Source organism: Plantactinospora sp. WMMB334, from assembly GCF_049179095.1.
Lineage (GTDB): Bacteria > Actinomycetota > Actinomycetes > Mycobacteriales > Micromonosporaceae > Plantactinospora.
In genome coordinates, this window is the sequence record NZ_JBMHME010000002.1 from 2,298,399 (window position 1) to 2,355,019 (window position 56,621).

General features: G+C 72.9%; 50 protein-coding genes (2 of these 50 cut by a window edge). 27 read left to right on the forward strand and 23 right to left on the reverse strand.

Annotated features, from left to right (window positions below; translation table 11 throughout):
• The 13 genes from casA to ACN27G_RS09790 form a co-directional block, all read left to right on the forward strand.
• On the forward strand, positions 1 to 986 hold the 3' portion of the coding sequence (gene casA, locus ACN27G_RS09730; protein WP_421492450.1) for a type I-E CRISPR-associated protein Cse1/CasA. The gene continues 682 nt to the left of window position 1, outside the view; only the last 986 of its 1,668 coding nucleotides appear in the window; its start codon lies beyond the left edge, outside the window; its stop codon occupies positions 984 to 986.
• Positions 983 to 1,702, forward strand: coding sequence for a type I-E CRISPR-associated protein Cse2/CasB (gene casB, locus ACN27G_RS09735; RefSeq protein ID WP_421492451.1), 720 nt, complete (start codon positions 983 to 985; stop codon positions 1,700 to 1,702). Before casA ends, casB begins: the two co-directional genes overlap by 4 nt.
• The gene (gene cas7e / locus ACN27G_RS09740) at positions 1,699 to 2,823 is read left to right on the forward strand and encodes a type I-E CRISPR-associated protein Cas7/Cse4/CasC (RefSeq protein WP_421492452.1); all 1,125 of its coding nucleotides are present in this window, start codon (positions 1,699 to 1,701) and stop codon (positions 2,821 to 2,823) included. Before casB ends, cas7e begins: the two co-directional genes overlap by 4 nt.
• On the forward strand, positions 2,820 to 3,521 hold the full coding sequence (gene cas5e, locus ACN27G_RS09745; protein ID WP_421492453.1) for a type I-E CRISPR-associated protein Cas5/CasD: 702 nt from the start codon (positions 2,820 to 2,822) through the stop codon (positions 3,519 to 3,521). The genes cas7e and cas5e overlap by 4 nt, the downstream gene beginning before the upstream one ends.
• A gap of 2 nt (positions 3,522 to 3,523) precedes the next feature.
• On the forward strand, positions 3,524 to 4,198 hold the full coding sequence (gene cas6e, locus ACN27G_RS09750) for a type I-E CRISPR-associated protein Cas6/Cse3/CasE (protein ID WP_421492454.1): 675 nt from the start codon (positions 3,524 to 3,526) through the stop codon (positions 4,196 to 4,198).
• Positions 4,195 to 5,163: a type I-E CRISPR-associated endonuclease Cas1e gene (gene cas1e / locus ACN27G_RS09755; protein WP_421492455.1), complete on the forward strand. Its 969-nt coding sequence runs from the start codon at positions 4,195 to 4,197 to the stop codon at positions 5,161 to 5,163. The genes cas6e and cas1e overlap by 4 nt, the downstream gene beginning before the upstream one ends.
• A complete protein-coding gene (cas2e, locus tag ACN27G_RS09760; protein ID WP_421492456.1) occupies positions 5,163 to 5,573 on the forward strand; it encodes a type I-E CRISPR-associated endoribonuclease Cas2e in 411 nt (136 codons plus the stop codon). The genes cas1e and cas2e overlap by 1 nt, the downstream gene beginning before the upstream one ends.
• Before the next feature lie 598 nt (positions 5,574 to 6,171).
• Positions 6,172 to 6,375: a hypothetical protein gene (locus ACN27G_RS09765; RefSeq protein WP_421492457.1), complete on the forward strand. Its 204-nt coding sequence runs from the start codon at positions 6,172 to 6,174 to the stop codon at positions 6,373 to 6,375.
• A 124-nt stretch (positions 6,376 to 6,499) separates the two neighbouring features.
• The gene (locus ACN27G_RS09770) at positions 6,500 to 7,477 is read left to right on the forward strand and encodes a helix-turn-helix domain-containing protein (RefSeq protein WP_421492458.1); all 978 of its coding nucleotides are present in this window, start codon (positions 6,500 to 6,502) and stop codon (positions 7,475 to 7,477) included.
• A 38-nt stretch (positions 7,478 to 7,515) separates the two neighbouring features.
• A complete protein-coding gene (locus ACN27G_RS09775; RefSeq protein WP_421492459.1) occupies positions 7,516 to 7,995 on the forward strand; it encodes a (2Fe-2S)-binding protein in 480 nt (159 codons plus the stop codon).
• Positions 7,992 to 8,987, forward strand: a complete 996-nt coding sequence (locus ACN27G_RS09780; RefSeq protein ID WP_421492460.1) for an FAD binding domain-containing protein — start codon at positions 7,992 to 7,994, stop codon at positions 8,985 to 8,987. The genes ACN27G_RS09775 and ACN27G_RS09780 overlap by 4 nt, the downstream gene beginning before the upstream one ends.
• 101 nt (positions 8,988 to 9,088) lie before the next feature.
• Positions 9,089 to 11,221, forward strand: coding sequence for a xanthine dehydrogenase family protein molybdopterin-binding subunit (locus tag ACN27G_RS09785; protein WP_421492461.1), 2,133 nt, complete (start codon positions 9,089 to 9,091; stop codon positions 11,219 to 11,221).
• Between the two features lie 134 nt (positions 11,222 to 11,355).
• Positions 11,356 to 12,429, forward strand: a complete 1,074-nt coding sequence (locus ACN27G_RS09790; protein ID WP_421492462.1) for an XdhC family protein — start codon at positions 11,356 to 11,358, stop codon at positions 12,427 to 12,429.
• A gap of 112 nt (positions 12,430 to 12,541) precedes the next feature.
• Here the strand turns inward: ACN27G_RS09790 and ACN27G_RS09795 are convergent, their stop codons facing one another.
• Positions 12,542 to 13,150 (reverse strand): hypothetical protein, encoded by a 609-nt coding sequence (locus tag ACN27G_RS09795; RefSeq protein ID WP_421492463.1) that lies wholly within the window; start codon positions 13,148 to 13,150, stop codon positions 12,542 to 12,544.
• 167 nt (positions 13,151 to 13,317) lie between these two features.
• On the opposite strand from ACN27G_RS09795, the gene ACN27G_RS09800 reads away from it, so the two are divergent.
• The 3 genes from ACN27G_RS09800 to ACN27G_RS09810 all read left to right on the forward strand — a co-directional run bounded on the left by ACN27G_RS09800 (position 13,318) and on the right by ACN27G_RS09810 (position 16,198).
• Positions 13,318 to 13,671 carry a PadR family transcriptional regulator gene (locus tag ACN27G_RS09800; protein WP_421492464.1) on the forward strand — a complete coding sequence of 118 codons (354 nt, stop codon included), beginning with the start codon at positions 13,318 to 13,320 and terminating at the stop codon, positions 13,669 to 13,671.
• A complete protein-coding gene (locus tag ACN27G_RS09805; RefSeq protein ID WP_421492465.1) occupies positions 13,672 to 14,457 on the forward strand; it encodes a glycerophosphodiester phosphodiesterase in 786 nt (261 codons plus the stop codon).
• A 769-nt stretch (positions 14,458 to 15,226) separates the two neighbouring features.
• Entirely contained in the window at positions 15,227 to 16,198 is a 972-nt protein-coding gene (locus ACN27G_RS09810; protein ID WP_421492466.1) for an acyl-CoA desaturase, read from the forward strand.
• Here the strand turns inward: ACN27G_RS09810 and ACN27G_RS09815 are convergent.
• From ACN27G_RS09815 to ACN27G_RS09835, 5 genes are all read right to left on the reverse strand, one after another.
• Positions 16,173 to 16,979 carry a hypothetical protein gene (locus ACN27G_RS09815; RefSeq protein ID WP_421492467.1) on the reverse strand — a complete coding sequence of 269 codons (807 nt, stop codon included), beginning with the start codon at positions 16,977 to 16,979 and terminating at the stop codon, positions 16,173 to 16,175. The genes ACN27G_RS09810 and ACN27G_RS09815 overlap by 26 nt on opposite strands.
• Before the next feature lie 2 nt (positions 16,980 to 16,981).
• On the reverse strand, positions 16,982 to 17,275 hold the full coding sequence (locus tag ACN27G_RS09820; protein ID WP_421492468.1) for a hypothetical protein: 294 nt from the start codon (positions 17,273 to 17,275) through the stop codon (positions 16,982 to 16,984).
• Entirely contained in the window at positions 17,272 to 17,913 is a 642-nt protein-coding gene (locus ACN27G_RS09825) for a nitroreductase family protein (RefSeq protein ID WP_421497286.1), read from the reverse strand. Before ACN27G_RS09825 ends, ACN27G_RS09820 begins: the two co-directional genes overlap by 4 nt.
• Before the next feature lie 344 nt (positions 17,914 to 18,257).
• Complete coding sequence (locus tag ACN27G_RS09830; protein WP_421492469.1) at positions 18,258 to 18,776, reverse strand: hypothetical protein; 519 nt, start codon at positions 18,774 to 18,776, stop codon at positions 18,258 to 18,260.
• Positions 18,773 to 19,000 carry a hypothetical protein gene (locus tag ACN27G_RS09835; RefSeq protein ID WP_421492470.1) on the reverse strand — a complete coding sequence of 76 codons (228 nt, stop codon included), beginning with the start codon at positions 18,998 to 19,000 and terminating at the stop codon, positions 18,773 to 18,775. Before ACN27G_RS09835 ends, ACN27G_RS09830 begins: the two co-directional genes overlap by 4 nt.
• Positions 19,001 to 19,197: 197 nt before the next feature.
• Here ACN27G_RS09835 and rox point away from each other — a divergent pair, with 197 nt between their 5' ends.
• Positions 19,198 to 20,670: a rifampin monooxygenase gene (rox, locus tag ACN27G_RS09840; RefSeq protein WP_421492471.1), complete on the forward strand. Its 1,473-nt coding sequence runs from the start codon at positions 19,198 to 19,200 to the stop codon at positions 20,668 to 20,670.
• A 124-nt stretch (positions 20,671 to 20,794) separates the two neighbouring features.
• Here rox and ACN27G_RS09845 read toward each other — a convergent pair whose 3' ends face one another.
• Positions 20,795 to 21,298, reverse strand: coding sequence for a levansucrase (locus ACN27G_RS09845; protein WP_421492472.1), 504 nt, complete (start codon positions 21,296 to 21,298; stop codon positions 20,795 to 20,797).
• A gap of 320 nt (positions 21,299 to 21,618) precedes the next feature.
• Between ACN27G_RS09845 and ACN27G_RS09850 the strand changes: the two genes are divergently transcribed.
• From ACN27G_RS09850 to ACN27G_RS09860, 3 genes are all read left to right on the forward strand, one after another.
• Positions 21,619 to 21,906 (forward strand): hypothetical protein, encoded by a 288-nt coding sequence (locus ACN27G_RS09850; RefSeq protein WP_421492473.1) that lies wholly within the window; start codon positions 21,619 to 21,621, stop codon positions 21,904 to 21,906.
• Positions 21,907 to 21,964: 58 nt separating this feature from the next.
• A complete protein-coding gene (locus ACN27G_RS09855; protein WP_421492474.1) occupies positions 21,965 to 22,852 on the forward strand; it encodes a class I fructose-bisphosphate aldolase in 888 nt (295 codons plus the stop codon).
• A gap of 71 nt (positions 22,853 to 22,923) precedes the next feature.
• The gene (locus tag ACN27G_RS09860; RefSeq protein ID WP_421492475.1) at positions 22,924 to 23,946 is read left to right on the forward strand and encodes a hypothetical protein; all 1,023 of its coding nucleotides are present in this window, start codon (positions 22,924 to 22,926) and stop codon (positions 23,944 to 23,946) included.
• Between the two features lie 29 nt (positions 23,947 to 23,975).
• Here ACN27G_RS09860 and ACN27G_RS09865 read toward each other — a convergent pair whose 3' ends face one another.
• The 10 genes from ACN27G_RS09865 to ACN27G_RS09910 form a co-directional block, all read right to left on the reverse strand.
• Positions 23,976 to 24,617, reverse strand: coding sequence for a V-type ATP synthase subunit D (locus tag ACN27G_RS09865; RefSeq protein ID WP_421492476.1), 642 nt, complete (start codon positions 24,615 to 24,617; stop codon positions 23,976 to 23,978).
• Positions 24,610 to 26,031, reverse strand: coding sequence for a V-type ATP synthase subunit B (locus ACN27G_RS09870; RefSeq protein WP_421492477.1), 1,422 nt, complete (start codon positions 26,029 to 26,031; stop codon positions 24,610 to 24,612). Before ACN27G_RS09870 ends, ACN27G_RS09865 begins: the two co-directional genes overlap by 8 nt.
• Entirely contained in the window at positions 26,028 to 27,737 is a 1,710-nt protein-coding gene (locus tag ACN27G_RS09875) for a V-type ATP synthase subunit A (protein WP_421492478.1), read from the reverse strand. Before ACN27G_RS09875 ends, ACN27G_RS09870 begins: the two co-directional genes overlap by 4 nt.
• Positions 27,734 to 28,258: a hypothetical protein gene (locus ACN27G_RS09880; protein WP_421492479.1), complete on the reverse strand. Its 525-nt coding sequence runs from the start codon at positions 28,256 to 28,258 to the stop codon at positions 27,734 to 27,736. The genes ACN27G_RS09875 and ACN27G_RS09880 overlap by 4 nt, the downstream gene beginning before the upstream one ends.
• The gene (locus ACN27G_RS09885) at positions 28,255 to 28,488 is read right to left on the reverse strand and encodes a hypothetical protein (protein ID WP_421492480.1); all 234 of its coding nucleotides are present in this window, start codon (positions 28,486 to 28,488) and stop codon (positions 28,255 to 28,257) included. Before ACN27G_RS09885 ends, ACN27G_RS09880 begins: the two co-directional genes overlap by 4 nt.
• Positions 28,485 to 28,820: an ATP synthase subunit C gene (locus ACN27G_RS09890; protein WP_421492481.1), complete on the reverse strand. Its 336-nt coding sequence runs from the start codon at positions 28,818 to 28,820 to the stop codon at positions 28,485 to 28,487. The genes ACN27G_RS09885 and ACN27G_RS09890 overlap by 4 nt, the downstream gene beginning before the upstream one ends.
• Positions 28,799 to 30,223, reverse strand: a complete 1,425-nt coding sequence (locus tag ACN27G_RS09895; RefSeq protein WP_421492482.1) for a V-type ATPase 116kDa subunit family protein — start codon at positions 30,221 to 30,223, stop codon at positions 28,799 to 28,801. The genes ACN27G_RS09890 and ACN27G_RS09895 overlap by 22 nt, the downstream gene beginning before the upstream one ends.
• Positions 30,210 to 31,130: a hypothetical protein gene (locus ACN27G_RS09900; protein WP_421492483.1), complete on the reverse strand. Its 921-nt coding sequence runs from the start codon at positions 31,128 to 31,130 to the stop codon at positions 30,210 to 30,212. Before ACN27G_RS09900 ends, ACN27G_RS09895 begins: the two co-directional genes overlap by 14 nt.
• The gene (locus ACN27G_RS09905; protein ID WP_421492484.1) at positions 31,127 to 31,576 is read right to left on the reverse strand and encodes a hypothetical protein; all 450 of its coding nucleotides are present in this window, start codon (positions 31,574 to 31,576) and stop codon (positions 31,127 to 31,129) included. The genes ACN27G_RS09900 and ACN27G_RS09905 overlap by 4 nt, the downstream gene beginning before the upstream one ends.
• 173 nt (positions 31,577 to 31,749) lie before the next feature.
• The gene (locus tag ACN27G_RS09910; RefSeq protein ID WP_421492485.1) at positions 31,750 to 31,959 is read right to left on the reverse strand and encodes a hypothetical protein; all 210 of its coding nucleotides are present in this window, start codon (positions 31,957 to 31,959) and stop codon (positions 31,750 to 31,752) included.
• Between the two features lie 310 nt (positions 31,960 to 32,269).
• Between ACN27G_RS09910 and ACN27G_RS09915 the strand changes: the two genes are divergently transcribed.
• Positions 32,270 to 34,597 carry a rhamnogalacturonan lyase gene (locus ACN27G_RS09915; RefSeq protein ID WP_421492486.1) on the forward strand — a complete coding sequence of 776 codons (2,328 nt, stop codon included), beginning with the start codon at positions 32,270 to 32,272 and terminating at the stop codon, positions 34,595 to 34,597.
• Between the two features lie 908 nt (positions 34,598 to 35,505).
• Here the strand turns inward: ACN27G_RS09915 and ACN27G_RS09920 are convergent.
• Positions 35,506 to 36,516 carry a DUF5954 family protein gene (locus tag ACN27G_RS09920; RefSeq protein ID WP_421492487.1) on the reverse strand — a complete coding sequence of 337 codons (1,011 nt, stop codon included), beginning with the start codon at positions 36,514 to 36,516 and terminating at the stop codon, positions 35,506 to 35,508.
• 420 nt (positions 36,517 to 36,936) lie between these two features.
• On the opposite strand from ACN27G_RS09920, the gene ACN27G_RS09925 reads away from it, so the two are divergent.
• The 3 genes from ACN27G_RS09925 (at position 36,937) to ACN27G_RS09935 (ending at position 43,343) form a co-directional block, all read left to right on the forward strand.
• Entirely contained in the window at positions 36,937 to 40,638 is a 3,702-nt protein-coding gene (locus tag ACN27G_RS09925; RefSeq protein WP_421492488.1) for a CARDB domain-containing protein, read from the forward strand.
• Between the two features lie 179 nt (positions 40,639 to 40,817).
• The gene (locus tag ACN27G_RS09930; RefSeq protein WP_421492489.1) at positions 40,818 to 41,984 is read left to right on the forward strand and encodes an AAA family ATPase; all 1,167 of its coding nucleotides are present in this window, start codon (positions 40,818 to 40,820) and stop codon (positions 41,982 to 41,984) included.
• A 141-nt stretch (positions 41,985 to 42,125) separates the two neighbouring features.
• Positions 42,126 to 43,343 (forward strand): PHB depolymerase family esterase, encoded by a 1,218-nt coding sequence (locus ACN27G_RS09935; protein ID WP_421492490.1) that lies wholly within the window; start codon positions 42,126 to 42,128, stop codon positions 43,341 to 43,343.
• Positions 43,344 to 43,442: 99 nt separating this feature from the next.
• Here the strand turns inward: ACN27G_RS09935 and ACN27G_RS09940 are convergent, their stop codons facing one another.
• Positions 43,443 to 43,778: a hypothetical protein gene (locus tag ACN27G_RS09940; protein ID WP_421492491.1), complete on the reverse strand. Its 336-nt coding sequence runs from the start codon at positions 43,776 to 43,778 to the stop codon at positions 43,443 to 43,445.
• A 165-nt stretch (positions 43,779 to 43,943) separates the two neighbouring features.
• On the opposite strand from ACN27G_RS09940, the gene ACN27G_RS09945 reads away from it, so the two are divergent.
• Both ACN27G_RS09945 and ACN27G_RS09950 read left to right on the forward strand, forming a co-directional pair.
• Positions 43,944 to 44,636 (forward strand): RraA family protein, encoded by a 693-nt coding sequence (locus ACN27G_RS09945; protein WP_421492492.1) that lies wholly within the window; start codon positions 43,944 to 43,946, stop codon positions 44,634 to 44,636.
• Positions 44,637 to 44,805: 169 nt separating this feature from the next.
• Complete coding sequence (locus tag ACN27G_RS09950) at positions 44,806 to 45,906, forward strand: cation diffusion facilitator family transporter (RefSeq protein WP_421492493.1); 1,101 nt, start codon at positions 44,806 to 44,808, stop codon at positions 45,904 to 45,906.
• Here ACN27G_RS09950 and ACN27G_RS09955 read toward each other — a convergent pair.
• Together ACN27G_RS09955 and ACN27G_RS09960 are read right to left on the reverse strand one after the other, a co-directional pair.
• Positions 45,901 to 49,383: an AfsR/SARP family transcriptional regulator gene (locus ACN27G_RS09955; protein ID WP_421492494.1), complete on the reverse strand. Its 3,483-nt coding sequence runs from the start codon at positions 49,381 to 49,383 to the stop codon at positions 45,901 to 45,903. The two genes, ACN27G_RS09950 and ACN27G_RS09955, sit on opposite strands and share 6 nt — an antisense overlap.
• A gap of 189 nt (positions 49,384 to 49,572) precedes the next feature.
• Positions 49,573 to 51,783, reverse strand: a complete 2,211-nt coding sequence (locus ACN27G_RS09960; protein ID WP_421492495.1) for a discoidin domain-containing protein — start codon at positions 51,781 to 51,783, stop codon at positions 49,573 to 49,575.
• 257 nt (positions 51,784 to 52,040) lie between these two features.
• Between ACN27G_RS09960 and ACN27G_RS09965 the strand changes: the two genes are divergently transcribed.
• On the forward strand, positions 52,041 to 54,524 hold the full coding sequence (locus ACN27G_RS09965) for a family 20 glycosylhydrolase (RefSeq protein WP_421492496.1): 2,484 nt from the start codon (positions 52,041 to 52,043) through the stop codon (positions 54,522 to 54,524).
• Between the two features lie 505 nt (positions 54,525 to 55,029).
• On the opposite strand, the gene ACN27G_RS09970 is transcribed toward ACN27G_RS09965, so the two are convergent.
• Both ACN27G_RS09970 and ACN27G_RS09975 read right to left on the reverse strand, forming a co-directional pair.
• A complete protein-coding gene (locus tag ACN27G_RS09970) occupies positions 55,030 to 55,887 on the reverse strand; it encodes a CPBP family intramembrane glutamic endopeptidase (RefSeq protein WP_421492497.1) in 858 nt (285 codons plus the stop codon).
• Positions 55,888 to 55,979: 92 nt separating this feature from the next.
• Positions 55,980 to 56,621, reverse strand: the 3' portion of a protein-coding gene (locus tag ACN27G_RS09975) for a hypothetical protein (protein WP_421492498.1). 276 nt of this gene lie beyond the right edge of the window; only the last 642 of its 918 coding nucleotides appear in the window; its start codon lies off the right edge, out of view — the gene reads right to left on this strand; the stop codon is at positions 55,980 to 55,982.

Sequence of the window (56,621 nt, forward strand, 5' to 3'; positions counted from 1 at the left end):
CCGACGAGCGGGACCTGCCGGTCTGGGAGCGCGAGCCGCAGACCGCCGCCGAGGAGGCGAACCTGACCCGTGGCCCGTACGGGCTGCTCAGCCTCTACACCTGGCAGTCCCGGCGGATCCGGCTCTTCGGCGATGCCGGCGGCATCACCGGTGCGATGATCTCCAACGGTGACCGGCTCGACTGGCAGAACCGGCACCTGACGGAGCCGATGAGCGTCTGGGGACGCAGCGGACCCCGCGAGACCAGGCAGAAGCAGTCCCCGATCTACCTGCCCCGGCCGCACGACCACGGTCGGGCCCTGTGGCGAGGGTTGCAGTCCCTGCTGCCGGCGCCGCCGGAGTCGGGTCGGGAGGCGCCGCAGCGGCTGTCGCCGACGGTGCTGCAGTGGCTGGCCCGGTTGACCGTGACCGGCGTGGTCGGGGCGGACTTCCGGGCCCGTACCCGGGCCACCAGCGTCACCTACGGCACCCAGCAGGCGGTCGTGGACGAGGTCTTCAGCGACGCGCTGACCATGAACGTCCTGCTGCTCGTCGAGGACTCGGCGCTGCGCGCGACCGCCGTCGACGCGGCCGGCGACGCCGAGGCCGCGGTCAAGGTGCTGCGCCGGCTCGCCGACAACCTGGCCCGCGCGGCCGGCAGCCGGGACACCGGCAGCGGCGAAGCCGACCGGGCGGCCGAACGGGGGTACGCGCTGCTGGACCGCGCCTTCCGGGACTGGCTGGCCCGACTCGGCCCGGACAGCGAACCGGCGGCGGAACGCGCGCAGTGGCAGCGGCTGGTCGGCCGGGCCATCCGCCGGCTCGGTGACTCCCTGGTCGCCGCCGCCGGACCGAAGGCATGGGTCGGCCGCACCGGCACCGACCACGCCGGCAGGGAAGTGCACTACTCCAGTTCGCAGGCCGAGGCGTGGTTCTACGCCGGCCTGGCCAAGGCGCTGCCGATGGCGGTCGAGTCCGCGCGGCGGAGACAGGAGGAACCGGCATGACCGTGGTGGAAGCCGACCAGACCATCGTGGAGACCGACCGGCCGGGTGAACCGGCCCGCAAGCGGAGAGGACGGCGGCGCAGGGACCTCGGCGAGCACGTCGCCCGGACGGTCGCCGTCCTGCAGGCGCGGGTGCTGCGTACCGTGCCCCAGCCCGAGGCGGTCAGCGCGCTGGCCCGGCTGCGACGCGGCATCGGACGGACGCCGGGCTTCGACTACACCCTCGAACGGTACGTGCAGGTGCCGGAGCACCTGCCGCGCCGCTGGGCGTCCGGCGGCGGCGCCGAGGTCACCGACGCCGAGGCGACGGACGCCGAGCACGCCGTGCACGACGCGGTGACCCTCTATGCCCTGCACCAGCAGTCGCAGCGGGAACGGATGCACGTCGACGGGCACGGCCTGGGGCAGGCCATGGCCACCCTCGTCCGGAGGGCCCCCGGGCCGGAGGGGGTACGGCGCCGGTTCGCCGCGCTCGGCACCGCCAGCTCCTACGAGGAGAGCATCTACCACCTGCGCAGCCTCGTCACGATGCTGCGCCAGCAGCAGATCCCGCTCGACTACGGCCTGCTCGCCGACGACCTGCAGACCCTTCGGGGCCCGGACGGTCGGCCCCGGGTCCAGGCCATCTGGGGCCGCGAGTTCTTCCGCAGCGGGACCGGCACCGACGTCGACACCTCCGCCACCCCCACCGACCTTCCTGAGGAGAACCCGTCATGAGCCGCACCATCATCGACGTCTACGCCCTGCACACCGTGCCGCCGAGCAACCTCAACCGCGACGACACGGGCTCGCCGAAGACCGCCGTCTACGGCGGCGTACGGCGCGCCCGGGTCTCCAGCCAGGCATGGAAGCGGGCGATCCGGCTCGCCTTCAGCGACCTGCTCGACCGCTCCCAGCTCGGCGAGCGGACCAAGCGGGTGGGCGAGTCCCTCGCGACGCGGATCAGGGCCCTCGACCCGGGCGTCAGCGGCGAGGACGCGTCCGCGCTGGCCGCCGAGGTCTTCGTGGCGGGCGGCCTCGCCAAGGCCGACAAGAAGAAGGGCGAGCTGAAGGACGTCGAGTCCGGCTATCTGCTGTTCCTGAGCCACCGGCAGCTCGACAACCTCGCCGCCGCCGCCCTGGACGCCTATCGCAGCGGCGGCACCATCGACAGGGCCCGGTTCAAGGAGCTGGCTAACACGGAACACTCGGTCGACGTCGCGATGTTCGGCCGGATGGTGGCCGACCTGGCCGACATCAACGTCGACGCCGCCTGCCAGGTGTCGCACGCGATAAGCGTGCACGCCGTCGACAACGAGTTCGACTACTTCACCGCGGTCGACGACCGCAAGGCGGACGCCCTGGAGACCGGCGCCGGCATGATCGGCACCATCGAGTTCAACTCGTCCACGCTCTACCGGTACGCCACCGTGGACGTCGACGCGCTGCACCGCACCCTCGGGAACGCGGAGGCGACCCGGGCCGCCGTCGAAGCCTTCCTGACCGCCTTCGGCCGCAGCATGCCGACCGGCAAGCAGAACACCTTCGCCCACCGGACGCTGCCCGACGCCGTCATGGTGCGGCTCCGCGAGACCCAGCCGATCAACCTGGTCGGCGCCTTCGAGACGGCGATCCGGGAGACGCACAGCGCCGGGCGGGTCGAGCTGGCCGCGGCCGCGCTGGCCAGGCACACCGTCGCCGTCGAGGGCGCCTACGGGGAGCGGCCGGTCGGCACCTGGGTCACCCAGGTCGGCGAGAAGACGGCGGTACTTGCCGACCTCGGCAAGGCGGTCAGCTTCGGCGAACTGGTGACCGAAGTGGGGGAGCAGGTCACCGTCGCCCTCGGGCAGCCGGCATGAGTGTGTTGCTGCTGCAACTGGCCGGGCCGCTCCAGTCGTGGGGCTCGTCGAGCCGCTTCGCCCGCCGGGGCACCGAGATCGCCCCGACCAAGAGCGGGGTGATCGGGATGCTGGCCGCCGCCAGGGGCGTCCGGCGCGGCGAACCCCTCACCGACCTGCTCGGCCTGGAGTTCGGCGTCCGGCTGGACCAGCCCGGTCAGATCCTGCGGGACTTCCAGACCGCCCGGAGTCTCGACGGTCGGCAGAGCGCGCCGCTGACCTACCGCTTCTATCTCTCCGACGCGGCCTTTCTCGGCGCGGTCGACGGCGAGCCGGAACTGCTGTGCGACCTGGCCGAGGCACTGCGGCGGCCCCGGTTCCCGCTCTACCTCGGGCGCCGGTCCTGCCCGCCGGCCCGGCCGGTCAGCCTCGGCGTCCACGACGGGACGCTCGACGACGCGCTGACGGAGTGGCCGTGGATCGCCGCCACGTGGCATCGCAGGCGGGCGTCCCGCACGGTCCGGTTGGAGATCATCCGGGACGCCGGTCCGGGCGAGCCGGTCACCGAGACGGTGCCGGACGAGCCGGTCAGCTTCGACCCCGCGCACCGGCAGCACACCTGGCGGTCCGTGCTGCGCCGGCACGTCGACGTCACCAACGACCTCGCCGAGCGGGCCGGCGTCGCCGAGCACGACCCGTTGAGCCTGCTGGGAGGCTGATCATGTTCCTGACCCGTTTCCAGATCAACCCGGCCCGCCGGAACGCCCGGAAACTGCTCTCCTCGCCGCAGGCCATGCACGCGGCGGTCCGCGCGGCCTTCGCCAGCGTCGAGGACTACGAGCGCGACGGCAGTCGTACGCTGTGGCGGCTCGACACACAGGCGACCGCGAGTGTCCACCTCTTCATCGTCAGCCCCGGGCGTCCGGACCTCACCCACCTGGTCGAACAGGCCGGCTGGCCCACCACGGAGGCGTGGGTGACCCGGGACTACGACGGGTTGCTCGGCTCGCTGCACCCCGGACAGCAGTGGGCGTTCCGGCTCACCGCCAACCCGACCCACAGCGGACGGAAGACCGCCGACGCCAAGGAGACACAGCGCTTCGGTCATCTGCGGGAGCACGAGCAGGTCGGGTGGTTGGCCAGCCGGGCCGACCGGCACGGTTTCGTCCTGGCACACCAGCACGACGGCCTGCCCAACCTGCGCCTGCACCGCCGCTACACGCAGAGCTTCAAGCGCGGGATGGGCACCGTCACCCTCACCACGGCGACATTCGACGGCATCCTCCAGATCACCGACACGGACGCCTTCCGGCGGGCGCTGACCGGCGGGATCGGGCACGCCAAGGCGTACGGCTGCGGGCTGCTCACCCTCGCTCCGGTCCACGCCGCTTCGTGAAGATTCCAGGTGTTCCGCCGGCCGAGCTGGGGGATCTCAACCGTGCCCAGGACCGGCTCAGCTTCCTCTACCTCGAACGCTGCGTCATCCATCGCGACAGCAACGCGATCACCGCCACCGACGACAAGGGTGTGGCGCACATCCCGGCCGCCACTCTCGGCGTCCTGATGCTCGGGCCGGGCACGAGCATCACCCAGCAGGCGATGATGCTTCTCGCGGACAACGGGGCCACTGCCGTGTGGGTCGGTGAGCAGGGCGTCCGTTACTACGCGCACGGACGTCCGCTCGCCCGGTCCAGCCGGCTGCTCGTGGCCCAGGCCGCCGCCGTCTCACAGCGTGACCGGCGGTTGCGGGTGGCGCGCGAGATGTATCGGATGCGCTTCCCCGGCGAGGACACCAGCACCCTCACCATGCAGCAGCTCCGGGGCAAGGAGGGAGCCCGGGTCCGTCGCTGCTACCGCGAGCATGCCCAGCGGACCGGCGTGACCTGGAACAATCGCGAGTACGACCCCGAGGACTTCGGTGGCAGCGACCCGGTCAACCAGGCGCTATCCGCCGCACACGCCTGCCTCTACGGCGTCGTGCACGCCGTGATCGTCGCGGTCGGCGCCTCACCCGGTCTCGGCTTCGTCCACACCGGCCACGACAGGTCGTTCGTCTACGACATCGCCGACCTCTACAAGGCCGAGATCACCATTCCGGTCGCCTTCGACATCGCCGCCAGCGGCTCCACCGACATCGGCCCGGACACCCGCCGGGCGGTCCGTGACCGGGTGCACGGCGGCGCTCTCCTCGACCGCTGCGTACGCGACATCCGGACCCTGCTGCTCGGTCCTGCTCCCGCCGGGCCGATCGACGAGCGGTGGCTCGACGAGGAGGCAGACGGCGGGACGGTGCGGCTGTGGGACGAGGAGGGCTACGAACTCGCCGGCGGTCGGAACTACGGTGAGGAGGTCGACTTCTGATGACCGTCATCATCCTCACCGCCTGTCCGGAGGGGTTACGTGGCCACCTGACGCAGTGGCTGCTGGAGATCTCCGCCGGTGTGTATGTCGGACACGTCAACAGCCGGATCCGACACCGGCTCTGGGGCAAGGTGGTGGAAATGGCGGGGCCGGGGCGGGCGCTGCTCGTCTATCAGCAGCCGGGGGAGCAGCGGCTGGCCTTCGAGGTGCACGACCACCACTGGCAGCCGGTCGACTTCGACGGGATCACCCTGATTCGCCGTCCCAGGGAGCGGGGCACCTACAACCCTGCGATGCCCAGGGGATGGAGCAAGGCGTCGAAGCGTCGCCGCTTCGGACGGCGCGGCGCGGCGAGCCGGGACAGTACGGCGGCCAGTCCGCGACAAAGTGAAGAAAAATCCGAGAGTTGATCTACGCAACCCCAGGTCAAAAAGTTCTGCTCCCCGCGCACGCGGGGGTTATCCGGCGCCGCAGGTGTGTCGATTCGGGTCCCGCAGGCCGGTGGCCGGCCCGCTGCGCCGACCACCTCGGCCGAGGCCGCCCGTACCTCTCTGTCGCGCTGAGATGACACAGCCTCTCTGGGAAGCTCGGTGTCGATCGCTGCCTTTGAGCCAATCGCGAATATTGCCCGTTATTTACTGATCGCGACTTGACTGGGCTTGTTCTCCGCACAGAAACCGCAATTTCGCGCAGCATCGGCGCAAGCAATGGAGCGTCTCAAGAGTTCTGTCGGGTAATGATCACTCCATGGTTTCTCGGAGCTGCGGTCGCCACCCTTCACTCCGGCTGGCGGGAAGTACCTGGTCGACGAGGGGCCGCGGCGCAGTAACCGCCAGTGATGGAGGCATCGATGCCCGAGCACCAGGAGACGTTAATGCCTGACGAAGCCCACCCCAGGCGTCTCATGGTCGCCCGGCCGGCTCCGAGGATCGTCCGTTGCGCTGTCGCAGGCGCCGAGCAGCGGATGCAGCAGCACGACAACCGCACGGCAACCACCTTCCGTACCCGATGAACACCTCGCAGCCGAGGGTCGGCGCTCCGCGCCCGCTCGCCGACGAGGCGGTGATCCGGCTGGTGCGCATCGCTGTGGAGCGGCTCGGCGTTTCCGAGGTTAGGTTCACCGCCGGACTCGATCGGGTCGACGTCTCGCTCGACACGCGTGAGCCGACGTCCCTGCGACCCGTACGCCCGATGTCGGCGATCGGCGGGTGAGCACAGGACACAACGGCTCGGAGCAGACGGGTCAGCATCGAGAAGGCATCGGCCCGCAGCGCGTTCCCGGTAGATCCAAGGACCTGCACGCTTCCAGAGACGCGGCGTCTCCGGGTGGGCGCGGGTGGAGCTGACCCAGTCGGAGGCATCAATGGAAGGCTTCGATGCAGTCGTTAACGAACGAAATACATTTTCCAGCCGGACGTTCTGTAGCTGGCGGAGCGCCGGGTGGCGGTCCGTGCTGCTGCAACGCTTCGTCGACGAGCCGGTGGCCGACGAACTCCGCATGTCGCCCTGTGCGGACCAGGCGCTGGTCCTGGTCACCCAGGGCGATGCCTGGATGGAATCGAAGGGGAGCGGCCGTTGGATGGGTGCGCGGTACACCCGCGGCCAGATCGGTCTGACGGCCCCCGGCAACAGCACCGAACTGCGGTGGCGGAGCACCGTCCCACTCGAGTGCATCCACCTCTACCTGCCTGGTGATCTGGTGCGGCGGGTGTCCACCGAACTGTGGGACGTCGACCGGGGGATGCCGGAAGCGGATGTGCTGTCCATGACCGACCCGCTCGTCGAGCGCGTGATACACAGCCTTTCCGATGCCGTTGACGGCGGCATGGACGACCTGTACGCGGAGTCGGCCGCACATTTCCTCGCCGTTCACCTGCTCACCCGGTTCGGCGGGCGTCCCGAGCCGGTGACTGCCCGTATCGGAGACGCCCGTATCCGGCGTGCCATCGAGATGATGCGGGAGAACCTCGATCAACAACTCACCCTCGAGGACATCGCTGGTTCGGTGTGGATGAGCGTCTACCATTTCCTGCGGGTGTTCAAGGCGGCCACGGGGCAGACTCCGCGTCGATACCTGACACGGTTGCGGCTCCGTGCCGCCCTCCGGCTCTTGCGTGGCGGTGACCTGTCCATCACCGAGGTCGCACTTCGTTGCGGTTTCTCCAGCCCGAGCAGCTTGTCGGCAGCCTTCTCCCGCGAGACCGGCATGACGCCGCATGCCTTCCGCCAGAACCACACCAACCGTATTCCCCGAGACGCGGAGAGTGATCTTCCCTCTGGATCCAGCAATCACGCGCAGCCATCGGCAATCTGACGAAGGCGAAGCCGGTACGCGATACCTACGGTGGATCCATGAGCGTGATCAGGGTCTCCTTCCTAGTCAACAAGCGAAGAGCTGAGGTCCGGGTGGACCCGCGGGAATCGCTCCTCGACGTGCTTCGGGAACGACTCGACCTCACCGGCGCGAAGAAGGGCTGCGACCACGGCCAGTGCGGGGCGTGCACGGTACACATCGACGGCCGCCGCGTTGTCTCGTGCTTGACGCCCGCGGTGCAGGCCGATGGCCGCGACGTGACCACCATCGAAGGCGTCGCCGGCCCGGATGGCACGCTCCACCCGCTTCAGCAGGCGTTCATCGTTCGGGACGCCCTCCAGTGCGGCTACTGCACGCCGGGTCAGGTCATGTCCGGTCTCGCCTGTATCGCCGAAGGTCACGCCGGTGACGACGATGAGATCCGCGAGTACATGAGTGGCAACCTCTGTCGATGTGGCGCCTACGTCGGCATCGTCGAGGCCGTCCGCGACACCGCGCGTAGGCAGGCTTCCGAATGAAGGGCTTCCAGTACGTCCGGGCCCGCTCGGTGGCCGGTGCGATCGAGGCGCTGGCCGCACCGGACGCGAAACTCCTCGCCGGCGGTACGACTCTCTACGATCTGATGAAGCTGCGGGTCGAGACGCCCGCGGTCGTGGTGGACATCCAGCGGCTCAAAGAATTGAATTATATCGACACCAGTCGCCCGCGCGAGCTGGTTTTCGGATCCGGCGCCCGGATGTCGGACGTCGCCGACAACCCGCTGATCAAGCGGGACTATCCTGCCCTGAGCGAGTCGCTGTGGCGCGCGGCCTCCCAGCAACTGCGGAACATGGCGACCCTCGGCGGCAATCTGCTGCAACGGACGCGATGCGGCTACTTCCGTGGCGGCGCTCCCTTCCCCTGCAACAAGCGGGAACCGGGTAGTGGCTGTGCGGCGATCGACGGTATCGATCGGGGGCATGCCCTTTTCGGCGGCAGCGCATCGTGTATCGCCACCTATCCCGGTGATCTGGCGGTCGCGTTGGTGGCGTTCGACGCCGTGGTCGACGTGGTGGGGCCGGGCGGCCGCCGGACGGTGCCGGTCTCGGAGCTGCACCGGGAGCCGGGCGACACCCCGCACATCGACCATGTGCTCCGCCGGGACGAGATCATCGTCGCCGTTCGCGTTCCGAGGACGACCGCCGGGCGCGGCTCCACGTACCTGAAGATCCGTGACCGGGAGTCCTACGCCTTCGCCCTCACCTCGGCGGCAACGGGCCTCACGCTGGCCCGGGGCGGTGTGGTGGAGGATTGCCGGATCGCGCTCGGCGGGGTCGGCACACGGCCGATCCGCGCCACCAGGGCCGAGGAGTCCCTCGTCGGCAAGCGCGTGACCGAGGCGACCGCTCGGGCCGCCGGCGAACTGGCCTTCGCCGGGGCGAAGCCCGGTCACCACAACGCATTTCGCGTCGAACTCGGAATCCGTACGGTTGCCGACGCACTTGTGATCGCGAAGAAGAGGGCATTGTGAGCGTCTCAAGAAGAACGTTCCTGGTCGGCACCGGAACCGCTGCCGCGTTGACGACAACGTCACTGCCGGCCGGGGCGGGGGCCCCTCCGTCGAGCCGCCGGGTGGACGCGTACGAGAAGGTCACCGGCGCTCTCCGGTATGGCGCGGACCGTCTGCCGCCCGGCACCGCGCACGCGGTCTTCGCGGTCGCCACCGTCGGCAAGGGCCGGCTCCTCTCGGTGGACACCGGCGCGGCAGCGGCCGTCCCGGGTGTGCGTCTCGTGCTGACCCGGGTGGACATCGAGTCCGCGGGATTCCTGCTGGGTGGCGGCTATGCCTTTCAAAGCCTGCAGCCACTGACGTCGGATCAGATCGCCTACCGAGGTCAACCCATCGCACTGGTCGTGGCGGATGATCTCGTCGCGGCGAACGAGGCCGCAGCGCTCGTCTCCGCGCGGTACGAAACCGCACCGGTCGCCGTCGAGATCGATGCACCGGGAGCAGAGGTCGTCGTCCAGTCCGAGGTGCTGCCAGACCTGCACGACATATCCGTCGGGGACGGCGAGGCGGCCTACGCCGCCAGTCCGGTGCGGATCGATCGAGAGTACGACCTGCCGCAACAGCATCCCCTGCCGATGGAACTCGTCGCGAGCGTGGTGGAGTGGCAGGGCGACAAGCTGGTGATCCACGAGGGGACGCAGAACTCGTCCGCCATCCAGAACGGCGTCGCGAAACAGCTCGCCGTTCCGGCAGACCGGGTCGACGTCATCTCACCCTCCGTCGGCGGCGGCTTCGGGCAGAAGAACTCGCTGCAACCACACATCGGCCCGGTGGCCGTCGCAGCCCGGCAGCTCGGACGGCCCGTGAAGATCGTCCTGTCGAGGTCGCAGACCTTCCACGCCGCCAGCTTCCGGCCGGCCTCGCGCCACCGGGTCCGGATCGGCGCTGACACCGACGGGCGCCTGCTGGCGGCCATCCACGACATCGACCAGCAGACATCCAGGCACGACTACTTTCCCGCCATGTATTCGGAGCTCACCGCACGGCTCTACGACATCTCCAATTTTCATTCCAGGCAGCGGCTGGTCCGCACCGACGTGCAGACGCCCGGCTACATGAGGGCGCCGTACGAGTCTCCCGCCACCTTCGCCTTCGAGTCCACCATCGACGAGGTCGCGTACGCGGTACGGAAGGACCCGGTGGCGCTGAGACTGGCCAACGACACCGCCGTCGATCCGGTCACCGGACATCCCTTCTCCTCCAGATTCCTGGCCGATTGCCTGCGTCGAGGGGCGAAACGGTTCGGCTGGGCGGACCGCAGCTTCGCGCCCGGTTCGATGCGGGGCCGCGATGGTTCCCTCATTGGCTGGGGTGTCGCCGCCGGCGCGTACAAGGGCGCGGCCGCGCCGGCGACGGCCCGGCTACGCCTTGTTCCCACACGCTCGGGCTACGAAGCGACGATCTGGGTCGACGGCCACGAGATGGGCCAGGGAATCCGTACGGCGATCAATCGACTCGTGGCCGACGATCTCGGCTTGCGGTCCGACCGGATCGCGATCGGTGTCGGCGACACCCGCGGCGTCCCGCCTCAGCACCTCACGGCTGGCTCATGGGGCACCGCGACCGCCCTGCCCGCCGTGCACGCGGCGCTGAAGAAGCTTCGCGCCCAACTCGGACTCGGTCCCCGTGGCCGGTTGCCCCCGGGCCTCGGCGAAACCGTCGTCCAGGCCCGCACCCAGGCGCCGGGACAGCCCGAGGCGATCCACGAGCGGGCTGCTCTCGGCCTGCCCGCAGGTGGTGGCCCGGAATATCCGAACTTCACCAGCTTCAGCTTCGTGGCGCATTTCGTGGAGGTCCGGGTGGAGACAACGACCCGGCGTGTGCGCGTGCCGCGCGTGGTCAGCGTGGTCGACTGCGGCCGGGTGGCCAGCCCGACAACGGCGGCGAGCCAGGTGCGCGGCGGCGTCGTATGGGGTCTGGGCGCTTCGCTTCGGGAACGAAGCGAGGTTGATCCGCGGTTCGGCGGCTTTCTCAACACCTCGCTGGAGGAGTACCCGGTCCCGGTCAACGCCGACATCGGTCACATCGACGTCGGGTTCGTCAACAAGCCGGACCCGCGGCTCAACGCCGTCGGTGTCAAAGGACTCGGCGAGGTCTGCATGGTCGGCGTCGCGGCGGCGGCCGCGAGCGCGGTCTTCCACGCCACGGGACGCCGTATCCGTCACCTGCCCATGCGGTTGGAGGACCTGGTCTGACGAGGACGCCGGGTCATTGTCTTCTGAAGGCGGTGGGGAGTTCTTGTCGTACGCCAGATCCTCAGATCGTCGGAGGCGCCTCATGAGTGTCAGGAACATGCCTGAGCACGGGACCGTGGCTCCGGCGCCGGGTCATGCTGCGTGAGGTCTGGCCGTTCGTGCAGCGCAAGCGCAGCGCTGGCGAGCGTGTCGTACTCGTCCGGCTGATCCGCCGGAACGGTCGGGCCTCACGCCCGCTGGGCGCCACCATGGCGGTCGCATCGGACGGTTCCTGGACGGGGTCGGTGTCAGGCGGCTGTGTCGAGGGTGTCCTGCTGGAGCAGGCCCGTGAGGTGCTCGACGGCGCTCCGCCTCGACGTGCGGTGATCCGACCGGGGGAGGACCTTCTTCCGTGGGAGCCGGCGCCGGTGTGCGACGGCGAACTCGACCTGCTCATCGGCCCCGCACCAGAGGGTTCCGTCTACGACGACATCACCCGTGCCCTCGCCGAGGACCGGCCACTGCGCCTGAGCATCGAGCGGCGAGAGCCGTTCCGCTGGGCAACAGCGGCACACGGAACCCGGTTGCCGGCCTACGAGGAGCAGTTCGTCGAGGAACTCCAGCCGCGTGCCGTGCTGCTGCTGGTGGGTGCGACGGACCTGGCCGCCGTCGTCGCCGAGATGGCGGTTCCGTTGGGGCGCAGGGTGGTCGTCGTCGACCCTCGACCCGAGTACGCACGGCCGGAGCGTGTGCCCGCGGCCCACGAGACCATCCAGGCGTGGCCCGACGGGTGGTTGGCGGAGTTCCCGCTCGGGAGCAGGGACGCCGTACTTGTCCTGACTCACGACCCGCGCATCGATGACCGGGCGATCCGAGCCGCGCTGGCCGGGGCGGCCGGGTACGTCGGCGTTCTCGGTAGCCACCGCACGCACGCCCGGCGGCTGGCCCGCCTCGACCGGACACCGGGGCTCGACCGCCTGGTCGGCCCCGCCGGTCTGAACGTCGGCGGTACCTCCCTCGCGGAGACCGCGTTGTCCATGCTCGCCGAGATCGTGGCGGTGGCCCATCGACGGACAGGTGGCCGATTGCAGGAGTGGCATGGTGGGATTCAGGCCGATGACGGTACTCGAGTGGAGAGCCCACGAACCGACGATCCGCCCCCCGGCGCACACATCCCGATGGGGCCCCTGACGACGTCGTCATGTCCGACCTGTGTCGCGCGAGTGTGACGACGACGAGCGGATCCCACGGCGCAGCGCCGGCCGGCCAAGTGGGAGTACCCGTGGGGAGGCCCCCGCCCGCCGACGGCGGGCGGGAGCCCCCGACGGGGCCCCGGTTTCGCTACGGCCGCAGGGTGCACGCGGACGAGCCGGGCGCGAGTGTGTAGCCGATGGCGCTGTCGGTACCTCCACGCGCGTAGTGGTAGCCGAATGCCGCGTAGTTCGTCGGGCTCATCGAGCACGCGAACTGGATGGTCGTCGACCGCACGAAGGCGCCGGGGCGGCCGTCGTAGTTGCCGACCATGACCTCGGTCCACTGCCCCACGTCGGGCAGCCACTGCACCAGCCAGGTCTGCGTGGCGAGGAAGTCCAGGACCGGTGGGTTGCACTCGCCGGTCGTGCTCTCGGCGACGACGTAGTTGTAGTTCGTCACGCCGACGATCTTCAGGTTGCTCCTGGCGACACAGGTGAAGGCGTACTGCGTGGACGGTCCCGTTCCCTTGCCGAGCCGCAGCGGCACGGACCTGGGCTGGACGCCGTTCGGACCCGGTGGCGGCAGGTTCTTCACGATCCTGGCCATGTCCGCCCTGATCTCCGCCGGGGTCGGCACCTCCGCCACCGGCCCTGCCGGCATCGCGTCGGCCTGCGCGGGCACCGGTGCCAGCACGAGCGTCAGCGCCGCGAGGGTGCCGAGCGCCGCCGTCCAGCGGTGCCGTAGAACTCCGAGCATCGTCATCTCCTCCGTTTCCCGATGGGTTGCTGTCCGTCCGGCACGAATGCTGGTCGCGGAGACTGGAGGGCCGCTGAACGCGTACTGGAGGCGTCCGCCGGGACGCTCGCCGCCGACTCCGCCCGGTCGACGACCGGGGTACGCCGGCACGCGAGGCCGTGCTCTCGATGCTCACCGAGGAGCCGACGCACGCGTACCGGACGCAGCAGCTGATCAAGGAGCGGTGCAAGGACGAGGTGGCCAACGTCAGCCAGCGCAACAGCGTCTACCAGACGATCCAGCGGCTGGTCCGGGACGGTCTCGTCGCGGTCGCCTCGACCGAGCGTGCCGAGAACCGGCCGGAGCGTACGACCTACCGGATCACGGATGCCGGTCGGGTGACGAGCCCGCGCACGTCCAGGGGCAGCGACGCATGGCCGACGCGGGACCCGACCGCGGGGCCGCTGAGGATTCACGGTCGGCCGCGCCGCTCCTCGGGACACGTTCATCGGCGGTTCACGGCTCCGCTCTACAACGACTGAATGAGAGTCGTCAATGTCGGGCTGCTGGCCGGGCTGCTGGCCGTGCTGCTGGCCGTGCTGATCGCCGGCACCATCCACGCCGTCTACGCCACCGACGCGGCCGACCCGGTCTGCGTGCCGAGCCCGACACACTCTCCGTGGCCGCCCGGGGTGGACCCCGGCCCGCCGCTCGTCGTGCCGTTCCTCTCCGCGCACCGTGGCGGCACCAACCTCGCTCCACAGCAGACCGCCGAGGCGTACCGCAGCGCCATCGCGTTCGGCGCGACGGTCATCGAGGTCGACCTGCGCCGGCTCAGGGACGGCACGATGGTCGTCTTCCACGACGACGCGGGCCCCGACGGGCGGGCACTGCACCAGGTCACCCTCGCCGAGTTCAAGGCATGGAACGCGGCGACCGGAAGCTGGGCCGGCACGGCCTTCGATCCGGCCCGCTACCAGACCTTCGCCGAGGTCCTCGCGACAGCCGGGCAGGCCGGCGTGGGCCTGGACATCGAGTTCAAGAGCTTCCACCTGCTCGGCGGGCCGTACCGTGAGGTGGCCACCGCCGTCGCCGCCGCCGGGCTGATGGAGAAGACGATCTGGCAGTACTACAGCGATCTCGAGGTGCCGCTGATCTCCACGATCCAGGGCGTCGACCCCGACGCCCGCTTCAACTACAACCTGCTCGGCATCGAGACGCCGCAGGGACTCTACAACCGCGCCAGGGGCAGAGACTTCTCGTTCGGCTCGGACCTCGCTACGGACTTCCTGGCCGGCAGGTGCAGCGTGCGGACGGCGTCACACTGACTCGCGCGTACGTCGCTTCGGTCACAGGACTCGGAGCGCAGACCACCTCGCACTCGAACTGGGGCCCGTACCGGGTGACATTGGAGGAGCCACAGTCCGCGGTGCTGGTGCTGCGGGCATAGACCCAGCTCCCGTAGGCGACCCGACCGTTGCGGCACTCCGCCCTCGCCCGATACCTGGTGTTGCCGGTGTCGGTGCAGGACACGCTGGCCCTGGTGGCACTGACGATGTTGAGTGAGCAGGTGTACTGAACCCCGACGTCCGAGGCTGGGGCGGCGTTGGCCGGAGTCACCGTCAGCGACACGGCGGCGGCCGAAGTGGACAACGTTACGAGCGCCAGAAGCAGCGCCCGCATCCGCAGCACGAAGCTCGACACCATTTTCATCGATTTCCCCTCTGCCGGATCTTCCCTGAGGACCGGTCCAGCCAAGCGGCAGAGGGCTTCAACTCGGCTTCACGTCTTGTCGAACGGTCCACCGACAAGGCCGAGCGGACGCCGGGCGGGGTCGGCGTACGGGCGGTCGCCGCCGCGGCGCGCGATACGACGGCTCGGTGTCGTCTCGCCGATGCGGGTTAATCCGGCGTGCGGACGTGGTTCGTCTGCCGGCGAGGTGCCGGTTCAACAGCCCGGCTACGGTCGTGCTCAGGCTGCGGTGCGGTTTCAGGTGGTCGACGTCGAGGGTCTGCCCGGCACTCGTCGCCTCGGCCCCGGCTCGACCGCATCGACCGCCCGGGCCGTACGTACGGGGCGAACTGAGGCGAGGATGCGATGCCGTCGGACGCTGCTGCCATCGAGCAACCACCACCACCGCAGGCCGGGCGGGGTGCGAAGAACCTGATCGGCGGGCGGCGTCCGTTGCCGGCGCACGTGTCGGTCCACCTCTTCGTGATCGTGCCGTTCCTGGCACTGGTCGCCGCCGTCCCCTTCGCCTGGGGCTGGGGACTGACCTGGGTGGACGTCGCCCTGACAATCGGGTGGTACGTCTTCACCTGCCTGGGCGCCACCGTCGGCTACCACCGCTATTTCACGCACGGCTCCTTCAAGGCCCGACGCGGCATGCGGGTCGCGCTGGCGCTGGCCGGAAGCATGGCCGTGCAGGGCCCGATCCTGCACTGGGTCGCGGACCACCGACGGCACCACGCCTACTCCGACCGGGAGGGTGATCCGCACTCGCCCTGGCTCTTCGGCACCTCGCCGGTCGCGCTGGCGCGCGGCTTCTGGCACGCGCACCTCGGCTGGGTGCTCGACCGGAAGCTGACCAACCAGGCCCGCTTCGTACCCGACCTGCTCGCCGACCGGGACATCCGGGCGGTGCACCGCCTCTTCGGCCTCTGCACGGTGGTCACGCTGGTCGCGCCGGCGGTGATGGGCGGCCTCGTCACCTGGTCGTGGTGGGGCGCCGCGACCGCGTTCTTCTGGGCCGGGCTGGTCCGGGTGACCCTGCTGCACCACGTGACCTGGTCGGTGAACTCGATCTGCCACATGATCGGCGAGCGTCCGTTCACCGCCCGGGACCGGTCGGCGAACGTCTGGCCGCTGGCGATCCTCAGCATGGGCGAGTCGTGGCACAACCTGCACCACGCCGATCCCACCTGCGCCCGGCACGGCGTACGCCCCGGCCAGATCGACATCTCCGCCCGGGTCATCTGGCTGCTGGAGAGGACCGGTCAGGCGTACGACGTGCGCTGGCCGACCCCGGCCCGGCTGGCCCGCCTCAGTGCCGCCGGAGCGCCTCGCTGAGATCGGTGCAGTGTGTGATCGTCGCGTCGTCCGCCGCCATCGCCCGCCGCGCCTCCGCCCGCCGCACCCGGTCGATGACCTCGGCGGGCCCACCCGCCGCCAGCGTTGTCAGCACTCCCGGCCAGTCGGTGAGGTGCAACCGGTCGACGATGCGGCTGGCGCCGTTGCTGAGCAGGACGGCACCGGACAGCTCGGTTACCGGCGAACGACCGGTGACCGCCTCCTCCGCCGCCCGCGGGTCGTCCTTGGCGACCCAGAAGCCGCCCGGCCGGTTCCGGTTGGCGCGCAGCTCCCGCAGCAGGCGCCGGTGCTCCGCGCCGCCATCGATGCCGCCATCGATTGTGGCCCGGAGCGCGGTCTCGTAGGAGCGGGCGACGACCACCTCGCGGGGGTCGGAGACGACCAGCGGTGCGCCGTCGACCCGGTCGAGCAGCACGACCGCGTCGCCGAGTACCAGGTGCTCGGCGAGACCGCCGGAGACGCGCAGCAGCGCCACGGCCGCCGACGGACTGATCGGGTCGGCGACGTCGCAGGTGTCCCGGTGAGCCTCCGTCACCTGCTCGATCGCCTCGGCGAGCAGCGCCGGCAGGCTCTGCTCCGGCAGGCGCGCAAGCAGGCCGAGGAGGCTGCCGCCCAGGTGGCTGGCGTACCAGGCTACGCCGTGCCGGCAGATCGCGTCGGCATCCGGGATGCCGGCGCCGTCGACCAGGACCGCCGCTGTGGGTAGCGCGCCGGTGAAGTCCTCGTTGACCCGGCCGGGATGTGCCGCGGCGGTCGCCATCGTCACCCGCACGTGCCGCCGCCGTGCTCCGCCGCCGAAACGGTGCCCCTGGCGAACTGCTGCCGTAGCCGACTCCGGCAGGCGGGCCGTTGCGGGGTGAGGATGGAATACCTGGCGGAGTCCCGGAGCAGCCGGTCCTCGCCCGGGGCCGACGACCGGGACCAGCTGCGCCGTACGCCCTCGAACTGCCCGCCCACCCGCTCGACCGCCGCCCGGGCCGGTCGCACGTCGACGTCGTCGGCCACCCACTCCGCCGCCGGTGTGGTGAGTACGGCGGGAAATGGCATCCCGGTCACGCCCGGCGGCCCCACTGTCCGCGGTGAACCACCGTCTCCTGGCCGCGGCGGCGGCCGGCGATGGTGGGACTCTGCGGGGGCAGGTCGTCGGCCCGGTAGCCGACGCAGATGCCGCCGATCGGCGTGTACTCGTCGGGGATGCCGAACTCGGCCCTGAACGCGGCCGTGTGCGCGGGGACCTCCACCGTCGGGTCGAAGTCGTCGCCGGCCAGCGGCATGATGCCGAAGAAGCAGGCACCCAGGCCCTCGTCGACGGCGGTCAGCAGCATCATCAGCGTGGCCATACCGGTGTCGACGTACCAGTACGGCACCGGCCAGCGGGCCTCGTCCCGGTCGGTCCAGCCCTTGTCGGCCTGGGCGTAGCGGGACAGGTATGCCGCCTTGTGCGCGAGCGGCACCACGACCAGCGGCGCGTCCTGCATGGTCGGCGTCTGCGCGACCCGGGTCGGGACGAACGGCCAGAACCTGGCCCGGTCGGCCGCGTCGGTGAGGGCGAGGAAGGCCCAGCCCTGCGAGAAGCCGGCCGACGGCGCGCGCAGCGCACTGGCCAGGATCCTGTCGACGACGTCGGGACCCAGCGGCCGGTCGGCGTAGTGGCGCACCATCCGGCGGCGGCGGATCACCTCGGCGAACTCCATGCCGTAGATCCTGCCACCGGCGCGGTGCTGTAGCCCGTCGACCACCGACGGGATGAACAGGAACGGCGTCAGCCAGGTCTCCGACAGCGGCCGGGACGGCTCCACCGGTTCCAGGGTCATGTCGGTGAACCAGTCCGGGTCGACGTCCGTGGTCGACAGCTCCACACCCGTCTCCGGGGGCCTCGGCACGGTGAAGAGGAAGATGCCCGTCTCGGTCCGCGCGGACGCGGAGAAGCGCCAGACCAGCGTCCCGCCCTCGGCGACCCGGGCCGAGGCGGACTCGACGGAGAGGACCGGTTCCGGATCGTCGTTGAGGACCGATACACGGCCCATGTAGTTGCCGATCACGAAACCCCGCTCCGCCTGGCGGGCAGGACCGGCCGCCAGCCCCAGGCGTCGAGCAGCCAGGCGCGGCCCGAAGCGGTGCGCGGGGTGAGCTCGACGGCGGCCACCCGGGCCGGTGCGCGGTGTAGCGGTACCCGCACCTCCTGGGCCCAGTGCGAGGTGGTCTGGTCGGTGCCGGGCAGGCCGTCGATCCGGATCTCGCCCAACGCGCTGCGCCGGCCGTCCGTGCCCACGACGGTGACCCCGAACCGGGTCCCGGTGCTGTTCGGCGGCACGATCACGCTCAGTGCCAGGTCGCGGGCACCGGCGACGCCGACGGGACGGGGCGGTGGGATCTGGTCGATCCGGACGCCGCCGGCTCGCACCGACAGCTCCTCGGTCCGCGGAGGCCCACGACTCAGCCGCGCGCTTACCGAGCCGTCCAGCCCGAGGCTGAAGGTCCGGCCGTCCGGATGCGGGCGGGCCCGGCCGAGCGGCCGGTCACGCGACCAGAACTCCACGGCCGCGCGGCCGGTCACGCGACCAGAACTCCACGGCCGCGCGGCCGGTCACGCGACCAGAACTCCACGGCCGCGTCGCCGATTGGCACCTGTTGCGCCGCGCGCCAGGTGAGCCTGCCGTCGCTCACCGACCAGTTGCCGGCATCCGCGGACCTGCCGTCGGCCGGCGGGGACGGCGGCGGTGTGCCGTAACCCTCATCGTCAAGGGTCTGGAAATGGATGCCGCGTTCGTGCTCGTGCACAGGTCGATCGGTGGGGCCCTGACGGCGCCTGCCGGACCGACCGGCGGTCCGCGGCCCCAAAACAACAACAAAGGCAGGGGAAAGAATTCCCTGCCACCATTAACATATATCGCACCCCCGGGCTTGCGGCAAGACCCCAGCCGTGCCGCACAATCGTCGACCGAGCGCAAGAATCGGCACACCATGGGGGAAATTGCATGTTCGATGTGATCATCGTCGGCGGCGGGCCGACCGGCATGATGTTGGCGAGCGAATTGCGGCTGCGGGGCGTCGAGGTGCTCGTACTGGAGAAGGAGGCCGAGCCGCCGCCGTACGTGCGGTCGCTCGGGCTGCACGTGCGCAGCATCGAGATCATGGATCAGCGAGGGCTGTTGGAGCGGTTCCTCGACAACGGCACGCAGTACCCGATCCGTCCCGGCGACGTCCGGGGATTCTTCGCGGGCATCGACAAGCCCGCTCCCGCCGGCCTGGACACCGCGCACGGATACGTGCTCGGCATCCCGCAGACGATCACCGACCGGCTGCTCGCCGAGCACGCGGCCGCCGTCGGAGCCGAGATCCGGCGCGGCTGTGCGGTTGTCGGGCTGGAGCAGGACGACGACAGCGTGACCGTCCACGTCGGGAATGGCACCGCGCCGCCGTTGCGGGCGCGGTACGTCGTCGGCTGCGACGGTGGGCGCAGCACCGTGCGGAAACTGCTCGGAGTCGGGTTCCCCGGCGAGCCGTCGAGGATCGACACGCTGCTGGGCGAGATGGAGGTGGCGGCGCCCCTGGAGGAGATCACCGACGTGGTGACCGAGGTGCGCAGGACCGAGAAGCGGTTCGGGATCGGGCCGTCGGGCAAGCCGGGGGTGTTCCGGGCGGTCGTGCCGGCGGAGGGCGTGGCCGAGGACCGTTCGGTGCCGCCGACGATCGAGGAGTTCAGGCAACAGCTGCGCAGGTACGCCGGCACCGACTTCGGCGTGCACTCTCCCCGCTGGCTGTCGCGCTTCGGTGACGCGACCCGGCAGGCGGAGCGCTACCGGGTCGGCCGGGTGTTCCTGGCCGGGGATGCCGCGCACGTCCACCCGCCGATGGGTGGGCAGGGGCTCAATCTCGGGATCCAGGACTCGTTCAACCTGGGCTGGAAGCTGGCGGCGGCCGTCAACGGCTGGGGGCCGGACGACCTGCTGGACAGCTACCAGTCCGAGCGGCATCCGGTCGCCGCCGACGTGCTCGACAACACCCGGGCCCAGATGCAGCTGACGACCGACGAGCCCGGACCGCAGGCGGTTCGGCGACTGTTGGCGCAGCTGATGGACTTCGACGATGTCAACCGGTTCATGATCGAGAAGATCACGGCGATCGGCATCCGGTACGACCTCGGTGCGGACCATGCCCTCCTCGGGCGGCGGTTGCGCGACGTCCGGCTCAAGCCCGGGCGCCTGTACGAGCTGATGCGCGCCGGCGGCGGGCTGCTGCTCGACCGGACGGGGCGACTTTCGGTGGCCGGCTGGGCCGACCGGGTCGAGCACGTCGCCGGCATCGGCGACGAGCTGGACGTGCCGGCGGTGCTGCTCCGGCCGGACGGGCACGTCGCGTGGGTCGGCGAGGATCAGCAGACCCTCGATGCCGCCCTCACCAGGTGGTTCGGCGCCGCGGCTGTCCTGGCGAGTGCCCGGACCGGGTGACCGACGGGCGTCGCCGGTGGGGTGGCCCGGCGCGGGCCTCTGCCTCGGCGGCGGCTTTCCGTGCCCGAGCACGGCACCGCCGCGACCGGAGCCGCCGGTCAGACCCGGCTACCGAGCGGCTGGGTCACCGGGTGGGAAAGTAGGCGGCGAGCTTGCGGCGGAAGTGGGCCGAGTAGAGGAGGCCGAGCGCCGCATGGCCCCGGAAGCAGGCGACCGCTCCCGTGCCGGCGTCCACCACGACCGGGCGGGCCATCGCGGCGAACCGGACCATCTGCCCCCGCTGGGCCCAGGTCGCCGCCTCCGGCTCGACCTGGGTGCTCACCAGCGCGGGGAGGACCGCGACGCCGCTCTGCATCCCGCGCAGCTGCCCCTTGCGGGCCACCACATAGTCCAACGCCGAGGCGGTGAACTCCTCGATGGCGTTCGCGGTGACCGACGGCGCGGGCGCGGCGACGGTGAACAGGTGCAGTTTGGTGGCCATCCACTGCAACCGGAAGTCGGCGCGGTAGCCGACCAGCACCGGTAGGCCATTCCAGTCCTCGGTCCGCACCTCGCAGCCGTCAACCTGGAGGCGCTGTGCCGTCGCGTCCAGATAGGCCCGGACCGAGTCCGTCGCCGTCGCATCCATGCTGTCCCCACATCCTTCATCCGCCAGCCGACGCCAACCGCCAGTCACCGGCATCCGCCGATCTCAGGCTCAGGGCTCTTCCAGGTTCCCTACGAGGCGAAGGTACGCCCCCCGCCGCGCCTCCAGTGTCGTCGGGTCGGGGCTGGCCCGGGGCCTCGGACATCAGTGATCCGGGCCGCCCCGGCGCTCGGCGACGCCGTCCACGGCGGCCGTGGCGTCCGGACGTCGGGCCCGGCCCTCACGGGACCGACGGCCCTGAGTCTCCGCCTGCTCCGGGCGTCCAATGGAGCGGGACATCGGATGTGGAGGAGGCCAGGGGCATGTCGACCCGCGAGGTGCTCGCCCTAGCCCAGCACTACCAGGAGATCGCCCGGCGTAGTCCGCGTGAATCCCACTTCTGGACCGCGCGCGCTCTCTACTTCGGCCGAGCGGTGTGGCGGCACGGATGGGAGGGGACCGTCGCGAACCGTCCGCCGCTGGAGGACGGGCGCGGTGTCGGAGTTGCCCGTCGGGGCCGGGGGGTCCTGCCGGCGCGGGACCTGGTTCCCGTGCCGGAGGGTCGTGCGGCCGGTGTGCCGCCGGACCTGCCGGTGCGACGGTCGAGGTGAGGCGGTACGCGGCCGCCGCGAGCGCTGCGGTGCGCGCCGCCGATGGAGGTGTACCGCAATGTCCCGACAGCCACTGCGCGCACTGGGCCTTTCCACCGGCAAGAAGGCCCGGCTGCACCGGATCCTGTACAACGCCGGGCCGGCCAACGGGACGGCCCTGTTCCTCCCCTACGACCAGGGGCTCGAACACGGCCCACGGGACTTCTTCGCCAACCCCGCCGCCAGCGATCCGCGCTACATCGTCAGGCTGGCGGTGGAGGGCGGTTTCAACGCCATCGCGATCCAGATCGGGCTGGCCGAGAAGTTCTACTGGGACTTCGCCGGTGAGGTGCCGCTGATCCTCAAGCTCAACGGCAAGACCGAGATCCCCTCGGACGCGTCGGCCGTCTCCCCGCTGAACGCGGGCGTCGAGGAGGCCGTACGGCTGGGCGCGGACGCGGTCGGTTACACGCTCTACGTGGGTACGCCCGCCCAGGAGCAGGACTTCGCGCAGTACCGGGCGGTGCGCCGGGAGGCCGAGCGGTGGGGCATGCCCCTGATCGTGTGGGCGTACCCGCGCGGTTCGGCGATCGCCGGCAAGGGCGGCAAGAGCTCGTTCTACGCCGTCGACTACGCCGCCCGGACCGCCAGCGAACTCGGCGCCGACATGGTGAAGGTGAACTTCCCCGACCCGACCAGACGCACCGGAGTCCCCGCCCCGTACGACGGCGAACACTCCGCACAGGACGCGGTCAACGCGGTGGTCCGGTCGGCCAACCGCAGCATGCTGCTGGTCTCCGGCGGGGAGAGGACCGGCGACGAGGCGATGCTGGAGAAGGCGCGGCAGTCAATGGAGGCGGGCGCGACGGGTCTGATCTTCGGGCGCAACGTGTGGCAGCGCGAGCACGCCGAATCGCTGCGTTTCGTCGGCCGGCTGCGCGAGATCCTCGCCAAGTATCCCGTCTGAGCCTCGTACGTGTCCCGGCGCAGGGTGTGCCGCGTGGGTCGTGGGACGGGTCGACACGGAGGTGTTCCGAGATGAGGACCGTGGCCGGAGACGAGGCTGCCCTGCGGCGGCTGGTGGAACTCGACGTCATCTCCCCCAATCAGGCGGAGGCGGTACGCGGTGCCCTGCGGGAGAACCGCGAGGCGTTGCCCGCCCGCTGGCTCAGCGAGGTGGCTGCCTATGTCGGCGGCGTCTTCCTGCTCGGCGGCGGAGCGATCCTGCTGGCCACCTCCTGGGAGCGGTTCACCGATCCGGTCCGGGCCGGCGTGCTGGGCGGTGTCGCGGTGCTGCTCGGCGCGGCGGGCCTCGGCGTCGCGGCCGGTCCGGCCGGGCTGCGCCGGCTGCGCGGTGCCGCGCCGGGTGCGCGGCACCGGATCGCCATGGTGCTCTTCGCCCTCGCCGCCGGCCCCGCGGCGGGTGCGGGCGGTGTCGCCGTGGACGAGCATGCCGGTGTCGCGGCGGGTGCCGCCGGTCTCGTCGTGGCGCTGGCGGGTTACCTGGCCCTGCCGGGTGCGCCGGGACTGCTCGCCACCGCCCTGATGAGTGTCGTGCTCAGCCTCACGACAGTGGCCGACCTGTCGTCGGAGGCCTCGTTCGCCGTCTGGTGGTCCGTGGTGGCGACCGGCGCGGTCTGGATCGTGCTGGCGGCGGCGGGTGTGGCCCGGCCGGAGTCGGTCGGACTCGGCGTCGGCGCGGGAATCGCCTTCTACGGCGCACAGCAGATGCAGGGTGACCCGGGCGCGGCGGCCTGGGCGTACGGGCTGACGGCGGCCATCGGGCTGGCCTGTTTCGTGCTGTACCGCTGGCGGCGCACGCCGGTGCTGCTCGTCGCCGGAGTCGTGGCGATGGCCGTGGCGGCACCGGAGGCGGTGTGGGACTGGACCGGCGGTGCTGCCGGCGGTGCCGTCATCCTGCTGGTGGCCGGCGCGGCCCTACTACTCTCCGGCGGTCTGGGGCTCGGCGTGTGGCGTCGCGCGGCGACCAGTCGCAACATATCCACCAATGGCAACATCTCCACCACCGGCAACGTGCCCACCGGCCGGCCGCCGAACTGACTCGGTGTTCGGGCCATGGATGAGCAGGTTCATGGCCTGCCCCTTCCTGTCCGTGCAGCGGCGGGAGCGGGCGCGGCGGCGTACCGCATCCGCACCCCCTCCGCCCGTTCCGCCTCCTCCAGACGCTGGTTCAGGTCGCCGAGCGCCCTCTCCAACCGGGGAATCCAGCGCTGTGTGACGGCGCGGCGCCGGCGCCGGGTGGCGGCCACCTCCGCGCTGACCACCCGGTGGGCGGCGCTCGCCGCCGCGTGTGCCGCTGCGGCGGCGAGCGCCTGCCGGTACGCCGTGGCCGCCTCGACGGTGGCGGCGGTTCCCGGCCCGGGGCCACCCACCGGAGCGCCCGCCGCGCGGCAGGTCGCCGTCACCGGGTAGCGCAGCCCCATCACGGTGGTCCAGGTGACATCCACGTCGCACGGTGACCGGGCGGCGGCCAGCCGAAGCTCGCGGCGGCCACCCTGCAGCGCGACGCGCAGGCCCCAGTCGTCGGCGGCCCGCCACGCGGCCTGCCACGCCGCGCCGGTGTCCCGCGCCCGGGCGCGGAGCCGCTCCCGCTCGCCGTGCAGGATCCGCAGCTTCCGGTCGAGCAGGTCGGCGGCGAGCCGGGCGGCCTCGAGCCGGCGCAGCAGCCACAGCCGGCCGGCCCGGCCGGGCGGGATCCTCAGCTCAGACATGGTCGTCGCCGGCCGGAGCGTCCCCGGCCCGCATCCCGACGGCGATCGGCCGGGCGTCGAGCAGCGCGGCCGGCAGCATCGTCAGCTCGTGGCGCGGCAGCGCGCCGAGTACCCGCCAGGCGCGGTCGAGAGTGTCGTCGAGGGCGCGCCGTTCGTCCGCGCGCTGCGCCGCGAACTCCCGGACGAAGGCGGCGGCGAAGCCGAGATACCTGCGGTCGGTCTCGTTCAGCGCGTCGGCGCCGATCAGTTCGGCCAGTTCCCGTACCGACCGGGCGCGGGCGAGCGACGCGAGGATCTGTGCGGCCACGTCCAGGTGTTCCGCCCGGGTCCGGCCGGGGCCGGCGCCGTGCCGCATCAGGCGGGACAGCGAGGAGAGCGGGTCGACCGGCGGGTAGCCGCCCGTCGCGTACGCGTCGGCGGAGAGCACCACCTGCCCCTCCGTGATGTAACCGGTCAGGTCGGGGACGGGGTGGGTGATGTCGCCGGCCGGCATGGTCAGCACCGGCACCATCGTCAACGAGCCGGGGCGGCCACGGATCCGGCCGCAGCGCTCGTACAGGGACGCGAGGTCGCTGTAGAGATAGCCCGGGTAGGCGTGCCGGGCCGGGATCTCGCCGCGGGCGGCGGAGACCTCCCGCACCGCCTCGCAGTAGCTGGTCATGTCGAGGGCGACCACCAGCACGTGCCGGCCGAGGGTGAACGCCAGGTGCTCCGCCACGGTGAGCGCGATCCGCGGGGTGAGGATGCGCTCGACCACCGGATCGTCCGCGGTGTTGAGGATCATCACCAGGTCACCGGCGGTGGAGCGCTGCTCCAGCACGCCACGCATGGTCGCCGCGTCGGCGTGGGTGAGCCCCATCCCGGCGACCACGACGTTGAACGGTTCGCCGCCGGTCGACGCCTGCGCGGCGATCTGGGTGGCGAGTTCCAGGTGGGGGAGGCCGGCCGCCGAGAAGATCGGCAGCTTCTGGCCCCGCACGAGCGTGGTCAGGCCGTCGATCACGGAGACGCCGGTGAGGACCGGGTCGACGGGCGGCTCGCGCATCGTCGGGTTGAGCGGCCGGCCGGCGACCGGGGTGCTCTCCGGCGCGAGCACCGGCGGCCCGCCGTCGAGCGGCTCCCCCCGGCCGTTGCAGACCCGGCCGAGCCAGCCGGTGCCGACCGGCACCCGGAACGGCGACCCGTCGAACGCCACGCCGGTGCCGAGCCGGTCCATCCCGTCGGTGCCCTCCAGCACCTCCACCACCGCGACGTCGCGGTCGACGTCGAGGACGACGCCGTGCCGCGGTGGCCCCGCGTCCAGCCTGATCCGCACGAACTCGTCCCAACCGACGCCCGTGACGCCCCGGACCACCACCAGCGGCCCGCGGATCGAGTCGACCGTCGAGTACTCCACCGAGGGAAGGGGGGTCATGGCAGCTCCAGGGCCGAGAGGATGGCGTCGCGGCGCCCCCGCACGGCGTCCGCGTCCGCGGGTGCGGTCTCCTCGCGGGCCCGGATCAGCGCCGAGAAGTCCCGGTCCGTCAGGTCGCCGGGCGACCGGCCCGCCGTGACCAGTTCCGTGCACCGGTCCACGACGTCGAGCACCAGGTCGGCCAGGGCCGCCGACTTGGCCGGGGCGCAGTACGCGTCGTTGCCGGAGAGGACGCTCTGCTGCAGTACCGCCTCGCGCAGCAGCCGGCCGCCGAGCAGCGCGACCCGTTCCGGGCCGGGCAGCGCGGCGGCGCCGACGAGGTCGGCGAGGGCGGCCAGCCGGTCCGCCTCGGCGAGCAGGGCCAGCATCCGGGCGCTGCGGGTGGTCCAGCCGGGGTCGCCGTCGCCCGCGTACCAGGCGCCGATGGTGGCGGTGTCGCGGCAGTAGGAGCCGGCCCAGGAGACCGCCGGGTAGTGCCGGGCGTAGGCCAGGTCCCGGTCGAGCCGCCACAGTGTACGGACGAAGCGCTGCGTGTGTGCGGTCACCGGCTCGGTCAGGTCGCCGCCGGGTGGGGAGACCGCCCCGATGATGGTCACCGAACCCTCCCGCCCCCCGAGGCCCGTCACCCGGCCGGCCCGCTCGTAGAAGGCGGCCAGTGCGGAGGCGAGCCCGGCCGGATAGCCCTCCTCGGCCGGCAGCGCCCCGGTGCGGGAGGCGAACTCGCGGAGTGCCTCCGCCCACCGCGACGTCGAGTCGGCGATGACGACGGTGTCGTATCCCATGTCCCGGTAGTACTCGGCGACGGTGACCCCGGTGTAGATGCTCGCCTCCCGCGCCATGATCGGCATGTTGGAGGTGTTGGCCACCAGCACGGTGCGGTCGGCCAGCCGGCCACCCGTACGCGGGTCGGTGAGCTCGGCCAGCTCGGCGAGGACGTCGGCGAGTTCGTTGCCACGCTCGCCGCAGCCGACGTAGACGATGACGTCGGCGTCGCACCACTTCGCGATCTGCTGCAACAGCACCGTCTTGCCGGTGCCGAAGCCGCCCGGCACCGCCGCCGCGCCGCCCTTGACGACCGGGAACACGGCATCCAGCACCCGCTGCCCGGTCACCAGCGGCGCCGCGGCGGGCAGCCGGTGCCGGTAGGGTCGCGGCCGGCGCACCGGCCACCAGGCGGCGAGGGTGACCGGGTTGCCGTCGACGACGGCGACCGGTTCGTCGTCGGCGTACCGGCCGGCGGGGCGCAGCGTGTCGAGACGACCGTGCACGCCCGGCGGCACCAGGACCCGGTGTTCGAGCGGGCCCGCGTCACCGATCGTACCCAGCGGATCCCCGGGGCCGACCCGCGCACCCTCCGTCGCCCCGGGGCTGAAGCGCCAGCTCCGGCCGCCGGTGGCAGGGGTGGCGTCGGGTCTGAGCCAGGCGCCGGCACCGGTGAGCGGGCGCAGCAGCCCGTCGTAGACGCCGCCGGTCAGTCCCGGACCGAGGCGGGCGGCGAGCGGGCGGCCGAGGCGGCGTACCGGCTCGCCCGGCCGGACCCCTCCGGTGTACTCGTAGGCCTGCGCGGTCGCCCGGTCCCCGACGAGCGTGACGACCTCCGCCGGCAGCCCGGCCCCGCCGACCTCCAGCAGTTCCGCCATGGCCAGCCCGGCCAGCCCGTCGACCTCGACGAGCGGTCCGTTGACCCGGCGCACCCTCCCGATCACCGCTGCTCCTCCGTCCCGCTCGCGCCCACCGCCTCCGGCTCCTGCCCGAGCACCGCGTCGACGGCGCGGTCGGCGAACCCGGTCAGCGACAGGTCGAGCCGCCGGTCGCCGGTGACGCCGCGCACGCCGCCGTCCGGGGTGTCGACGATCCGGGCGTCCGGCCCGAGCGCCGCCCGGACGGCGAGGACCAGCTGCTCCCGTACACCGGGCTCCGTGCCGATCCGGGCGACCGCCTCCCGGGCCGCCCGGCGCAGCCGCTCGTACGCCTCGCGCCGCTCCGCCAGCACCAGTGCCCGCGCCTGCCGCGCGGCCTGGCCACGGGCGATCGCGTTCGCCGTGGCGGCCCCGGCAGTGCCCTCCGCCCGGGCCGACCGCCGGATCCGGTCCGCTTCGGCGCGGGCGCCCGCCACCTCCTGCCGGGCGTCCGCCCCGGCGCGTTCCCGGACGTGGTCGGCCTCGGCGCGGGCCCGGGCGAGCAGTGCCTCCCGGACCGCCGCCAGCGCGGCGTCCAGCCCGGTCATGTCATCACCACCACGAACGGCGTTCCAGTTCCGGGGGACGGCCGGCACGCCTCGACGGCCGTGGCGGCGGCGGGCGTCAGGATCACCACCGAGACGTCGGCGGGCAGTTGCCGCCAGGCGGCCCGCGCCCGCTCGGCGTCCCCGGCGGGAAGGACGACGGCACCGGCCAGCCCGAAGCCGCGCACGAGCGGCTCCGCCCCGATCACCGCGACGGTCCCCACGGCGGTCACGCCCGTCCGATCAGGATGATCGCGACGATGAGACCGTAGATCGCGATGCCCTCGGCGAGGCCGACGACGACCATCGCGCGGCCGAACAACTCCGGCCGCTCGCTCATCGCGGCCAGCGCCGCCGCACCGGTGTAGGCCACCGCGATCGCCGCCCCGATCGACGAACCGGCGACCGCGATGGCCGCCGCCAGCAGCGCCATCCCACCGGATCCGCCGTCGGCGGCCGCAGCCGGCGGCCCGGCGGCGGCGGGAGTGCCGACCAGCAACAGGGTCAGGACGGTGGCGAACAGCGCCACCGCGGCGAACGCGGCTACGGCGCCCCTGCGGGACATGATGCCTCCTCCGGCGAGTCGGCCGGCGCGGTCGGTATCCGCCACGGCCGGAACGGGCGCCCCTCCGAGCGGAACACCCGCGAGAACAGTTCGTAGTAGGCCAGGCGCAGCGCCTGGATCCCGGCCACCAGCGCCTCCAGCCCGAAGCTGAGCGCGTTGCCGAGCAGGAAGACGAGGACGGCCACGGCCGGCAGCGGCCCGCCGCCGTCCCAGAGCGCCGTGCTGGCGTCCCAGACGATCCAGCCCAGCACCGCGTGGGTCAGCCCGAACGCGGCGAGCCGGGCGAACGACGCGATGTTCGCGCCGAGCCTCGCGGCCAGGTCGAAGAGCTCGACGGCGGCCTGGACGGTGCCGGCCGGGCCGCCGCCGCTGCCCGCCCGCAGGCCCGTGAACGCCAGCACGGCGCCGAGCAGCGCCATGGCACCGGCGCCGGCGGCCAGCGCGGGCCGGTGCCAGTACCAGGCGGCCACACCGAGAGCGGCGGCGACGAAGAGCAGGGCACCGGCGAAGCCCGAGGGCGCGTAGAGGGCCAGGGCCCAGCCGCCCTCCCGGAGCCGGTTGACGATGCCCAGTCCGTACGCCCCGGCCAGCAGCACGGCGCCGAGCCCGACGGCGGCCAGCAGCAGCGGCACCGGCTGCTCCATCGGTGCCAGCCACAGCACCGGAACCACGCCGGTCGGGCCGAAGAACTCCCCGTACGCCAGGCCGAACAGGGTGGCGCAGGCGCCGGCCGCCGCGACGAAGAGCCAGTGCGGGCGCAGCGCCCCGAGCAGCCGGCCGGAGCGGACCAGCAGGGCGAGCAGGATCAGCAGGGCGCCGTGCCCCGCGTCACCGAACATGGCGCCGAACATCAGGGCGTACGCGATGCCCGCCGGCACGCTCGGGTCGACGTCCCGGTACGGCACGGTGGCGTACGTGTCCACGAGGGGCCCGAAGGCCCGGCGTGCGGCGCCGGTGCCCGGGGTGCTCGGGGGGTCCACGCCACGCGGCGGCGGCAGGGGTGCGGCGGCGGCGCCGATCTCCGCCAGCCGGGCGGCGAGGGCGGGGAGCCGGGCGGTCGGGGTCCAGCCGACGAGCGCGGCGACCCGGCCGTGCACGACCGCCTGCGCGGCGTACCCGGACAGCTCGTCCTCGCCGGCCAGCAGGTCGGTGCGGCCGGCGCGAACCAGTTCCGCCAGGTCGGGTGGGGTGGCGGAGAGCGCCGGCGGCAGGCCCGGGCCCGGCACCCGCTGCAGGGCCCGGGCCGCGTCACTGCGCGGCAGGTCGGCCGGGTGCGTGACCTGGTCGATTTCCACGGCGCCGGTATCCGCCACCCGGACCAGCAGGTCGCGTAGCGCCTCCCGGGGCGCGACCAGGGCCACCCGGGTCATGGCCAGGGGTGACGTCGGCTCAGGTAACCGCATCGAACGCCTCCTGGTCACCTCCGCGCGCCGCCGCCTCGAGCGCGGCGCGGACCAGCCGGGCGTCCTCGGCGAGCAGCGCCGCGGTGCCGATCGCCGGGTCCGGCCCGAAGCCCGCCCGGCCCAGCAGGGTCGTGGCGTCCCGGCCGATCCGGCGCCACCAGCGCAGCTCCGCGTCGCAGAGCCCGGCCGGCCGGTCGACACCGTCGAGTACCCACCGCAGCCGGGCCGGTACGGCGGCGGCGAGTTCCGGCAGCGACCCGGCGCCGACGGCCGCCGGCCCGAGGAGCCGGGCGGCGGCCCCGGCGGCACCCGCCGGCAGCCGGCCGCCGCCGGGGGATCCCGCCCGGGCCACCAGGAGCACCGCACCGGCCCGGGCCCATGTCGCGGCGGCCGGTGCCCGGATCACCACGCGCTCCGCCCAGGCCAGGCGCATGCCGAGCTGGATGTCGCGGATCTCGGCGCCGCCCGGGTCACGCCAGGGCGACACCGCCAGGGCGGCCCGCAGCTCGGCCGGCGAGGTGGCGGCGGCAATGCGCGGCCAGGCGGTCGCCAGGTGTCCGAGGTGGAACGGCGGGTCGGCGGGTCTGCCGTCGAAGGTCCGCAGGTGCTCGTCGACGTTGGCTATCTCGAACCAGCCCGCGAGGGCGCGCAGCGCCTCGGCGCCCCGCTGCGGCAGCCAGCCGGCCAGTACCCGCAGGTTCCACAGCAGCGTCTCCGCCACCCCGCGCTGGGCGGCGGCGAGGTCGTGGTCCGCGCGTACCCGCGCGCCGTAGGGGGAGCCGGCCAGTGCGCGTACCGCCTCGCCGGCGGAGGCGGACGCGGCGAGCGCGCGGGCACCGACCGGGCCGAGCCGCCGCCGGGACAGGGCCTGGGCCCGTACGCTGCCGGCCACCCAGCGGGCGCTCACGGCGGGTCACCGCCGGTCATCCGGCCCAGGTCGGCCCGGACCAGCGCCAGCACGGCGGTGACCTGGCCCGGGAGCTGCTCGCCGGCTCTCCGGCGCTCCTCCCGGGCCGCCGACCGCGCGGCGGCGACGAGACGGTCGAGGTCGTCCGCGTCGGCGTCCCGCCGCCGGGCCGCGGCGGCGGCCCGCTGCACGGGCGCGTCGGTGCGGGCCGCGTCGAGGATCGCGCGGGCGCGGCCCGTGGAGTCGGCGCGGCGCTGCCCGGCCGTGGCGGCGGCCGCCTCGCGCAGCTCGTCGCACTCGCGTTCCGTGGCCGCCAGCGCGGCGAAGACCGGCCGCAGCTCGGCGGCGACGGCGGCGCGCCGGTCCGCCGGTACGCCGGCCGCGGTGGCCGCGCCCGGCGTACCGGCAGGGCGGAAGCGTTCGAGCAGCTCACGGAGACCCGGCACGGTCAGTGTCCCTTCGGGTCGTGCGGACACCTACACCGTGCGCCCGTGGGACCGCCCGGGGCAGGGCCGGCCAGGACGGCTCTGCGGGACCTTCGGCCCGGCGCCCCGCCGGACCGGCGGCGCCGCCGGAACCGCTGGCCGGCGTTCGCCGGATGGTGGCTACCGGCGGCCGGTCACGCTGCCGCGCCGGCGCCCTCCCCGGAGGGTCCGGTACGGTTCCGGTCCTCCTCGCGTTCCCGCTCGATCCGGCGGAGGCTGTCGTAGAGCAGTGCGCCAACGAAGCGGGTGATCGCGTCCGGCCCCCGCGCGGCCGACCGGGCGGACCGGCCGGCCGCGTCGCGCCGTGCCTCGCGGTCGGTGTCGTAACGCTCCTTCTCGTCCATCTCGCACCTCCTTCGGTGCCAAACGCCATTGGGCGGGGAACCGGAGTGGTTCACCGCCCACACTCCTCAGCGTGTCCCTGTGGGACCGCACCGGCAGGTGCCACAGGTCCCGGGGCGGCGGGACCTGTGGCACGGCATGATCGGAAGCGGCGCGAGCCGGACCGCGGGGAGCACCCGACCGCCATCGGCCGCCGGCCCACCTTGACAACTCCGCCACGCATCCACAATCCTCGGTGGATTGTATCGTTTCATTCCGGTTGCCGTCTCGCCCCGGCACAGACCGGACCCGCATACGTACCTTGGGAGACCCATGACTCATCGAACCAGGGGAAAGCGCATTCTCGCGGCGCTGTCCCGGGCCGCCGTCGCGGGCGTCTCGGTGACCGCGTTGCTGCTCGGCACCCCGGCCCCCGTCGCCGCCGGGCCGAGCGGTTCCGGCCACCGTCCGGCCGGACCGCGCCTCGAACGCCTCGACCGCGGCCTGGTCGCGGTCGCCACCACCGACGGCGTCTTCCTGAGCTGGCGGCTGCTCGGCGCCGAGGCCACCGGCCGGAGCGACACCGGCCTGACCGGGGCGGACTTCCACGTCTACCGGAACGGGCGGCGGATCGCGACCGTCACCGACAGCACCAACCACCTCGACCGCGCCGGCACGGCCAACGCGACGTACCAGGTGGCGGCCGTGCTGCGTGGCCGGCCGGCCGCCCGGAGCGCACCGGTCTCACCATGGACCGACGGCTACCGGGACCTGCCGCTGCGCAGGCCGGCCGACGGGGTGACCCCGACCGGTGAGACCTACACCTACTCGGCGAACGACCTCAGCGTCGGTGACGTCGACGGCGACGGGCAGTACGAGTACGTCGTCAAGTGGGACCCGTCGAACTCCAAGGACGTCTCACAGGTCGGCTACACCGGTGAGGTCTACATCGACACCTACGAACTCGACGGCACCCTGCTGCACCGCGTCTCGCTCGGCGTCAACATCCGGGCCGGTGCGCACTACACGCAGTTCCTGGTCTACGACTTCGACGGCGACGGCCGCGCCGAGATGATGTTCAAGACCGCTCCCGGCACGAAGGTCACCCGGTACGACCGGCGTGGCCGGGCGGTCTCCGAGCGGTACATCACGATGCCCCGCGAGGACACCCGGGCCGGGTACTCGCACAGCGACGACTACCGGCTGAGCCCGGAGGAGTACCGGCAGAAGCTTGTCGACCTCTTCCTCGGCTGGCACCGGCATCCGGAGGTGGTGGCCGGGCGCTGGCCGGCAACCCTGGAGGCGGCCTTCGGCATCGCGCCGTCGTACGCGTACCCGCTCGCCCGACCCGACGCCGAGGCGCTTGTCGACTACTTCATCGACGTCTACGCACCGGCCCGGAGCAGTCGCAACGCGCTCCGGTCGTTCCAGGGCTTCATAGTGGACGGCCCGGAATACCTCACCGTCTTCGACGGAGCGACCGGACGCGAGCTGCAGACCGTCCACTACAGGCCCGGCCGGCACGACGACGGGCTGATGTGGGGCGACTACGCGATGAGCCGGATCGAGCCGGGCAACCGGGTCGACCGGTTCCTGGCCGGCGTGGCGTACCTGGACGGCCGTCATCCGTCGGCGGTCTTCGCCCGCGGCTACTACACCCGGGCCACCCTGGTCGCCTACCGCTGGGACGGCCGGCGGCTGCGCGAGGACTGGTACGTCGACAGCGGCTGGGTGCCGATGACCAACCCGTTCAACGACAGCCCGCACGGCCGGGAGGGGACCGACCCGCGGTACGGCACCCTGACCACCCAGGGCGCACACTCGCTGAGCGTCGCCGACGTGGACGGCGACGGCAAGCAGGAGATCATCTACGGCAGCGCCACCGTCGACCACGACGGCAGCCTGCTCTACAGCTCCTACGGGGTCCTGCCGCCCGGCAGCGCCGATCCGGGCGCGCGGGCCAAGCTCGGGCACGGCGACGCGATGCACGTCACCGACATCGACCCGGCGCGGCCCGGGTTGGAGATCTTCATGGTGCACGAGGGCGCGAGCTGGGCGCCGTACGGCTACGCGCTGCGGGACGCCGCGACCGGCGAGGTCATCTACGGCGGTTACACCGGGGTCGACACCGGACGCGGCATGGTCGGCGACGTGGTGCCGGAGGAGCCGGGGCTGGAGACCTGGGCGACGGTGGTCGGTGGCCAACCGGACGGGCCGGGTCTGCGTACCGCCGACGGTGAGCTGCTGAGCACCGTGATCCCGGGGACCAACCAGAGCATCAGGTGGGCGGCCGACATGACCACCCAGATCGTCAACGGTGCCGGTGACGTCACCCCGAGCATCGACGACTGGCGGCGCGGCCGGCTGCTCACCGCCGAGGGCACCCGGACCAACAACGGCACCAAGGGCAACCCCGGGCTGGTCGCCGATGTCCTCGGCGACTGGCGCGAGGAACTGCTGACCCGCACCGTGGACAGCTCGGCGATCCGGATCCACCTGAGCACCGAGCCGACCGACCACAAGCTCTACACCCTGATGCACGACCCGCAGTACCGGGTCGAGGTGGCCAGGCAGCAGACCACCTACAACCAGCCGTCGTACCCGAGCTTCTACCTCGGCTCGGACATCGACTGGTCCCGGGTGCCGCTGCCAGGCCGCTGACCGGCACCCGGAAGCACAGCGGGAAGCCGGCCGGAGCAGCCGGGACCCGACGCCGCGCGGCGTCGGGTCCCGGCGTGCCGGGAGTCGGGTCCCGGCGTGCCGGGGCCGGGGATGGTGTCCCGGGACGACGGACGCGAGCGCCGGATCCGGTGGGGTCCGGGAACCGGATGGCGGGGGTGCGGCTCGTCCCCGGTGGAGGTGGTCAACGATGCGCGCCCGTCGCACCCTCGCCGCCGTCGCCGCGACCCTGGTCGGGCTGGCCGGCACCCTGCTCCTCGCACCGGCACCCGCCCGGGCCGGCAACTGGGCGGCCACGCTGCTGGATCCACTGCCGGAGCGGCTGGAGCCGGGCCGGGCCTACACGGTCGGTCTCTGGGTGCTCCAGCACGGCTTCCACCCCTTCGAGGGTGAGCTCGGACCCGTCGCGCTGCGACTCGTCGATCGCGACGGCGGGTCGGTGTCGTTCCCGGCGACGGCGCTGCCGGAGCCGGCGCACTACGCCGCGGCCGTCGCGGTCCCGCGTCCCGGCGCCTGGACGGTGGTGGCCGAGCAGGGCGAGTTCCCCGACTACCAGGTCGGGACGCTGACCGTCCCCGGCGGGCTGGCGGTGCTCGGCGTGCCGGCACCGCTGCGACCGGCCGAGACCGCGAGGCACTGGCCCGGCCCGGTCCGACCGCCGGCCGTCCCGGTCGACCAGGACCGAAACCCCTTCGGCGTGCCGACCGGAGCGGCGGCGGCGGGGGAGGGGAGCGGTGCGGCGGCGCAGGGGGACGGTGCGGCCGTGCCGGCCGGATCCCGGGTGGCGCCGGATCCTGCCGCCGACACCTCGCGGCGGAGCATGCTGGTCGCCGGCACGCTGCTGGCGGTGGCGCTCGTAGGGCTCGGGCTCGTCGCGGCGCGCCGACGGCTCAGTCCAGTTCGGGTAGCAGGCCCTGCTCCCGCAGTTGCTGACAGTGCAGCTCCGGTGGTGGTTCCGGATCCCAGTCGGAGGGACGGGGTCCCTCCGGGCCGTCCGGACCGATCCGGACGAACCGCTCGACCCGGGTCACCCGGCAGCGCACACCCTTGATCTCGAACTCGTCGGTGCGGGGCGCCTTGAACTCCTCCAGCGCCCGGGTGTAGGCGGCGCTGATCTCCTCCAGGGTGGCGTCCTCGTGCGGGACGATGTCGCTGAACCGGAAGGCCGCCGAGTCCCGGGCGGCCTGTGGCGTGGGATAGGTGCCGGCCGACCGGGGCTGCCAGGTCTGGTCCAGATACTCGCCGATGGTGAAGACGACCGGCAGCAGCACCACGTTCGGGTGGGTGACCAGTGCCCGGTGCGAGTCGGCCTGTATCTCGTCGGGGACGATCCCGGCCTTGTAGAAGGCGGGCGCCATCTCGATCCGCAACAGCCCGTCGGAGAGGCCGGTGGTGGCGGCCGGATCGATGACGAAACCGTCCTCCGGCGGCGGCACGTCCCGGGTCTGGCCGGTCGGGTACGGATCCGGGTCGGTGGGCCGGGGCGGCTCGGGACCGTCCGGTCCCATCCGGACGAAGGGCTGGACCCGGATGATCCGGTAGCGGCGCCCGTGCACGGTGAGGTCGTCGACCACCTCCCAGTCGAGCAGCCGGATCGCCGCCTGGTATTCCCGCCGTTCGGCCGCGTGGTCGGCGGTCTCCGGCGTCCTGCCGCGCAGCCGGCGGAAGTGCGAGCCGAGCGCGTCGCGGCTGCCCTGTGGATGGTCGCCGCTGAGGCTGAGGATCCGCCAGCGACCGGCCACCTCCTCGGCGTGCCCGAAGACCGGCGCGCCCCACATCAACTTCGGATAGGCGATCGAGCGGCGCCGGGCGTCGTCCTCGGAGACCGCCGACACGGGATCGCCCCGCTGCGCGATCCGGATCAGCAGATGGTCCGGCACCTGCCTACCGTGATGAGTCATGCACGCAGTGTGCCCCGACGGTTTCGGTTTGCCGGGCCCGGCACTCCGAAGCGCGTGACAACGTGGGTACAGATTGTCGCCGCCGGTCCGGCCGGATGCGAAGCGGGCCCGGCCCGGGCCTCTTTCCTACCCTCCTAGGACACTGTACCGGTAGTGCGACGAGTCGCATCGACCGTGGTGGAAGCGTTGACGTCCCGATAGCACGCCGGTAACCTTTGGCCAACCTTCCGCAAAAACAGAGCAGATCACTGCCATATCTGCTACTGCAATCCGGAACTTCCGTACTGAGCCACCCCCGTCTGCTCCGGACAACCGGCTCCGGCCGCCGCGGGTTCCCGGCCCGGCCGCAGCCCCGGCACCCCCACCACCGTGCTCGTGGCCACGCCACCGGCAGAACCGTCCACAGTGAAGAGGACAGTGATGAGACGCTCAGATCTGGTCCCGGTGGCGGCGGTCGCCGCCGCCGTGCTCGCCGCTCTCGGTGCGCCCGCCGCGCCCGCGGCCGGCGCACCCGCCCCGACACGCCAAGCCGAGGTCAACCTCGCCCAGGGACGCCCGACCCAGGCCAGCGGCCACGCCGACGTCTACGACCCGTCCCGGGCCGTCGACGGCAACCAGGGCAGCTACTGGGAGAGCGTAAACCACGCCTTTCCACAGTGGATCCAGGTCGACCTCGGCTCGGCGGTGCCGGTCAACCGGGTCGTCCTGAAGCTTCCCACCGCCGGCTGGGGCACCCGTACCCAGACGCTGAGCGTGCGCGGCAGCACCAACGGCTCGTCCTTCGGCGACCTGGTGGCCTCCCGGACCTACACCTTCAACCCCGCGGTCGACGCCAACTCGGTGACGATCACCTTCGGCCAGGCCAGCACCCGCTACCTCCGGATCCACGTCACGGCGAACAGCGGGTGGCCGGCCGGGCAGGTCTCCGAACTGGAGGTCTACGGCCCGGATGGCGGCGGCGGCACCGACACCACCCCGCCGGGCGTCCCCGGCACCCTCTCCTACACCCAGTCCGGGCAGTCGATCACGCTCACCTGGGGCGCCTCGACCGACGACCCCGGCGGCAGCGGCCTGGCCGGCTACAACGTCTACCGCAACGGGGCGCAGGTCGCCTCGCTCGGCGCCGCGACCAGCTACACCGACACCCAGCCGACCAGCGCCACCGTGTCGTACTTCGTCCGGGCCCGGGACGTGGCCGGCAACCTCTCCGGCAACAGCAACACCGTCACCCGGACCGGCAGCCAGCCGCCCGGCTGCACCAACGTGGCCCGGGGCAGACCGGTCACCGCCACCGGCTCCACCTTCAGCTTCGTCCCGGCGAACGCCGTCGACGGCTCGCTCGGCACCTACTGGGAGGGGGCGCCGGGCTATCCGCAGAGCCTGACCGTGGCGCTCGGCGCCAACCACGCCGTCACGGCCGTGCAGGTCAAGCTGAACCCGGATCCGGCCTGGGGCACCCGTACCCAGAACTTCCAGATCCTCGGCCGGGACCAGGCCGCGACCGGCTACACCAGCCTGGTGCCGGCGACGAACCACCAGTTCGTGCAGGGGAACAACGCGGTGACCGTCCCGGTCACCGCCACCACGGCGGACGTGCGGCTCCAGTTCAACTCCAACACCGGCGCGCCATCCGGGCAGATCGCCGAGTTGGAGGTCTGCGGCACCCCCGCGCCCAACCCGGACCTGGTGGTCACCTCGACCACCTGGACGCCGGCCGCGCCGACCGAGACCACCCCGATCGTGCTCTCCGCCACCGTCCGCAACAGCGGGTCGGCGGCGGCCACCGCGACCACCGTCAGCGTCAGCCTCGGCGGCACCGTCGCCGGCAGCGCTCCGGTCCCCGCGCTCGCCGCCGGTGCCTCGGCCACCGTCACGGTCAACGCCGGCACCCGGCCACAGGGCAGCTACCCGGTCACCTCGGTGGTCGACCCGACCAACACGATCGTCGAGCAGAACGACGCCAACAACAGCTACACCGCGCCGTCGCCGCTGCTTGTCGGCCAGGCGCCCGGCCCCGACCTGCAGGTGCTCGGCATCACCAGCAACCCGCCGAACCCGGCCGTCGGGGCGGCCGTCACCTTCACCGTGGCGGTCAACAACCGGGGCACCGCCGCGACCGGCGCCACCACTGTCACCCGGGTCAGCGTCGGTGGCACCACGCTGAACACCAACACCCCGTCGATCGCGGCCGGCGCCACCGTCAACGTCGCGATCGGCGGTAGCTGGACCGCCACCAGCGGCGGCGCCACCATCACCGCCACCGCCGACGCCACAAACACGGTCGCGGAGACCAACGAGGGCAACAACGTCCGCACCCAGTCGATCGTCGTCGGGCGCGGCGCCGCGGTGCCGTACGTGTCGTACGAGGCGGAGGCCGCCCGTTACCAGGGCACCCTGCTGGAGGCGGACCCGCTGCGCACCTTCGGGCACACCAACTTCGCCACCGAGTCCTCCGGGCGCAGGTCGGTGCGGCTGAACAGCACCGGCCAGTTCGTCGAGTTCACCTCCACCAACGCGGCGAACTCGATAGTGGTCCGCAACTCCATCCCGGACGCGCCGGGCGGCGGCGGCCTGGAGGCGACGATCAGCCTCTATGTCAACGACACCTTCCTGCGCAAGCTGACGCTCTCCTCCCGGCACAGCTGGCTCTACGGCACCACCGACGACCCGGAGGGACTGACCAACACCCCGCAGAGCGACGCGCGGCGGCTCTTCGACGAGGCGAACGCGCTGCTGAGCCAGTCGTACCCGGTCGGCACCCGGTTCCGGTTGCAGCGCGACGCGAACGACACCGCGCCGTTCTACGTCATCGACATGATCGACCTGGAGCAGGTCGCCCCGCCGACCGGCCAGCCGGCCGGCTGCACCTCGATCACCCAGTACGGCGCGGTGCCGAACGACGGGCTCGACGACACCGCCGCGATCCAGCGGGCGGTCACCGACGACCAGAACGGCGTGATCGGCTGCGTCTGGATCCCGCCGGGGCAGTGGCGGCAGGAGCAGAAGATCCTCACCGACGACCCGCAGGACCGGGGCCAGTGGAACCAGGTCGGGATCAGCAACGTCACCATCCGGGGCGCCGGGATGTGGCACTCCCAGCTCTACACGCTGACCGAGCCGCACCTGGTGGTCGGCGGGATCAACCACCCGCACGAGGGGAACTTCGGCTTCGACATCGACGACAACACCCAGATCTCCGACATCGCGATCTTCGGCTCCGGCCGGATCCGGGGCGGACCGGGCGGCGCCGAGGGCGGTGTCGGGCTCAACGGCCGGTTCGGCGAGAACACCCGGATCAGCAACGTCTGGATCGAGCACGCCAACGTCGGGGTCTGGGTCGGCCGGGACTACGACAACATCCCCGCGCTCTGGGGGCCCGGCGACGGGCTGGAGTTCACCGGGATGCGGATCCGGAACACCTACGCCGACGGGATCAACTTCACCAACGGCACCCGGAACTCGCGGGTCTTCAACTCGTCGTTCCGGAACACCGGTGACGACTCGCTCGCGGTCTGGGCCAGCCGGTACGTCCGGGACACCTCGGTCGACATCGGCCACTCCAACGCCTTCGTCAACAACACCATCCAGTTGCCCTGGCGGGCCAACGGCATCGCGATCTACGGCGGCCACGGCAACCGGATCGAGAACAACCTGATCTACGACACCATGAACTACCCGGGGATCATGCTCGCCACCGACCACGACCCGCTGCCCTTCTCCGGGCAGACGCTGATCGCCAACAACGGGCTCTACCGCACCGGTGGCGCCTTCTGGGGCGAGCAGCAGAAGTTCGGCGCGATCACGCTCTTCCCGGCGACCCGGGACATCGTCGGGGTCACCATCCGGGACACCGAGATCGTCGACTCGACGTACGACGGCATCCAGTTCAAGACCGGCGGCGGCAACATGCCGGGCGTGGTGATCAGTAACGTCCGGATCGACCGGTCCAACAACGGCGCCGGGATCCTGGCGATGAACGGGGCGCGCGGCAGCGCGACGCTCTCGAACGTCACCATCACCAACTCGGCCACCGGCAACATCGTGGTCGAGCCCGGGTCGAGCTTCACCATCACCGGCGCCCAGCCGGCGCCCCGGCAACCGCGCAAGCCGGCCGTCGACTGAGTCCCGGCCGGCCGCCGCCGGCCGGGTCCCCGGTCGGCCGGTTCCCGGGCGCGCTCGCGGTTCGCACCACCGCGGGCGCGCCCGGCGCCGGCACGCCTCAACCGCCGGTCGACCGGTGGTTGCCGAGCGTCACACCCGACCGTCCCGCCAGCACCGCAGCCACGCCGTAACCTGGGGCGGTGATCGGCACCCTGGCCGTGCAGAACTACCGGTCGCTGCGCAGCCTGGTCCTGGAACTGGGTCGGCTGACGGTGGTGACCGGGGCGAACGGCACCGGCAAGTCGAGCCTCTACCGCGCGTTGCGGCTGCTGGCCGACTCGGCCCGCAACGGGGCGGTCGCCGCACTGGCCCGGGAGGGCGGGCTGCCGTCGACGCTCTGGGCCGGGCCGGAGACGATCGGCCGGGCGGTCCGGGCCGGCGAGCATCCGGTGCAGGGCACGGTGCGGCGCGGCCCGGTCAGCCTCCGTCTCGGCTTCGCCGGGCCCGATGTCGGGTACGCCGTCGACTTCGGCCTGCCCCCACCGTCGCAGCGCTCGGTTTTCGGACTGGATCCGGAGGTCAAGCGGGAGGCGGTCTGGGCCGGCCCGCTGCTGCGCCCGTCGACCCTGCTCGCCGAGCGGGCCGGGACCGCGCTGCGGATCCGGGACGGCCGTGCGTTTCGGGCGGTGCCGGACGCGGTGCACCCGTTCGACAGCATGCTCAGCGAGTACACCGATCCGGAGCGCGCCCCGGAACTGCTCACCCTGCGGGAGCGGATCCGCTCCTGGCGCTTCTACGACCACCTGCGTACCGATGCGGCCGCGCCGGCCCGGCAGGCGCGGATCGGCACCCGGACCCCGGTGCTCGGCCCGGACGGCGGGGACCTGGCCGCCGCGCTCCAGACGATCCGGGAGACCGGCGACGCCGAGGCGCTCGGCTCCGCCGTCGGTGCGGCCTTTCCCGGCAGCGCGGTGGAGATCGCGGTCGAGTCGGGGCGCTTCGAGCTGCGGCTGCGCCAGCACGGCCTGTTGCGACCGCTGGCCGCCGCCGAGCTCTCCGACGGCACGCTGCGCTATCTGCTCTGGGTCGCCGCGCTGCTCAGCCCACGCCCACCGGCGCTGCTGGTGCTCAACGAGCCGGAGACGAGCCTGCATCCGGAGCTGCTCCGGCCACTGGCCGGGCTGATCCTGGCGGGCGCGGCCCGGACCCAGGTGGTGGTGGTCAGCCACGCCCGGGCGCTGACCGGCGCGCTGGAGCGCGACGCCACCGAGCTGACCACGGTCGAGCTGGTGAAGGAGTTCGGCGAGACCCGGGTGGCCGGCCGCGGCCGCCTCGACGAACCGGCCTGGCACTGGCCCAGGCGGTAACAGCTCGATGACCATGGCGAACATCATCACTTCGATGTCCGGAGATGTGTGACTGCGCGCCATGTCGCCGGTTCGTCCCGGGGCCGTAACGTCGCGGCAACTTCAGCGTGATTCAGCACACACCGTCGCCGGAGGCCCACCATGCGCCGCAGACCCGTCCTGGCCCGCCTCGCGCGGGCCGCTCTCGTCCCCGTACTCGCCGCCGTGGCGGTGCTCGCCGTCGCCGCGCCCGCCCAGGCCGCCACCCTGAACCAGGTCGGCAGCTTCGGCTCCAACCCCGGCAACCTCACCATGTACGCCTACCGGCCGGACAACCTGCCCGGCAACGCGCCCGCCGTCGTCCTGCTGCACGGCTGCGCGCAGAACGCCAACGGCTACTTCAGCAACTCCGGCTGGCGCAGGTACGCCGACCAGTGGGGCTTCGCGCTGATCGTGCCCGAGCAGAAGTCGGCGAACAACTCCACCTCCTGCTTCAACTGGTTCGAGCCGGGTGACACGGCCCGGGGCCAGGGCGAGGCGCTCTCGATCAAGCAGATGGTCGACCACGCCCGGACGAACTTCGGCATCGCCGCCAACCGGGTCTACGTCAGCGGCCTCTCCGCCGGTGGCGCCATGGCGGCGGCGATGCTGGCGACCTATCCGGACACCTTCGCGGCCGGCTCGATCGTCGCCGGCATCCCGTACCGCTGCGCCACCAGCATGATCAACGCTTTTAGTTGCATGAACCCGGGCGTCGACCGCAGTCCGGCGCAGTGGGGCGACCTGGTCCGCAACGCGTACCCGGGCTACTCCGGCACCCGGCCCAGGGTCGCGATCTGGCACGGCACCGCCGACTACACCGTCGGCACCGCCAACGCGACCGAGTCCCGCGACCAGTGGACCAACGTCCTCGGAGTGTCGCAGACGCCGACGAGCACCTCGTCGCTGCCCGCCGGCACCACCCTGGAGACGTACGGCGCCGACCGGGTTCGCCTCTACCGGGTCTCCGGCATGGGCCACGGCACCCCGGTCGACCCGGGCTCCGGCGCCGACCAGTGCGGCACCGCCGCCGCCTACTTCCTGGACACCATCTGCTCGGCCTACCGGGACGCGCTCTTCTTCGGTCTCGGCACCGGCACCGACCCCGGTGATCCGGGTGATCCGGGTGATCCCGGCGACCCGGGCGACCCCGGCGACCCGGGCGAGGACCCGGTCTGTGTGACGGCGAGCAACTACGCGCACGTCCAGGCGGGCCGGGCCTACCACTCCGGCGGCTACGCCTACGCGCTCGGCTCCAACGCGAGAATGGGTCTCTACAACGTCTTCGCCAGCACCACGCTCAAGCAGACCGGCCCTGCCCACTGGGTGATCGGCTGCTGACCCGGCGGGGCCGGCGCCACACCCCCGGGCGCCGGCCCCCGCCGCTCCGTCCCCGCCGCTCCGTCCCCGCCGCTCCGGCCCGGACGGCGGAGGCGGACCTCATCGCCCGACCGCCCCGACCGGGACCTCCGCCGGCTCCCCGAAGAGGACGAGCAGCCGCTCGACGTCCAGATACGTCGTGAGTCCCACGATCAGCCCGTCGGCCACGTCCAGCAGGACCAGGCCGAACGGCAGGTAGTCGCCGTCCGGCCACGGCCGCAACTGCCAGAACGCCGGCGACCCGTTCGCGGCGACCGGGACGAGTCGGGCACCCGCACACGCCGCCGCCGGATCCTCCAGCGCGAGCCGGACCCGGTCCCGGCCGCGCAGCCACCACCGGAACGGTGGCATCGACATCGTGGCACCCCCGTGCGGCAGCGCCACGAGCGTGGCCACGCGGCGCCCGTGACCGCCCGACCGGAGCCACCGCCACCGAATTGGCCCGGCCGGCAACCGGACCAGCGTCGGTAGCATCGCCCGCCGAGCAGCGCGACGGCGAACCGCCACGCCAGCACCGCGGCCGATCGCAGCCGATCGCGCCGGACCAGGAAGGACACCCACGTGTACGACGCCTTCGCCGACCTCTCCACCCCGCTGCTGGCCGACGCCTGCGTACGTCTCGACGTGCCGCTGCGGATCGCGCCGCCCGGCATCGCGGCGGTCGTACCCGGGCAGCGGATCGCCGGACGCGTGCTGCCGGCGCGGCACCACGGCAGCGTCGATGTCTTCCTGGAGGCGCTGGACGGCGCCGACCCGGACGACGTCCTGGTCGTCGACAACGGTGGCCGGGCGGACGAGGCGTGTGTCGGCGACCTGGTGGTGCTGGAGGCCCGGGCGGCGGGCCTGGCCGGACTGGTGGTCTGGGGCCTGCACCGCGACACGCCGGAGCTGGTGGAGATCGGCCTCCCGGTCTTCAGCTACGGCAGCTACCCGCCCGGCCCGGTACGTCTGGACGAGCGGGAGCCGGAGGCGCTGGTCAGCGCCGGCTTCGGCGGGCATCTGGTCGGCGCGGCCGATGCCGTCTTCGGCGACGCCGACGGCGTGCTCTTCGTCGCGGCCGACCGGGTCCGGGAGGTGCTGGCGGTGGCGCAGCGGATCCGGCGAACCGAACGCGACCAGGCGGACCGGATCCGGGGCGGGGAGACGCTGCGCCAGCAGACCGGCTTCGCGGACTACCTCGCCCGGCGGTCCGACGATCCGGCGTACAGCTTCCGCCGGCATCTGCGCCGGATCGGCGGGGCCATCGAGGAGTAGCGGGCCTGCCGTCCCCGGCTCCGGATGATCGGCCAGGGGTCCGGCGGCGGGCCGCCAGGCGGTCGCTGTTGCGACGGGTTGGCACCTGCTTCGTTGTCGCGTGCGTACACGAGCACGTAATCTCGCCTGAGCGGTCGCGGCGTCCGGCCGTCCGGGAGGGGTGACGGCTATGACCCACGAGCACGGAGACCACCGGAGTCAGCAACAGCGGCCACACCGGTCGGGCCCACCCACCTGGTGGCACGACCTGCGGCACCGCCTCGGCCACCTGTTCGGTCCACATCCACACGACACCGTCGACAGGGTGGACACCGCCCTGGAGTCGTCCCGGGCCGGGCTGCGCGCGCTCTGGATCTCGCTGGCCGTCCTCGGTGTCACCGCCGGACTACAGGCGCTGGTCGTGACCTGGTCCGGTTCGGTGGCGCTGCTCGGCGACACCCTGCACAACGTCGCCGACGCGCTGACGGCGGTACCCCTGGGAATCGCCTTCCTCCTCGGGCGCCGCGCCGCGACCCGCGCCTACACCTACGGCTACGGCCGCGCCGAGGATCTCGCCGGGATCGCCATCGTCGCCACCATCGCCGGCTCCGCCGCCTTCGCCGGCTACGAGGCGGTCCGCCGGCTGCTGGACCCGCAGGACGTCCGGCACCTGCCCTACGTCGCCGCCGCCGCGCTCATCGGCTTTCTCGGCAACGAACTGGTCGCCCGCTACCGCGTCGCGGTCGGCCGGCGCATCGGTTCCGCCGCCCTGGTCGCCGACGGGCTGCACGCCCGCGCCGACGGGTTCACCTCGCTGGCCGTGCTGCTCGGCGCCGGCGGTGCCGCGCTGGGCTGGCGGTGGGCGGATCCGGTGGTCGGCCTGCTGATCACGCTCGCCATCCTGCTGGTGCTCAAGGACGCGGCACGGGAGGTCTACCGGCGGCTGATGGACGCCGTCGACCCAGGGCTGGTCGACCGGGCCGAGGCGACCCTGCTCGCCGTGCCCGGCGTCCGGCAGGTGACGGCGGTACGGCTGCGCTGGATCGGCCACCGGCTGCACGCCGAGGCGACGCTGGTGGTCGACGCCGAGCTGACCCTGCTCCAGGCCCACGAGGTCGCCGCCGACGCCGAGCACCAGCTCAGCCACGCCGTACCGCGGCTCGGCGGTGCCACCCTGCACACCGATCCGGCGAGCCACCCCGGCGACCACCACCACGCCGAACTGTCGCACCGGCGGCGGGGCAGCACGGAGGGCCGGCCCGTACCGTCGACCGGAAGCGGCCGGTCATGACGGCCGTTCGGCGACCGCGCCGGCTCGGCCCGGCGGGTCGACGGCTGCCGGGGCGGCTTCGTCCGGCGGGTCGACGGCTGTCGCGGCGGCCTCGTCCGGCGGGTCGACGGCCGGGGTGGTCCGGTGGGGCGGCCGGTCCAGGGCCGCCAGCTGCTCACGGGACTCGGCCCGCTCGGGCACGCCGAGCAGCCGGTGCAGGTCGTGCGCGGAGCGCCAGTGCGTGCGGGCGCGTCCGCCGTCACCGGTCGCCCGGTACGCCCGGCCCAGCCCGGCGTGCGCCCGGGCCTGCTCGTACGCCTCGCCGATCTCCGTGGCCAGGGTGAGCGCGGCGGTGTGCTGCGTCCGGGCCGGATCCGGGCGGCCGAGCAGGTGCAGCGCCTCGCCGAGGCTGTTGGTCACCGACGCCTCGCCGGCCGGGTCACCGACCCGGCGCAGCAACGCGAGCGCCTGCTCCACCAGGCTCAGCGCCGATTCCCGGTCGCCCTGAAGCAGGTGTACCCGGCCGAGGCCGTCCAGCGCGAGCGCCTGGCCGGGCTGGTCACCGACCGTTTCGAAGAGGGTGAGCGCCCGCCGGTATCGGCCGGCGGCGGTGCGCGGCCGCCCGCCGCGCAGATGCAGCTCGCCGATGCTGGTCAGCGCGTACGCCTCGCCGGTGGCGTCCGCGATCCGCCGGCAGATGAGCAGGGAGGTACGCAGGTGCACACCCGCCTCGCGGTAGTTGCCCTGCCGCAGCAGGACGTGGCCGAGGTTGCCGCCGGCCCGTGCCTCGCCGGCCGGATCGCCGGCCCGTTGGCAGAGCAGCAGGGCGGCCCGCAGCGCCTCGACCGCCTCGTCGTAGCGGCCCTGGCGCTGCTGGACGTCACCGAGATTGCCCAGCGCCCGGGCCTCACCGGCGCTGTCGCCGCTGCGCCGGCTCAGCGTGACCGCCGCACGCAGCCGGTCGATCGACGGACCGTAGCGGCCCTGCTGGACGTACATCACGGCCAGCCCGGTCAGCAGGTGCGCCTCGGTGACCCGGTCGCCGGTCGACCGGGCGGCGGTCAAGGCGTGCTCGTGCATCCGTTCGGCTTCGGCGAGATAGCCGCCGCTCTCCAGGTAGCGCAGCAGGGTCAGGGTCAGCCGTACCGCGTGTGCCGGCCGGCCGGACTCGGCGGCCCGTACCGTCGTGGCCACCAGGGTCGGCCGCTCGGCGTCCAGCCACTCCCGGGCGGCCTGCGGGTCCGGCATCGGCGGCAGGTCCGGCGTCGGCGGCAGGTCCGGCGTGTGCGGCAGGTCCGGCGTCGGCGGCAGGTCCGGCGACATCGTCGCCGGCTCGTCGGCCGGAGATCGCCCGGCCGGAGGATGTTCGGCCGGAGAATGTCCGGCGGGAGAATGCCCGGCCGGTGGGGTGCCGTCGGCAGGCCGTCCGGCCGGTTGCTGGCGGGCCGGTGAGCGGCGGTACCGTTCCGCCGGATAGAGCGTGTCGATCGCCGCCGTCGTGGCGGAGAGTTCGTAGTCGAGGAGGCGGTCCACGGCGGCGTCGGTCGCCGCGACCGGCTCGTCGGCAGCCGCCCGCTCGGTGGCGTAGGCGCGGAGCAGGTCGTGGAAGCTGTACCGGTGGTCGCCCGCCGGCTGCACGAGGTTGGCCCGGGCGAGCGTGTCGAGCAGCTGCCGGGCCGGTTCCGGCTCGGCGTCGAAGAGGGCCGCCGCGGCGTACCGGTCGACGTCCGGCCCGGGGTGCGCCCCCAGCATCCGGAAGGCCCGCGCCGCCGCAGCCGGCAGTTGCTGGTACGACCAGGAGAGCACCGCCCGCACGCCGGTGCGCGGGTCACCGCCCGCGTCGAGCAGCCGGAGCCGCTGCTGCTGGTCGGCCAGCTCGGCGACGAGCACCGCCAGCGGGGCGGTCGGTCGGGTGAGCACGAGTTCGGCGGCGACCCGCAACGCCAGCGGCAGATGGGCGCAGCGGTCGGCCAGGGCGGCGGCGGCGGTGGACTCCCGGGCCACCCGGTCACCGAGGGTGCGCCAGAGCAGCTCGACGGAGTCCGAGCGGGAGAGCAGCCCGAGTTCGATCCGGTCCGCGCCGTCCCTGGCGACCAGTCCGGCGAGGGTGTCCCGACTGGTCACCAGCGCCGCGCAGGCGGCGCTGCCCGGTAGCAGCGGGCGGGCCTGTTCCACGGACGCGGCGTTGTCCAGGACGACCAGCATCTGCCGGCCGGCCAGCTCGCTGCGGTACCGGGCGGCGCACTCGTCGAGGTCGAACGGCACCTCGGCGCCGGGCACGCCGAGCGCCCGGAGGAATCCGGCCAGCGCCTCCTGTGGTGGCACCGGCCGGTCGACGTCGTAGCCACGGAGGTTCACGTAGAGCTGCCCGTCGGGAAACATCTGCCGGGCGAGGTGCCCCCAGTGCAGTGCCACGGCCGTCTTGCCGACCCCCGCGGTACCGGAGAGCACCACCACCGGCACGGTCGAGGGACCCGGCCGCCCGTCGGTGCCGGAGCGGAGCAGGAGCTTGTCCAGCAGGGAGAGCTCGGTCGAGCGGCCGGTGAAGCCCGGCACGTCCGCCGGCAGCTGTGCGGGCACGACCGGCGGCCCGCCCGGCCTTCCCGGCCCGCCGCGCGGACCGGCGCCGGTCGCCGCCCCTGCCGGCCCCACGGTCGCAGCGGCGGTCCCGGCCGCCGTTGCGGCCACGGTTCCGGTCTCGTCGGCGCCGAGCGCGGCCCGGTAGGCGCCGACCAGTCCGGGACCGGGCTCGACCCCCAACTCCTCGACGAGCCGCCACCGAGCCGCGCGGAAGACCTCGGCCGCCCGGTCCCGGCGACCCAACGCGTGGTACGCCCGGATCAGCACCCCCTGGGCGACCTCGTCGAGCGGGCTGCTCGCCGCCACCTCCTCCAGCGCCGGCAGCACGTCCGCCGTCCCGCCGAGGGCGATCATCACCTCGCCGTACCGGCGTACCGCGATCCGGCGTTCCTCGGCCAGTGCGACGACCCGCGGATGCCCTGCCAGCACCGGGACGTCGACCAGCGGCGCGGCACGCCACAGCGCGAGCGCCCGCTGCCACAGCCGCACCGAGCCGGAGAGGTCGTCGCGGCGGTGTGCCTCGGCGGCCGCCCGGGCGAGGTCGCGGAAGAGACACAGGTCGAGGTTGCGGGCGGGTACGCCCACCGCGTACCCGTCGCCGACCCGGGGCAGCACGAGGCTGGCGCTGTGCGTCCGGCGGCCCGGCTCCAGCAGCCGGCGCAGGTTCTTGACGTGCGTCTGGATGACGTTCGTGGCGGTCGGCGGCAGCCGGCCCTCCGGCCAGAGCGCGTCGATGATCTCGGCGCGGGGAATCGGCCGGCCACCGGCGAGCGCGAGCAGGCCGAGTACGGCCCGTTGACCGGGCGAGGAGAAGACGATCTGGTGTCCGCCGCGCCAGGCCCGTACCGAGCCGAGGATCTCCACCCGCACCACGTCGACGCCGCCGTCGCCGTCGGTGCCTTCCCGGATCACGACCATGCCGCCCCCATGGCTATCAGGGTGGCGTCCGGTGCATACCGAGGCAAGGGCCCAACGGCGCTGCCGGGCATCCGACATCTCGCGGTGTCGTGCGGTCTTCCCGGCCCTGGCTCTGGCCGGTGCCGCGGCCGGAATCCGCACGGCCGGAATCCGCGGAGTGGCCGGTCCGCCGTACCGGCCATTCCTGGTTCAGCGGTAGACGCGTACGTAGTCGACGAGCATCCGGGACGGGAACGGCGTGGTCGAGTCGACCGGCCCGGGGAAGTCACCGCCGACGGCGAGGTTCAGGATGAGATAGAAGGGATGGTCGAAGACCCACGGGCCGCGGGTCGACTCCACCGTCTCCTTGCTGGCGTAGAAGACCGTCTGGCCGTCCACCTTGAACGTGACACCCCGGCTGTCCCACTCCGCGGCCCAGACGTGGAAGCCGGCGGAGAAGTCGACACCGCCCGGTGCCGGATACCTCTGCCCGTAGCCGCCACCGCCGTTGTACTGCGGCGCGTGCAGCGTCGAGTATCCCTCCAGGGTGTTCCGACCGAGCACCTCCATGATGTCGATCTCCCCGTTGTACGGCCACGGCCGTCCGGTGAGGAAGTCGGCGCCCATCATCCAGAACGCCGGCCAGAGGCCGTTGCCCTTCGGCACCTGGATCCGGGCCTCGATCCGGCCGTACTGGACGTGGAATTTGTTGCCGGTGTTCATCCGGTGCGAGGTGTAGTCGCGCCCGCCGGCGGTCTGCCGACGTGCCTCGATCACCAGAGCGCCGCTGCCGTTCATCGAGGCGTTCTCGTTGTCGGTGTAGTACTGGATCTCGTTGTTCTGCCCGGTGCCGGGGTCGATCGTCCACTTCGCCGGGTCGGGCCTGCTGCCGGCGGGACCGTTGAACTCGTCGCTCCAGACCAGGGTGGTGGCCGGGAACGTCGGGTCCGGTGGCATCGCGGGCGGGGGCGTCGGGTTGCCGCCGGTGCCGTAGACCTTGAACTCGTAGAGCGAGTAGCCGTACGGGCCGACCCGGGCGGTGCCGTACATCCGGACGTACCGGCCGGTGCCGGTGACGTTCAGCGTCTCCTTGAAGCCCCGGCCACTGGTGGTGGAGTAGACCGGGGTCCAGGTGCTGGCGTTCGGCGAGACCTGGATCTGGTAGGAGGTCGCGTAGGCCGGGTCCCACTGCAGCACCACCTGGGTGATGGTGGCGGTGGCACCGAGGTCGACGTAGATCCAGCCGGGGTCGACCCATCCGGTGGTGGCGCTGGTCGCCCACCGGCTGGCCGGATCGTTGTCGAAGGCCCGCGCGGGTACGCATTCGAAGCAGGTGCCGTCGTTCTGGTTGCTGGAGGCGACCGCCGCCTTGGCGTACGACAGAAGCACGCTGCCGCCCGGCGGCGGGGTCGTCGGTGGTGGAGTGGTCGGCGGGGGAGTCGTCGGTGGTGGAGTGGTCGGTGGTGGAGTGGTTGGCGGCGGTGTCGTCGGGCCGCCGCCGGTGTGCACCGCGAACTCCCAGAGCGAGTAGCCCCACGAGGTCGCCCGGGCGGTGCCGTACATCCGGACGTAGCGGCCGGAGCCGGCGACGGTGAGGCTCTGCGTCCCGCCGGTGCCGTTGGTGGTGGTGTGCACAGTGGTCCAGGTCGTACCGTCAATCGAGGTCTGGATCTGGAACGCCGAGGCGTGCGCGGCCTCCCAGGTGAGGGTGACCCCGCAGACCGACTGATTACTGCCGAGGTCGACCCGGAGCCACTGCGGGTCGGCGGCGGCGCTGGCCCACCGGGTGCCGGTGTTGCCGTCCACCGCCGCCGAGGCCGGATAGGCGGCCGACTCGGTGGAGGAGGCGGTCGCCGGCCGGCCCTGTGCGGCGTTCGCGGTGCCGCAGTCGGTGCCGCCGGTCTCGCCGTAGACCTGGAATTCCCAGAGCGAGACGCCGTAGCCGGTGGCCCGTTGGGTGGCGTGCATCCGGACGTACCGGCCGGAGCCGGTGACGGCGATCTCCTGCCGCCCGCCGGTGCCGTTGGTGGTGGTGTGCACGGTCGTCCACGTCGAGCCGTTGGTGGAGGTCTGGATGGTGAAGGCGCTGGCGTAGGCAACCTCCCAGCTGAGCACGACCCGGCTGACCGGGGTGACGGTGCCGAGGTCGACCTGCAACCACTGTGGATCGGCGAAGGCGCTCGACCAGCGGGTGCCGGTGTTGCCGTCGACGGCGGCCGACGCCGGCATGGCGGCGGACTGGACCGAGGAGGCGGTGGCCGGCCGGCCCTGCGACAGCAGGGTCTCGGCCGCACCGGCCGTGCTGGCGGAGACGGTCAGATATCCGGCGAGCAGGATCGGGACCGCGGCCGACGCGGCCAGCAGCCGCCATCGGCGTGGCCCGGCCGCGCGGCGGCGGGGCGGGGACAGAGCGCTGTTCATCGATGCTCCCTAGAGCGGAGGGGCCCGCAACGGTTTCGGCCCGGTTGCGGGCCGGTGGCGATTCGACTAAGAGAGCGCTCTCTCATCCCACTCTGCCATGTAAGGAAGGGCCCCCGCTACAACAGAAAACGATAAGCGGGGGCCCTTCCTTACACCTGGGGCAAAGGGTTAGGAGTCTTTACAGTAGAGCGACGGCTTCCTATCATTCGGCGGACGGCGGGCGCTCGTCCCGCCCGGCCGGAGCAGGAGGGCGTGATATGACGACGCCGGACCGACGGAGAACAGGATCCCGCGACGGGCGTACGGGGCGCAGCGCCGCGACCCGGCCCGGCCGGGCGGCCCTCGCGGTCGTCCTCACCGTACAGACGGCGCTGCTCGCCGGTCAGGTCGCCGGCCCGGTCGCACCCGCGACGGCCGCCGCACCTGGCGGGGCGGCCCGGATCGTCCCGGTCCCGGCCAGCGCCGAAGCCGTGCCGGGGGAGACCTTCACGCTCGCCCCGCGAGCCCGGATCGTGCTGGCTCCGGGCGCCGGCCCGGAGGTCGGCGGCGTCGCCGACGAGCTGGCGGAACTGCTGCGCCCCGCGACCGGCTATCCGCTGCCGGTCACCAACGCCGGGGCGGCGCGCTCCGGCGACCTCGAACTGCGCCTGGTCCCCGCCGCCGAACTCGGCGACGAGGGCTACCGGCTCGACGTGACCGCCGGGGGCGTACGCCTGGCGGCCGCCCGCCCGGCCGGCCTCTTCTACGGGGTGCAGACGCTGCGCCAGCTGCTGCCGCCGTGGATCGAGAGCCGCACCGTCCGTCCCGGACCGTGGACCGTCGCCGGGGTACGGATCGAGGACGTGCCCCGGTACGCCTACCGGGGCGTCATGCTCGACATCGCCCGGCACTTCCAGCCGCCGGCCGTGGTGAAGCGGCTGGTCGACCAGGCTGCCGCATACAAGGTCAACACGCTGCACCTGCACGTCGGCGACGACCAGGGCTTCCGGATCGCCATCGACGGCCGGCCCGAGCTGACCGAGATCGGGGCGCAGTTCTCCATCGACAACGACCCCGGCGGCCACTGGACCCAGGCCGAGTACGTCGATGTCGTCGAGTACGCCGCCGCTCACTTCATGACCGTCATCCCCGAGGTCGACACTCCCGGCCACACCAACGCGATCATCATGTCGTACGCCGGACCCGAGGCCGACCCGGTGCTGCCGGACGTCAACTGCAGCAACCGCAACCCTCCGGTGTGGAACCTCACCGGAGCGGTCGGCTACAGCGCCCTCTGCCCGGAGAGCCCGCACACCTGGGAGATCCTCACCGACGTCGTGGCGCAGCTCAGCGCGCTCACCCCCGGCCCGTACTACCACTTCGGCGGCGACGAGGTGCCGGCGTCGATCCTCTCGCACGAGCGCTACGTCGACTTCGTCGACCGCAAGGCCGAGCTGGTCGCCGCGCACGGCAAGATCCCGGTCGGCTGGGCCGAGATCTCCCAGGCGAGCTTCGACCGGCCCGGCGCCGCCCCGGCGGTCGCCCAGTTCTGGAACAACGGCAACCCGGCCGGTGCCGGTGGCGACACGGCCCGGCGGGCCGTGCAGAAGGGCATGAAGGTCGTCATGTCCCCGGCCAACCACACCTACCTGGACATGCGGCAGTGGCCGGAGAGCCCGCTCGGGCTCGGCTGGGCCGGCATCCTGGACGTGTCGCACTTCTACCACTGGTCCGGCACCAGCAGCGACCCGGGCAGCTACATCCCGGCCCGGACGGTCGGCGGGGAGACGCTGCCGGCGGTGACCGACGCGGACATCCTCGGTGTCGAGTCGCCGATGTGGTCCGAGACGCTGCGCACCGGTGCCGACATCGAGTTCCAGGCCTTTCCCCGGCTGCCGGCGACGGCGGAGATCGGCTGGTCCCCGAACGTCCATCCGGAGCGCACCCTCGAATCCTTCGTCGACCGGATCGCCGGGCACGGCCTGCGCTGGCAGCTCGCCGGGCAGAACTTCCACACGTCGCCGCAGGTGCCGTGGCGGGTGGACGTCTCCGCGCCGGACGTGGCCAGCGACTCCCGTACGGTCGACGGCGCCCTCGCCTCGATCTCCGCGCCGGGCGCCGCACCGGACCAGGTGACCGCGACCGTGGACTGGGGTGACGGCAGTAGCTTCCCGGCCATCGTGCAGGGCACCTCCGGCACCGTCACCCGGGTCAACGGCCTCTACACCGCCACCGCCAGCCACCGGTACGCCCGCGACGGCGTCTACCGGGCCAGCGTTACGGTGACCCGTCCGGGCGGCGCCAGCAGCAGCACCGGGTTCACCGTCACCGTCGACACCTGCACCCGCACCGTGACCGGGCAGCACCGTGGCCCGCTGGTGGCCGGCGCCGGGGTGACCTGCCTGGCCGGCGCCACCGTCAGCGGCCCGGTCACGGTCCGGCCCGGCGGCGCGCTGATCGCCTCGGCGGCGTCGATCCGGGGCCCGGTGCAGGCGGCCGGGGCGTCCGGCGTGGAGCTGCTCGGCGGCTCGGTCGCCGGCCCGGTGACCCTCACCGGCACCACCGGGCAACTCGTCGTCGAGCGGGTCCGGGTCGACGGCCCGCTCGTCGTCACCGGCACCGACGCCGACACCGCGCCGTTGCTCGCCGGCAACACGGTCGCCGGCCCGCTGGTATGCACCGGCAACACCCCGGCGCCGTCCGACGGCGGCATACCCAACACGGTGCGGGGCCCGGCGACCGGGCAGTGCCGGGACCTGTAACCGGCCCGTAGCCAGACCTCTGCCCCCGGACCATCTCGGCCCCGGCCCGGGGGCAGGCTGCTCCACATGGCCTGGCAGGTCTTACTCCACGTAGGCCAGTTGCACCAGCGCGAGCCGGCGAGCTCGTCCAGACCTGGGACCCGAACTTCGGCTGCTCGCGCAGATCCTCACCGCGATGCCGGGGCCGGCGGCGGTCGGCGGGCCGCCGCAGATGGTCACGCGGCGCGCCTACCGGTACCGGCTCGCCGGTGGAGCGGGTGCCGATGACCGACCGGGACGGGCGCCGGATCCTCGGCGAGAACAACCGGCCCATCATGACCAGGGAACACACCTGCACGCGGCCCGACGGCAGCAAGGTGATCACCCAGGTCCACGCGGCCGGGCACCGGAGCCACCAGGTCCGGGCCGGCATCGCCCTGGCCCGGGAGGCGGGAGGCGTGGCGGTGGAGACACCTGGCAGCGCCGGTTCGTCGCCCGGTTCACCGCATCCGGCGACGTTCCGGGCTCACCGGAGGAACAGTGGCAACAGGCTGAGTGAGTTGACGGCGGTGTGCAGCGCGACGACGGCGACGACGTTGCGGTAGCGGGACCAGAGATAGCCGGCGAGGAGGCCGAATCCGCCGTTCCAGGCGAGCACCACCGCGACCGTCTCCCCGAGCGGACCGTCGCCGATCCGGTGGACGTGCATGGCGGCGAAGAGCAGTGAGGTGGCGACGACGGCGGGCCAGCGCCCGAGCAGCGCCTCCAGCCGGGTCTGCAGGAGCACCCGGTAGAAGATCTCCTCGGCGACGCTGGCGGTGAGGAAGGTCAGCAGCATGGCGGCGAGCAGGTAGAGCCGGTCGTAGTGGCGGTATCCGGAGACGTCGCCGGTGCCGGCCAGCGGGCTGTGGTAGAGCAGGTATGCCCAGCCGAGCAGGGCGGGGAGCGGGCCGAGCCAGTACCACCGGTCCGGCAGGGCACGCCGGTGCTCCCGGCCGCCCCGCCAGCTGGTCGGCCAGATCCGCAGCAGCAGCGCGGCGCCGCCGAAGAAGAGGGCGAGCTTGACCGGCCCGTACCAGATGCCGACGTCGACGGCGAGCACCAGGGCGGGAAGGAGCAGGGCGATCCCGACCAGCCCGGCGGCCTGCCGGGTGAGTGCGGGGCGCTCGGCGGGCCCGGCCGCCGCCAGCGCGGGGAGCCGGGGCGGCACGAGCCGGGCCAGCAGCAGGCCGGCGAGGGCGGCGGCGACGATCGCGGTCAGTGGCGTGGCCGGAGCCTCGGCGTCGGCGGAGGTGCGTACGTCGGTGCCGCCGGAGAGCGCCAGTGCCACCGGCGCGGCGAGCAGCAGCGCGAGCCCGACCCCGGTGAAGATCCTTCTCCCCATCGCCCCAGCGTGCCGTGCCCGACCGGCGTCTGCTTCCGCCGGGGTGACGATTTCCCCGTACACCCTTTGATGCACGGCGGTCCCGCATGCGGCTACCGCCGGGCCTCCGTCGGCTCTGCCTCCAGGCGGGCGGCGGTCAGCAGTAGCGGGGTGGTGATCCCGTGCCGGGCGGCCAGGTCGGCGAGGAGGCCGCCGAGCCAGCCGAGGGCGTCCGCCGACCACTCGGCCAGCGTCCCGTGGAAGGTCGCCCGGTACCGCGCCGGTCCATTCCAGAAGTGGTCCTCGAACGGAGGCCGCGACGCCAGCGGATCGTCGCCGCCTGGGTTGTCGCCGCCGGCTGGTTCGTCGTCGAGCGATAGCGACCCGCAGGCGAAGACCTCCTGCGCCGGCCGGCCCATCCGCTCCCGCATCCTCGGCGCCGCCGTGCGGATCGACGGGTCCTGGCCGCCGTCCAGGGTGACCCGCACCGGCGTGCTCGCCCGCGGGTCACCGCCGGTGAACCAGCCGGCGGTACGCAGCGCCGGCAGCTCGGCGTAGGCCGGCCGTGCCGAGGCGTCGATGCCCTGGACGGGCAGGAGCAGTTGCACCGCCCGCAGCCGCAGCTCCCCGATCCGGGCCACCGTGTCGGCGGCGCAGCGCAGGAAGGGCTGCACCGGCAGCGGCCGGTCGCCGGCCACCGGTTCGACGCCGACCTGGAACCAGGCGACCAGCGAGCTCTCGGGGAGGGCCAGCGG

What these genes read in the sequence shown, in the direction of transcription:
- casB (WP_421492451.1), top strand. Translation starts at nt 983, where the DNA reads ATGACCGTGGTGGAAGCCGACCAGACCATCGTGGAGACCGACCGGCCG.
- cas7e (WP_421492452.1), top strand. Translation starts at nt 1,699, where the DNA reads ATGAGCCGCACCATCATCGACGTCTACGCCCTGCACACCGTGCCGCCG.
- ACN27G_RS09865 (WP_421492476.1), bottom strand. Translation starts at nt 24,617, where the DNA reads ATGTCTGAGCTGAGGATCCCGCCCGGCCGGGCCGGCCGGCTGTGGCTG.
- ACN27G_RS09935 (WP_421492490.1), top strand. Translation starts at nt 42,126, where the DNA reads ATGCGCCGCAGACCCGTCCTGGCCCGCCTCGCGCGGGCCGCTCTCGTC.
- ACN27G_RS09960 (WP_421492495.1), bottom strand. Translation starts at nt 51,783, where the DNA reads ATGAACAGCGCTCTGTCCCCGCCCCGCCGCCGCGCGGCCGGGCCACGC.
- rox (WP_421492471.1), top strand. Translation starts at nt 19,198, where the DNA reads ATGTTCGATGTGATCATCGTCGGCGGCGGGCCGACCGGCATGATGTTG.
- ACN27G_RS09870 (WP_421492477.1), bottom strand. Translation starts at nt 26,031, where the DNA reads ATGACCCCCCTTCCCTCGGTGGAGTACTCGACGGTCGACTCGATCCGC.
- ACN27G_RS09895 (WP_421492482.1), bottom strand. Translation starts at nt 30,223, where the DNA reads ATGCGGTTACCTGAGCCGACGTCACCCCTGGCCATGACCCGGGTGGCC.
- ACN27G_RS09915 (WP_421492486.1), top strand. Translation starts at nt 32,270, where the DNA reads ATGACTCATCGAACCAGGGGAAAGCGCATTCTCGCGGCGCTGTCCCGG.
- ACN27G_RS09925 (WP_421492488.1), top strand. Translation starts at nt 36,937, where the DNA reads ATGAGACGCTCAGATCTGGTCCCGGTGGCGGCGGTCGCCGCCGCCGTG.
- ACN27G_RS09805 (WP_421492465.1), top strand. Translation starts at nt 13,672, where the DNA reads ATGAGAGTCGTCAATGTCGGGCTGCTGGCCGGGCTGCTGGCCGTGCTG.
- ACN27G_RS09810 (WP_421492466.1), top strand. Translation starts at nt 15,227, where the DNA reads ATGCCGTCGGACGCTGCTGCCATCGAGCAACCACCACCACCGCAGGCC.
- ACN27G_RS09970 (WP_421492497.1), bottom strand. Translation starts at nt 55,887, where the DNA reads ATGGGGAGAAGGATCTTCACCGGGGTCGGGCTCGCGCTGCTGCTCGCC.
- ACN27G_RS09815 (WP_421492467.1), bottom strand. Translation starts at nt 16,979, where the DNA reads ATGGCGACCGCCGCGGCACATCCCGGCCGGGTCAACGAGGACTTCACC.
- ACN27G_RS09845 (WP_421492472.1), bottom strand. Translation starts at nt 21,298, where the DNA reads ATGGATGCGACGGCGACGGACTCGGTCCGGGCCTATCTGGACGCGACG.
- ACN27G_RS09910 (WP_421492485.1), bottom strand. Translation starts at nt 31,959, where the DNA reads ATGGACGAGAAGGAGCGTTACGACACCGACCGCGAGGCACGGCGCGAC.
- cas6e (WP_421492454.1), top strand. Translation starts at nt 3,524, where the DNA reads ATGTTCCTGACCCGTTTCCAGATCAACCCGGCCCGCCGGAACGCCCGG.
- ACN27G_RS09965 (WP_421492496.1), top strand. Translation starts at nt 52,041, where the DNA reads ATGACGACGCCGGACCGACGGAGAACAGGATCCCGCGACGGGCGTACG.
- ACN27G_RS09850 (WP_421492473.1), top strand. Translation starts at nt 21,619, where the DNA reads ATGTCGACCCGCGAGGTGCTCGCCCTAGCCCAGCACTACCAGGAGATC.
- cas5e (WP_421492453.1), top strand. Translation starts at nt 2,820, where the DNA reads ATGAGTGTGTTGCTGCTGCAACTGGCCGGGCCGCTCCAGTCGTGGGGC.
- ACN27G_RS09955 (WP_421492494.1), bottom strand. Translation starts at nt 49,383, where the DNA reads ATGGTCGTGATCCGGGAAGGCACCGACGGCGACGGCGGCGTCGACGTG.
- ACN27G_RS09950 (WP_421492493.1), top strand. Translation starts at nt 44,806, where the DNA reads ATGACCCACGAGCACGGAGACCACCGGAGTCAGCAACAGCGGCCACAC.
- ACN27G_RS09855 (WP_421492474.1), top strand. Translation starts at nt 21,965, where the DNA reads ATGTCCCGACAGCCACTGCGCGCACTGGGCCTTTCCACCGGCAAGAAG.
- ACN27G_RS09880 (WP_421492479.1), bottom strand. Translation starts at nt 28,258, where the DNA reads ATGACCGGGCTGGACGCCGCGCTGGCGGCGGTCCGGGAGGCACTGCTC.
- cas2e (WP_421492456.1), top strand. Translation starts at nt 5,163, where the DNA reads ATGACCGTCATCATCCTCACCGCCTGTCCGGAGGGGTTACGTGGCCAC.
- ACN27G_RS09775 (WP_421492459.1), top strand. Translation starts at nt 7,516, where the DNA reads ATGAGCGTGATCAGGGTCTCCTTCCTAGTCAACAAGCGAAGAGCTGAG.
- ACN27G_RS09765 (WP_421492457.1), top strand. Translation starts at nt 6,172, where the DNA reads ATGAACACCTCGCAGCCGAGGGTCGGCGCTCCGCGCCCGCTCGCCGAC.
- ACN27G_RS09780 (WP_421492460.1), top strand. Translation starts at nt 7,992, where the DNA reads ATGAAGGGCTTCCAGTACGTCCGGGCCCGCTCGGTGGCCGGTGCGATC.
- ACN27G_RS09860 (WP_421492475.1), top strand. Translation starts at nt 22,924, where the DNA reads ATGAGGACCGTGGCCGGAGACGAGGCTGCCCTGCGGCGGCTGGTGGAA.
- ACN27G_RS09825 (WP_421497286.1), bottom strand. Translation starts at nt 17,913, where the DNA reads ATGGAGTTCGCCGAGGTGATCCGCCGCCGCCGGATGGTGCGCCACTAC.
- ACN27G_RS09800 (WP_421492464.1), top strand. Translation starts at nt 13,318, where the DNA reads ATGCTCACCGAGGAGCCGACGCACGCGTACCGGACGCAGCAGCTGATC.
- ACN27G_RS09920 (WP_421492487.1), bottom strand. Translation starts at nt 36,516, where the DNA reads ATGACTCATCACGGTAGGCAGGTGCCGGACCATCTGCTGATCCGGATC.
- ACN27G_RS09795 (WP_421492463.1), bottom strand. Translation starts at nt 13,150, where the DNA reads ATGCTCGGAGTTCTACGGCACCGCTGGACGGCGGCGCTCGGCACCCTC.
- ACN27G_RS09890 (WP_421492481.1), bottom strand. Translation starts at nt 28,820, where the DNA reads ATGTCCCGCAGGGGCGCCGTAGCCGCGTTCGCCGCGGTGGCGCTGTTC.
- ACN27G_RS09790 (WP_421492462.1), top strand. Translation starts at nt 11,356, where the DNA reads ATGCTGCGTGAGGTCTGGCCGTTCGTGCAGCGCAAGCGCAGCGCTGGC.